The 57,421-nt window shown below is 73.3% G+C and carries 51 protein-coding genes and 1 pseudogene (2 of these 52 running past the window's edge); 27 read left to right on the plus strand and 25 right to left on the minus strand.

The features are described from left to right. The 7 genes from PVK37_RS02065 to PVK37_RS02095 all read left to right on the plus strand — a co-directional run. Positions 1–1,211 carry the 3' portion of a THUMP-like domain-containing protein gene (locus PVK37_RS02065; protein ID WP_275031972.1) on the plus strand. 28 nt of this gene lie to the left of the window's left edge, so 1,211 of the gene's 1,239 nt are visible here — the last part of the coding sequence; its start codon lies beyond the left edge, outside the window; its stop codon occupies positions 1,209–1,211. Positions 1,212–1,285: 74 nt separating this feature from the next. Next, positions 1,286–1,765 carry a Cys-tRNA(Pro) deacylase gene (ybaK, locus tag PVK37_RS02070; RefSeq protein ID WP_275031973.1) on the plus strand — a complete coding sequence of 160 codons (480 nt, stop codon included), beginning with the start codon at positions 1,286–1,288 and terminating at the stop codon, positions 1,763–1,765. Between the two features lie 302 nt (positions 1,766–2,067). Continuing rightward, complete coding sequence (locus PVK37_RS02075; RefSeq protein WP_275031974.1) at positions 2,068–3,171, plus strand: sugar ABC transporter substrate-binding protein; 1,104 nt, start codon at positions 2,068–2,070, stop codon at positions 3,169–3,171. Positions 3,172–3,299: 128 nt separating this feature from the next. Further along, on the plus strand, positions 3,300–4,124 hold the full coding sequence (locus PVK37_RS02080) for an ATP-binding cassette domain-containing protein (RefSeq protein WP_275031975.1): 825 nt from the start codon (positions 3,300–3,302) through the stop codon (positions 4,122–4,124). Next, positions 4,121–5,380 carry a sugar ABC transporter permease gene (locus tag PVK37_RS02085; protein WP_275031976.1) on the plus strand — a complete coding sequence of 420 codons (1,260 nt, stop codon included), beginning with the start codon at positions 4,121–4,123 and terminating at the stop codon, positions 5,378–5,380. Before PVK37_RS02080 ends, PVK37_RS02085 begins: the two co-directional genes overlap by 4 nt. A 28-nt stretch (positions 5,381–5,408) precedes the next feature. Then, positions 5,409–6,590 carry an ROK family protein gene (locus PVK37_RS02090; protein WP_275031977.1) on the plus strand — a complete coding sequence of 394 codons (1,182 nt, stop codon included), beginning with the start codon at positions 5,409–5,411 and terminating at the stop codon, positions 6,588–6,590. A 183-nt stretch (positions 6,591–6,773) separates the two neighbouring features. After that, positions 6,774–7,535 (plus strand): DUF4142 domain-containing protein, encoded by a 762-nt coding sequence (locus tag PVK37_RS02095; protein WP_275031978.1) that lies wholly within the window; start codon positions 6,774–6,776, stop codon positions 7,533–7,535. A gap of 108 nt (positions 7,536–7,643) precedes the next feature. Here the strand turns inward: PVK37_RS02095 and PVK37_RS02100 are convergent, their stop codons facing one another. Continuing rightward, entirely contained in the window at positions 7,644–8,246 is a 603-nt protein-coding gene (locus PVK37_RS02100; protein WP_275031979.1) for a CGNR zinc finger domain-containing protein, read from the minus strand. An 86-nt stretch (positions 8,247–8,332) separates the two neighbouring features. Here PVK37_RS02100 and PVK37_RS02105 point away from each other — a divergent pair, with 86 nt between their 5' ends. Continuing rightward, positions 8,333–8,884, plus strand: a complete 552-nt coding sequence (locus PVK37_RS02105; protein WP_275031980.1) for a hypothetical protein — start codon at positions 8,333–8,335, stop codon at positions 8,882–8,884. 62 nt (positions 8,885–8,946) lie between these two features. On the opposite strand, the gene PVK37_RS02110 is transcribed toward PVK37_RS02105, so the two are convergent. The 7 genes from PVK37_RS02110 to PVK37_RS02140 form a co-directional block, all read right to left on the minus strand. After that, positions 8,947–10,806, minus strand: a complete 1,860-nt coding sequence (locus PVK37_RS02110) for an ABC transporter ATP-binding protein (protein ID WP_275031981.1) — start codon at positions 10,804–10,806, stop codon at positions 8,947–8,949. After that, a complete protein-coding gene (locus PVK37_RS02115) occupies positions 10,806–12,509 on the minus strand; it encodes an ABC transporter ATP-binding protein (RefSeq protein WP_275031982.1) in 1,704 nt (567 codons plus the stop codon). The genes PVK37_RS02110 and PVK37_RS02115 overlap by 1 nt, the downstream gene beginning before the upstream one ends. Before the next feature lie 77 nt (positions 12,510–12,586). Continuing rightward, positions 12,587–12,841 carry a hypothetical protein gene (locus tag PVK37_RS02120; protein WP_275035335.1) on the minus strand — a complete coding sequence of 85 codons (255 nt, stop codon included), beginning with the start codon at positions 12,839–12,841 and terminating at the stop codon, positions 12,587–12,589. A gap of 39 nt (positions 12,842–12,880) precedes the next feature. Then, positions 12,881–13,927 (minus strand): tRNA (adenosine(37)-N6)-threonylcarbamoyltransferase complex transferase subunit TsaD, encoded by a 1,047-nt coding sequence (gene tsaD, locus PVK37_RS02125; protein WP_275031983.1) that lies wholly within the window; start codon positions 13,925–13,927, stop codon positions 12,881–12,883. A 29-nt stretch (positions 13,928–13,956) separates the two neighbouring features. After that, a complete protein-coding gene (gene rimI / locus PVK37_RS02130) occupies positions 13,957–14,433 on the minus strand; it encodes a ribosomal protein S18-alanine N-acetyltransferase (RefSeq protein WP_275031984.1) in 477 nt (158 codons plus the stop codon). Continuing rightward, positions 14,430–15,107 (minus strand): tRNA (adenosine(37)-N6)-threonylcarbamoyltransferase complex dimerization subunit type 1 TsaB, encoded by a 678-nt coding sequence (gene tsaB, locus PVK37_RS02135; protein WP_275031985.1) that lies wholly within the window; start codon positions 15,105–15,107, stop codon positions 14,430–14,432. The genes rimI and tsaB overlap by 4 nt, the downstream gene beginning before the upstream one ends. Positions 15,108–15,173: 66 nt before the next feature. Beyond that, positions 15,174–15,875, minus strand: coding sequence for a uracil-DNA glycosylase (locus tag PVK37_RS02140; RefSeq protein ID WP_275031986.1), 702 nt, complete (start codon positions 15,873–15,875; stop codon positions 15,174–15,176). A gap of 146 nt (positions 15,876–16,021) precedes the next feature. On the opposite strand from PVK37_RS02140, the gene PVK37_RS02145 reads away from it, so the two are divergent. Together PVK37_RS02145 and PVK37_RS31785 are read left to right on the plus strand one after the other, a co-directional pair. Then, complete coding sequence (locus PVK37_RS02145) at positions 16,022–16,675, plus strand: hypothetical protein (protein ID WP_275031987.1); 654 nt, start codon at positions 16,022–16,024, stop codon at positions 16,673–16,675. Positions 16,676–17,068: 393 nt separating this feature from the next. Next, entirely contained in the window at positions 17,069–17,221 is a 153-nt protein-coding gene (locus PVK37_RS31785; protein ID WP_423790983.1) for a type II toxin-antitoxin system HicA family toxin, read from the plus strand. Between the two features lie 68 nt (positions 17,222–17,289). Here the strand turns inward: PVK37_RS31785 and tsaE are convergent, their stop codons facing one another. The 4 genes from tsaE to PVK37_RS02165 form a co-directional block, all read right to left on the minus strand. Next, positions 17,290–17,781 carry a tRNA (adenosine(37)-N6)-threonylcarbamoyltransferase complex ATPase subunit type 1 TsaE gene (tsaE, locus tag PVK37_RS02150; protein WP_275031988.1) on the minus strand — a complete coding sequence of 164 codons (492 nt, stop codon included), beginning with the start codon at positions 17,779–17,781 and terminating at the stop codon, positions 17,290–17,292. Between the two features lie 111 nt (positions 17,782–17,892). Continuing rightward, positions 17,893–18,987 (minus strand): alpha/beta fold hydrolase, encoded by a 1,095-nt coding sequence (locus PVK37_RS02155; RefSeq protein WP_275031989.1) that lies wholly within the window; start codon positions 18,985–18,987, stop codon positions 17,893–17,895. Beyond that, positions 18,984–20,102 (minus strand): alanine racemase, encoded by a 1,119-nt coding sequence (gene alr, locus PVK37_RS02160; RefSeq protein WP_275031990.1) that lies wholly within the window; start codon positions 20,100–20,102, stop codon positions 18,984–18,986. The genes PVK37_RS02155 and alr overlap by 4 nt, the downstream gene beginning before the upstream one ends. Positions 20,103–20,344: 242 nt before the next feature. Beyond that, on the minus strand, positions 20,345–21,814 hold the full coding sequence (locus tag PVK37_RS02165; RefSeq protein WP_275031991.1) for an NAD(P)H-hydrate dehydratase: 1,470 nt from the start codon (positions 21,812–21,814) through the stop codon (positions 20,345–20,347). A gap of 195 nt (positions 21,815–22,009) precedes the next feature. Between PVK37_RS02165 and PVK37_RS02170 the strand changes: the two genes are divergently transcribed. Together PVK37_RS02170 and PVK37_RS02175 are read left to right on the plus strand one after the other, a co-directional pair. Beyond that, entirely contained in the window at positions 22,010–22,324 is a 315-nt protein-coding gene (locus PVK37_RS02170; RefSeq protein ID WP_275031992.1) for a hypothetical protein, read from the plus strand. Next, a complete protein-coding gene (locus PVK37_RS02175; protein ID WP_275031993.1) occupies positions 22,321–24,024 on the plus strand; it encodes an alpha/beta hydrolase in 1,704 nt (567 codons plus the stop codon). The genes PVK37_RS02170 and PVK37_RS02175 overlap by 4 nt, the downstream gene beginning before the upstream one ends. 186 nt (positions 24,025–24,210) lie before the next feature. Here PVK37_RS02175 and glmS read toward each other — a convergent pair whose 3' ends face one another. Next, positions 24,211–26,118, minus strand: coding sequence for a glutamine--fructose-6-phosphate transaminase (isomerizing) (glmS, locus tag PVK37_RS02180; RefSeq protein WP_275031994.1), 1,908 nt, complete (start codon positions 26,116–26,118; stop codon positions 24,211–24,213). Positions 26,119–26,422: 304 nt separating this feature from the next. On the opposite strand from glmS, the gene PVK37_RS02185 reads away from it, so the two are divergent. From PVK37_RS02185 to PVK37_RS02205, 5 genes are all read left to right on the plus strand, one after another. Next, positions 26,423–26,878, plus strand: coding sequence for a nuclear transport factor 2 family protein (locus tag PVK37_RS02185; RefSeq protein ID WP_275031995.1), 456 nt, complete (start codon positions 26,423–26,425; stop codon positions 26,876–26,878). A gap of 115 nt (positions 26,879–26,993) precedes the next feature. Next, a complete protein-coding gene (locus tag PVK37_RS02190) occupies positions 26,994–27,371 on the plus strand; it encodes an ArsR/SmtB family transcription factor (RefSeq protein ID WP_275031996.1) in 378 nt (125 codons plus the stop codon). Next, positions 27,368–27,835: an SRPBCC family protein gene (locus PVK37_RS02195; RefSeq protein WP_275031997.1), complete on the plus strand. Its 468-nt coding sequence runs from the start codon at positions 27,368–27,370 to the stop codon at positions 27,833–27,835. Before PVK37_RS02190 ends, PVK37_RS02195 begins: the two co-directional genes overlap by 4 nt. Beyond that, positions 27,832–28,188 (plus strand): nuclear transport factor 2 family protein, encoded by a 357-nt coding sequence (locus PVK37_RS02200; RefSeq protein ID WP_275031998.1) that lies wholly within the window; start codon positions 27,832–27,834, stop codon positions 28,186–28,188. Before PVK37_RS02195 ends, PVK37_RS02200 begins: the two co-directional genes overlap by 4 nt. 52 nt (positions 28,189–28,240) lie before the next feature. After that, positions 28,241–29,419, plus strand: coding sequence for a pyridoxal phosphate-dependent aminotransferase (locus tag PVK37_RS02205; protein ID WP_275035336.1), 1,179 nt, complete (start codon positions 28,241–28,243; stop codon positions 29,417–29,419). Positions 29,420–29,566: 147 nt separating this feature from the next. Here PVK37_RS02205 and glmM read toward each other — a convergent pair whose 3' ends face one another. The 4 genes from glmM to PVK37_RS02225 all read right to left on the minus strand — a co-directional run bounded on the left by glmM (position 29,567) and on the right by PVK37_RS02225 (position 33,548). Further along, positions 29,567–30,922, minus strand: a complete 1,356-nt coding sequence (glmM, locus tag PVK37_RS02210; RefSeq protein ID WP_275031999.1) for a phosphoglucosamine mutase — start codon at positions 30,920–30,922, stop codon at positions 29,567–29,569. 120 nt (positions 30,923–31,042) lie between these two features. Then, a complete protein-coding gene (rpsI, locus tag PVK37_RS02215; protein ID WP_275032000.1) occupies positions 31,043–31,507 on the minus strand; it encodes a 30S ribosomal protein S9 in 465 nt (154 codons plus the stop codon). Between the two features lie 20 nt (positions 31,508–31,527). Further along, a complete protein-coding gene (gene rplM / locus PVK37_RS02220) occupies positions 31,528–31,971 on the minus strand; it encodes a 50S ribosomal protein L13 (protein WP_145815493.1) in 444 nt (147 codons plus the stop codon). A gap of 209 nt (positions 31,972–32,180) precedes the next feature. Beyond that, the gene (locus tag PVK37_RS02225) at positions 32,181–33,548 is read right to left on the minus strand and encodes an MFS transporter (RefSeq protein ID WP_275035337.1); all 1,368 of its coding nucleotides are present in this window, start codon (positions 33,546–33,548) and stop codon (positions 32,181–32,183) included. A gap of 365 nt (positions 33,549–33,913) precedes the next feature. Between PVK37_RS02225 and PVK37_RS02230 the strand changes: the two genes are divergently transcribed. The 5 genes and pseudogenes from PVK37_RS02230 (at position 33,914) to PVK37_RS02250 (ending at position 41,837) form a co-directional block, all read left to right on the plus strand. Then, complete coding sequence (locus tag PVK37_RS02230) at positions 33,914–36,130, plus strand: molybdopterin oxidoreductase family protein (protein ID WP_275032001.1); 2,217 nt, start codon at positions 33,914–33,916, stop codon at positions 36,128–36,130. Then, positions 36,127–37,575, plus strand: a complete 1,449-nt coding sequence (locus PVK37_RS02235) for an FAD-dependent oxidoreductase (RefSeq protein ID WP_275032002.1) — start codon at positions 36,127–36,129, stop codon at positions 37,573–37,575. Before PVK37_RS02230 ends, PVK37_RS02235 begins: the two co-directional genes overlap by 4 nt. Positions 37,576–37,607: 32 nt before the next feature. Beyond that, complete coding sequence (nirB, locus tag PVK37_RS02240; RefSeq protein WP_275032003.1) at positions 37,608–40,286, plus strand: nitrite reductase large subunit NirB; 2,679 nt, start codon at positions 37,608–37,610, stop codon at positions 40,284–40,286. Further along, positions 40,283–40,609: pseudogene (nirD, locus tag PVK37_RS02245) on the plus strand (nitrite reductase small subunit NirD); the annotation flags it as partial. The gene nirB and the pseudogene nirD, both read left to right, overlap by 4 nt. Before the next feature lie 139 nt (positions 40,610–40,748). Beyond that, the gene (locus PVK37_RS02250; RefSeq protein WP_275032004.1) at positions 40,749–41,837 is read left to right on the plus strand and encodes a uroporphyrinogen-III synthase; all 1,089 of its coding nucleotides are present in this window, start codon (positions 40,749–40,751) and stop codon (positions 41,835–41,837) included. A gap of 266 nt (positions 41,838–42,103) precedes the next feature. On the opposite strand, the gene PVK37_RS02255 is transcribed toward PVK37_RS02250, so the two are convergent. The 5 genes from PVK37_RS02255 to PVK37_RS02275 form a co-directional block, all read right to left on the minus strand. Then, the gene (locus tag PVK37_RS02255) at positions 42,104–43,051 is read right to left on the minus strand and encodes a ferritin family protein (protein ID WP_275032005.1); all 948 of its coding nucleotides are present in this window, start codon (positions 43,049–43,051) and stop codon (positions 42,104–42,106) included. Positions 43,052–43,281: 230 nt separating this feature from the next. Continuing rightward, on the minus strand, positions 43,282–43,905 hold the full coding sequence (locus PVK37_RS02260) for a GTP-binding protein (protein WP_275032006.1): 624 nt from the start codon (positions 43,903–43,905) through the stop codon (positions 43,282–43,284). Next, positions 43,886–44,251 carry a DUF742 domain-containing protein gene (locus PVK37_RS02265; RefSeq protein ID WP_145815484.1) on the minus strand — a complete coding sequence of 122 codons (366 nt, stop codon included), beginning with the start codon at positions 44,249–44,251 and terminating at the stop codon, positions 43,886–43,888. Before PVK37_RS02265 ends, PVK37_RS02260 begins: the two co-directional genes overlap by 20 nt. 57 nt (positions 44,252–44,308) lie before the next feature. Then, complete coding sequence (locus PVK37_RS02270) at positions 44,309–44,716, minus strand: roadblock/LC7 domain-containing protein (protein ID WP_088982086.1); 408 nt, start codon at positions 44,714–44,716, stop codon at positions 44,309–44,311. Then, positions 44,713–47,916: a sensor histidine kinase gene (locus PVK37_RS02275; RefSeq protein WP_275032007.1), complete on the minus strand. Its 3,204-nt coding sequence runs from the start codon at positions 47,914–47,916 to the stop codon at positions 44,713–44,715. Before PVK37_RS02275 ends, PVK37_RS02270 begins: the two co-directional genes overlap by 4 nt. 443 nt (positions 47,917–48,359) lie before the next feature. Here PVK37_RS02275 and PVK37_RS02280 point away from each other — a divergent pair, with 443 nt between their 5' ends. Next, positions 48,360–49,541 (plus strand): ABC transporter substrate-binding protein, encoded by a 1,182-nt coding sequence (locus tag PVK37_RS02280; RefSeq protein ID WP_275032008.1) that lies wholly within the window; start codon positions 48,360–48,362, stop codon positions 49,539–49,541. Positions 49,542–49,722: 181 nt separating this feature from the next. On the opposite strand, the gene PVK37_RS02285 is transcribed toward PVK37_RS02280, so the two are convergent. Both PVK37_RS02285 and PVK37_RS02290 read right to left on the minus strand, forming a co-directional pair. After that, positions 49,723–50,568: an ABC transporter permease gene (locus tag PVK37_RS02285; RefSeq protein ID WP_275032009.1), complete on the minus strand. Its 846-nt coding sequence runs from the start codon at positions 50,566–50,568 to the stop codon at positions 49,723–49,725. Between the two features lie 80 nt (positions 50,569–50,648). Further along, positions 50,649–51,683, minus strand: coding sequence for an ABC transporter substrate-binding protein (locus PVK37_RS02290; protein WP_275032011.1), 1,035 nt, complete (start codon positions 51,681–51,683; stop codon positions 50,649–50,651). Between the two features lie 272 nt (positions 51,684–51,955). Between PVK37_RS02290 and PVK37_RS02295 the strand changes: the two genes are divergently transcribed. The 4 genes from PVK37_RS02295 to PVK37_RS02310 all read left to right on the plus strand — a co-directional run bounded on the left by PVK37_RS02295 (position 51,956) and on the right by PVK37_RS02310 (position 56,123). Continuing rightward, positions 51,956–52,738 (plus strand): ABC transporter ATP-binding protein, encoded by a 783-nt coding sequence (locus PVK37_RS02295; protein ID WP_275032012.1) that lies wholly within the window; start codon positions 51,956–51,958, stop codon positions 52,736–52,738. Between the two features lie 2 nt (positions 52,739–52,740). Further along, positions 52,741–53,691, plus strand: a complete 951-nt coding sequence (locus PVK37_RS02300; RefSeq protein WP_275035338.1) for an LLM class F420-dependent oxidoreductase — start codon at positions 52,741–52,743, stop codon at positions 53,689–53,691. Continuing rightward, the gene (locus tag PVK37_RS02305) at positions 53,688–53,984 is read left to right on the plus strand and encodes a cupin domain-containing protein (protein WP_275032013.1); all 297 of its coding nucleotides are present in this window, start codon (positions 53,688–53,690) and stop codon (positions 53,982–53,984) included. The genes PVK37_RS02300 and PVK37_RS02305 overlap by 4 nt, the downstream gene beginning before the upstream one ends. Before the next feature lie 132 nt (positions 53,985–54,116). Further along, a complete protein-coding gene (locus PVK37_RS02310; protein WP_275032014.1) occupies positions 54,117–56,123 on the plus strand; it encodes a hypothetical protein in 2,007 nt (668 codons plus the stop codon). A 63-nt stretch (positions 56,124–56,186) separates the two neighbouring features. On the opposite strand, the gene thiC is transcribed toward PVK37_RS02310, so the two are convergent. Continuing rightward, positions 56,187–57,421, minus strand: the 3' portion of a protein-coding gene (gene thiC / locus PVK37_RS02315) for a phosphomethylpyrimidine synthase ThiC (protein WP_275032015.1). The gene runs 358 nt beyond the window's last position; only the last 1,235 of its 1,593 coding nucleotides appear in the window; its start codon lies beyond the right edge, outside the window — the gene reads right to left on this strand; it ends in the stop codon at positions 56,187–56,189.

Consider the following 57,421-nt stretch of genomic DNA (forward strand, 5'->3'; position numbering starts at 1 on the left):
GTACCCCCGAGGGGTCGGCCGCGCTCGCCGCGGCGACCCGGGTGGCCGGCGGTGACCCGCTGACCGCGGCGGCGGCGCTCCGCTCGGCCGGTCTGCCGGCCGGGCTCGCGGCGGCGGCGCTCACCCAGGCGGAGCTGCGCCGGAAGGCGGCCGGCAAGTTCGGGCCGGCGGCGGCCGGGATGTTCCTCACCCGCCCCGGCCTGGAACAGGCCACCCGGCGGGAGGTCGCCGACCGGCGCGCCGAGCGGTTGCGCGCCGCCGGGGTACGCACCCTCGCCGACCTCGGTTGCGGTCTCGGCGCGGACGCGCTCGCCGCCGCCCGCGCCGGCATCCGGGTGTACGGGGTGGAGGCCGACCCGCTGACCGCCGCGCTGGCCGCCGCCAACGCCGAGGCGGCCGGGCTGGCCGACCTGTTCACCGTCGAGTGCGGCGACGCCACCGCCTTCGACGTGACCCGGGTGGACGCGGCCTTCTGCGATCCGGCCCGCCGGAAGGCCGGCACCGGACGACGGGTCTTCGACCCGAACGCGTACTCGCCGCCGTGGGACTTCGTGACCGACCTGGCCGAGCGGGTGCCGTGCACCGTGGTCAAGGTGGCTCCCGGGCTGGACCACGCGCTGATCCCACCGGGTGCCGAGGCCGAGTGGGTGAGCGTCCGTGGTGACCTGGTCGAGGCGGCCCTGTGGTGCGGCCGGCTCGCGGAGGTCCCCCGCCGCGCCACCGTGTGCCGCGACGGCGACCGCCCCTCGGGCGGGCAGCCCACCACCGGACAGCCCACCGCCGGACAGTTCACCGGCGTACAGCTCACCGGCAGCGGTGCCGCCGAGGCCGCTGTCGGGCCGGTGCGGCGGTACCTGTACGACCCGGACCCGGCGGTGGTCCGTGCCCACCTGGTCGCCGAGCTGGCGACGGAGCTGGACGCGAGGATCGCCGACCCGAGCATCGCCTACCTGTACGCGGACACCCCGGTCCGGACACCGTTCGCCCGCTGCCTGGAGATCACCGACGTGCTGCCGTTCTCGCTGAAGCGGCTCCGCGCGCTGCTGCGCGAACGGCGGGTGGGCCGGGTGGAGATCCTCAAGCGCGGGTCCGCGCTGGAACCGGAGCAGTTGCGCCGGGACCTGCGGCTCTCCGGCGACCAGCCGGCGAGTCTGGTGCTCACCCGGGTCGCCGGGGCACCCACCGTGCTGCTCGGCCGGCCGGTCGGCTAGGTCACCGGGCACCGGCCGTGGCGACAGGCCAGGGCACCGGGGCGCCGGCCGGGCCGGTCGGCTAGGTTGACGCCGTGGCGGGACGGGGAACACCGGCGACGGCGCTGCTGACGAAGCGCGGGGTCCGGCACAGCGTGCACCCGTACGACGTCTCGCCGGACACGCCCCACTACGGCGCGGAGGTCGCGGCGGCGCTCGGCGTACCGGCCGGGCAGGTGTTCAAGACGCTGGTCACCGAGGTGGACGGCGGCCTGACCGTGGCGGTCGTACCGGTCACCGGCGAGCTGGACCTGAAGGCGCTGGCCGCGGCGGCGGGCGGCAAGCGGGCGGTGCTGGCCGACCGGACCCTGGCCGAGCGGACCACCGGCTACGTGCGGGGCGGGATCAGCCCGCTGGGCCAGCGCCGGCGGTTGCCGACGGTGCTGGACGCCTCCGCGCTGGGCTTTCCGACGGTCTACGTCTCGGCCGGCCGGCGTGGGCTCCAGGTGCAGCTCGCCCCGGCGGACCTGGTCGCGTTGACCGGGGCGACGACCGCCCCGATCGCCACCGGCTGACCGCTCCCGGCTGACCACCACCGACCGTCCGGCACGCTGACCGCCACCGGCTGACCGCCCCGACCGTCCGGCGGGCTGACCGCCGTCGCCTGACCACCCCGGCCGTCCCACAGGTTGATCGCCTTCGCTGTGGTCGGGGCCGGCGACAGTCGCGCGACCAGGGGGTTTCGTCGGCGTTGCTGAATTGTTACCGCCGCCAACAAACCGGCGACCTCGACACTCTTGCGCTTCAGGTGTGACCCGAAATACGTTGCCGGGCACAACAAAACATCACACCCCCACCCCGAAAGGAACCCCGCACCATGCGTAGAGGGATCCTCACCGCCGTCACCGTGGGCCTGCTGGTCACCGGCGGCCTGACCGCCTGCGGCGACGACGACTCCGGCACCGGTGGCACCGACGCCGGCTCGGACAAGAAGGCCAAGATCGGCGTCATCCTGCCGGACAGCAAGTCCTCCGGCCGTTGGGAGAACGCCGACCGCAAGTTCCTGGAGGCGGCCTTCAAGGCGGCCGGCGTGGACTACACCATCCAGAACGCGCAGGACGACAAGAACCAGTTCCAGACCATCGCCGACCAGATGATCACCGGCGGGGTCAACGTGCTGATGATCGTCAACCTGGACTCCGGCACCGGTAAGGCCGTGCTGGACAAGGCGAAGTCCCAGGGTGTGGCGACCATCGACTACGACCGGCTCACCCTGGGCGGCAGCGCCGAGTACTACGTCAGCTTCGACAACGAGGTGGTCGGCAAGCTCCAGGGCGAGGGCCTGAGCAAGTGCCTGACCGACAAGGGCGTGCAGAAGCCGGTCGTGGCGTACCTGAACGGCTCCCCCACCGACAACAACGCCACCCTGTTCAAGAACGGCTACGACTCGGTGCTCAAGCCGAAGTTCGACTCCGGCGAGTACGTCAAGGGCCCGGAGCAGTCCGTCCCGGCCTGGGACCCGGCCCAGGGCGCCACCCTGTTCGAGCAGATGCTGACCCAGACCGGCGGCAAGATCGACGGCGTGCTCTCCGCCAACGACGGGCTCGGCAACGCGGTCATCTCGGTGCTGAAGAAGAACAAGCTCAACGGCAAGGTGCCGGTGACCGGCCAGGACGCCGACGTGCAGGGTCTGCAGAACATCCTCGCCGGTGACCAGTGCATGACCGTCTACAAGGCGGTCAAGCAGGAGGCCGACGCCGCCGCCGAGCTGGCCATCGCGCTGGCCAAGGGCGAGCGCAAGGAGACCGGCCAGAAGGTCAAGGACCCGGAGGGCAACCGTGAGGTGCCGGCCGTCCTGCTCACCCCGAAGCTGATCTTCAAGGAGAACGTCAAGGACGTGGTGGCCGACGGTTACGTCACCAAGGAGGCGCTCTGCACCGGGGCGTACGCCAAGCTCTGCACCGACGCCGGAATCAGCTGAGCCGTTACCGGTAGCCCGGTACCCCCCTCGGCAGCGGGCGTCACCCGGCCGCACCCCGGGTGACGCCCGCCCCGACGGTCCGCCCCCGACGGCTCGACCGCACCGGCTCGACAGAACGAAGGAGACCCGTGTCCACCACCCCCCTGCTGGAACTACGTGGGATCGACAAGAGTTTCGGTCCCGTCCAGGTCCTCCGTGACGTGGCCCTCTCCGCCCACGCGGGGGAGGTGACGGCACTGGTCGGCGACAACGGCGCCGGTAAGTCGACCCTGGTCAAGTGCATCAGCGGCATCTACCCGACCGACGCCGGTGAGTTCCTCTTCGAGGGCCGGCCGGTCACCATCAACAGTCCCCGGGACGCCGCCGCGCTCGGCATCGAGGTCGTCTACCAGGATCTCGCGCTCTGCGACAACCTCGACATCGTGCAGAACATGTTCCTGGGGCGGGAGAAGCGCACCGGCATCGTGCTCGACGAGCCCACCATGGAACAGATGGCGGCGGAGACCCTGGCCGGGCTGAGCGTCCGGACGGTCAAGTCGTTGCGCCAGCACGTCTCCAGCCTCTCCGGCGGCCAGCGGCAGACCGTGGCCATCGCCAAGGCGGTGCTCTGGAACAGCCGGCTGGTGATCCTGGACGAGCCGACCGCCGCGCTCGGCGTCGCGCAGACCGCCCAGGTGCTCGAACTGGTCCGCCGGCTCGCCGACAACGGGCTGGCCGTCGTGCTCATCTCGCACAACATGAACGACGTCTTCGCGGTCTCCGACCGGATCGCCGCGCTCTACCTCGGGCAGATGGTCGCCCAGGTGAAGACCACCGACATCACCCACGCCCAGGTGGTCGAACTCATCACCGCCGGCCGTACCGGCAACCTCGGCCTGTCGACCGGCAACGGCACGGGTCGCCCCGACAACGGCGGCGAGGCCGCCGACAGCACCCCAGGAGCCCTGCGATGACCAGCACCGCCGTGCGTAAGGTCGGCCCGGTGGCGGTCACCGAGACGCCGACCGTGGGTGGCCACGTCCGTAACTACATCAGCCGGGTACGCGGTGGCGACATCGGGGCGCTGCCGGCCGTACTGGGGCTGCTCGTGCTCTGCACGGTCTTCGCGGTCATGCGGCCGTCGTTCCTCTCCGCGCAGAACTTCGCGAACCTCTTCACCCAGGGCGCGGCGGTCACGCTGATCGCGATGGGGCTGGTCTTCGTCCTGCTGCTCGGCGAGATCGACCTCTCCGCCGGCTTCGCCAGCGGGGTCTGCGCCGCCGTGCTGGCGAACATCGTCACCGTCGCCGGCCTGCCCTGGTACGTCGCAATGCTCGCGGCCATCGCCACCGGGCTGGTCATCGGGCTGACCCTGGGCTTCCTGGTCGCCAAGATCGGCATTCCGTCGTTCGTGGTCACCCTGGCCGCCTTCCTGGCCTTCCAGGGCGTCGTGCTGCTGCTGATCAGCGGCGGCAGCAACATCTCGGTCCGCGACGACGTGCTGGTGGCGATCGCCAACCGCAACCTCACCCCGGCGCTGGGCTGGGCGTTCTTCGCCCTCGTCGTCGGCGGGTACGCGGCCGTGCAGTTGCTGCGCCACCGCAAGCGGATGGCCCGGGGCCTGCTCACCGACCCGTTCCCGGTGGTGCTGGCCCGGATCGGCGGGCTGGCCGTCGTCCTCGGGGTGGCGGTCTACATCCTCAACCTGGAACGCAGCCGCAACGTCCTGATCAACTCCCTCAAGGGCGTACCGATCGTGGTGCCGATCATCGCCGCGCTGCTGATCCTGTGGACCTTCGTCCTCCAGCGCACCGCCTACGGCCGGCACGTCTACGCCGTCGGCGGCAACAAGGAGGCCGCCCGGCGGGCCGGCATCAACGTCGACCGGATCCGCATCTCGGTCTTCGTGATCTGCTCGACGATGGCCGCGGTCGGCGGCATCGTCGCTGCCAGCCGGGCCAACTCGGTCGACCCGAACACCGGGGGCAGTAACGTACTGCTCTACGCCGTCGGCGCGGCGGTGATCGGCGGGACCAGCCTCTTCGGCGGCAAGGGGCGGGTCCTCGACGCGGTGCTCGGCGGCGCGGTGGTCGCGGTCATCGACAACGGAATGGGCCTGATGGGCTACAGCTCCGGGGTCAAGTACGTGGTCACCGGCGTGGTGCTGCTGCTCGCCGCGAGCGTCGACGCGTTCTCCCGACGACGCGCCGTCGCCACCGGCACCCGTTGACCCGACCCTCGACCGGAGTACCGACAGCATGCGCGCAGGACCCAGCCAGGACGAGATCCGCCGGCAGAACCTCGGCGCGCTGCTCCGCTACGTCCACGTGCACGGCGCGACCTCCCGCGCGGAACTGACCAACACGCTCGGGCTGAACCGCAGCACCATCGGGGCGCTCACCGCCGACCTGGCCGCCGCCGGCCTGGTCAGCGAGGGCACCCCCAAGGAGACCGGCCGGGCCGGGCGACCGTCGCTGGTCGTCCGGCCCGAGTCGGCGCGGGTCTTCGCGTACGCGTTCAGTGTCGAGGTGGACCGGCTGCGGGCCGCGCGGGTCGGGCTCGGCGGTGAGGTGCTCGACCGCCGGGAACTGCCCCGCCCGCACGGCCCGGTGGCCGGGGAGGCCGCGCCGCTGCTCGCCGGCATGGTCAAGGACATGCACCAGTACGCGCCGCCCGGCGCGATCTGCGTCGGCGCGGGCGTCGCGGTGGTCGGCATGGTCCGCCGGGACGACGGTCTGGTCCGGCTCAGCCCCACCATCGGCTGGGTCGACGAGCCGCTCGGTGAGCTGCTCCGCGCCGAACTGGGCGACGAACGGCCGGTCGCGGTCGGCAACGTGGCCGACCTGGCCGCGCTGGCCGAACACGTCCGGGGCGTGGCGTTCGGCTGCGACAACCTGATCTACCTGCACGGTGACGCGGGCGTCGGGGCGGGCATCATCGCCGGCGGGCGTCGGGTGACCGGGCACGGCGGGTACGGCGGCGAGGTCGGCCACATGGTGGTCAACCCCGGCGGCCAGCCGTGCGGGTGCGGCTCCCGGGGCTGCTGGGAGACCGAGATCGGCGAGCACGCCCTGCTGCGGGCCGCCGGTCGGGACGGCTACGAGGGGCAGGACGCGGTGCTGGGGGTGGTCGATCCGGCGGCCCGTGGCGACGCCAAGGCCCAGGCGGCGGTACGCCAGGTCGGCGACTGGCTCGGCTTCGGCGTCGCCAACCTGGTCAACATCTTCAACCCGGAGATGGTCATCTTCGGCGGTACCCTGCGGGACCTCTACCTCGCCGCGGCGGCCCAGGTGCGCAGCCGGCTCAACTCGATGGCGCTGCCCGCCTGCCGGGAGCACGTCCGGCTGCGTACCCCGGTGCTGGGTGAGGACGCGGCCCTGATCGGCGCGGCGGAGCTGGCGTTCGAACGTCTCCTCGCCGACCCCCTCGACGCCACCTGACCGACCGGTCCCGCCCGCGTCGGCCGGTGAACCGATCGGGACCGGTGAGCCGATCGGTTTGGTGAACCGAGCAGGACCGGTGAACCGATCGGGGTCGGTGTCCGTACCACCGGGCGACCCGACGGCCGGTGCGACCGGTCCGGGGACAGACGTCGTCGGTCCGGTTCGAGGAGGCACCGCAGCATGGCACCGCTGGAATCCGTACGGCGGGCACCCGCCGGTCGCCGGCCGGCCCGGTCAGGGCTGGCGTTCCTGCTCCTCACGCTCCTCACCACCGTCGTCGCCGGGTGGTCCGGGGTGGCGGTGGCCGCGCCGGCCGGCCCGAAGCAGCTCAACGCCGCCGACATGACCCTGCTCAACGGGGTACGCCTGGCCGGGCTCTGGGAGATGCCGGCCGGGCAGATGGCGGCCGAGAAGGGCAACCTGCCGAAGGTCCGCGAGATCGGCGCGGGGATCGCCGACGAGCACCGGGAGCTGGACCAGCTCGTGGTGGACGCGGCCAACCGGCTCGGCGCGACCATCCCGGACGAGCCCACCGCCGAACAGAAGAGCTGGCTGGCCGAGATGCAGAACGCCTCGGGCGCCCGCTTCGACCAGATCTTCGTGACCCGGCTCCGGGTGGCCCACGGCAAGATCCTGCCGGTGATCTCGGCGGTGCGGGCCAGCACCCGGGACGCCACCGTCCGCAAGCTCGCCGACGACGCCAACGAGTTCGTCCTGCACCACATGTCCATGCTGGAGAGCACCGGCCTGGTCCGGTACGCCGAACTTCCGCCGGCCGCGTTGCCCGCGCCCCAGGAGGATTCGCTGCTGGCCGTGGCCGCCGCCAATCCCGGCCGCGACCTCCCGGTCGGTACCACGGTGGTCTGGCTGGTCTTCGCCGCCGCGCTGGTCACCGCCGGCGTCACCACGCACCGGCTGCTCCGCCGCCCGTCCCGGCGCTGACCCAGGCGCTGACCCCGGCGGGCCACGTCCGCTCGCGTAGGGACGGGACGCGGCCGCCTCCCGAGCTGCCCGCACGGTCCCCCGCCCGGTACCTCCCGGCCTGCCCGGTCAGTGCCGGTCGGCGTAGGCGCGGACCTTGGCGCGGTTGCCGCAGACGGCCATGCTGCACCAGCGGCGTCGGCCCCGGGTGTCGACGAAGAGCCACCCGCAGTCGTCGCCGGGGCAGGCACGGACCAGGGCCCGGGTCGGGGTGCCGAGCAGCTCGGCTGCGGTCTGCGCGCAGGCGAGCAGCGGCAGGTCCAGTCCGGCGTCCCCGGGCAGGGTCCACCGGGCGAGGCCCGTCGCGTCGACCCGGAGCCGCGCGGTGGCGGCGGCGCGTTCGGCGTACCCGGCGACGGTACGGAACGCGGCCCGGTTCGCCGGGTCGAGGAGAACGTCGTGCAGGGCGGTCCGCAGCTCCCGGATCTCGGTGAGTACCCGCTCGGCCGCGGCGGGCTCCCCGGTGGCCGCCGGGCGGAGCCGGGCCACCGTCGCCGCGTCCAGCAGGCCCGCGTGCCGGGACCAGACGGCCAGATGCTGGTAACTGCGCAGCCACTCCCGGTGCGGTCCGGGCGGCTCGGACCAACCCGCCCAGGTGTTGCAGAGTTCCAACCCGGGATGGCCGGCGAGCAGCACCGGCATGGGGTAGCCATCGACGTCGACCCAGTGCACCCGGCCAGTATGCCTTGACCCGACGGCGATTAACCAGTAAACCTCTGCACACCGGTTAATCCTCGTTGAATGGTTAGGTGATGACGGTGCTCCGCAGACTGGTCACGGCACTCCTCACGACGGCGGTACTGCTCGCGGCCGGTACGACGGTGGCCCCCACCCCGGCGGGCGCGTTCCCCCGCCACCAACCGGAGCCGTGGCGTACCTGGGTGCAGGAGGAGTGGACCGCGCCCGCCGGCCAGTACTGCACGTTCCCACTCCAGGTCCGGGTGGTCAGCCAGGACGTCCGGGTCCGGGTGGTCGACCGGTACGCCGACGGCGCGGTCCGGCGGGAGGAGTTCGCCGGGCCACTGGTCGTCGACTTCGTCAACGGGGACACCGGACGCGCCGCGCGCCGGGACGCCGGTGGCTCCGGGGCCGCCGACTACCGTCCGGACGGCACCTGGCGGCGCTACACGATCGTCGGCCCGGCGGGCTTCGGCTTCCGCCCCGGCGACCACCACCCCCGGGGCTACTACCTGCTCGACGGACTGCACGTGATCACCTTCGACGCCGACGGCACCCGGCGGCTGGCCGTCGCCGTCGGCGACCAGGAGAACGTCTGCCTGGCCCTGGGCGACGCCCCGGACCAGGGGTAGCGGAGCGCCCCGGCCAGGTTCCGTCTCCTCGGTCATCGGCCGTGCCCGTCGCGGGACGGAGGTCATCGGCCGCGCTCGTCACGGGACGGAACCTGACCGTACGGGCCGTGCCAGGAACGCCACAGGTCGGCGTACGGGCCGCCCCGGGCGATCAGCTCGGCGTGCGGGCCCAGCTCGGTGATCCGGCCGTCCTCCACCACCGCCACCCGGTCGGCGTCGTGCGCGGAGAAGAGCCGGTGCGCGATGGCGATCACCGTACGCCCGGCCAGCACGGCGGCCAGCGACCGTTCCAACTGCCGGGCCGCCCTCGGGTCGATCAGCGAGGTCGCCTCGTCCAGCACCAACGTGTGCGGGTCCGCCAGCACCAGCCGGGCCAGGGCGAGCTGCTGCGCCTGCGCCGCCGACAGCGGATGCCCACCGGCCCCGACCACCGTGTCCAGCCCGGCCGGCAGGGCATCCGCCCAGTCCAGCGCGTTGACCGCGGCCAGCGCCGCCCGGACGTCCGGTTCGGTCGCCGCCGGACGGACCATCGCCACGTTCTCCCGCACGGTACCGATGAAGACGTGGTGTTCCTGGGTGACCAGCGCGACGTGGGTACGCAGCTCGGCCAGGGGCAGCCCGGTGAGGGGTCGACCGTCGACGGTGACCGATCCGGTGCGCGGGGTGTGCACCCCGGCGAGCAGCCGGCCGAGCGTCGACTTGCCCGCCCCGGACGGGCCGACCATGGCGATCTTCTCCCCCGGTTCGGGCACCAGGGTCACCCCGTGCAGCACGTCCCGCCCCGCCCGGTAGGCGTACCGGACGTCGTGCGCGGCGAGCCGACCGGGACCGGGCCGGCCGGCCCGTCCGCCGTCCAGCCCCGACGACCCGCCGACCGGGACCGACGGACCGCCCCTCGGGACCGACGGCCCGGCTGACGAGCCGACGGCCGGGGCGGACGGCTCGTCGGGGGTGGCCACGCCGAGCAGGCGGGCCAGCGACGCGCCGCCGACCTGCAACTCGTCCAGCCAGGCCAGCAGCTGGTCGATCGGCTTGATCAACTGCTGGACGTAGAGGACAGCCGCGGTCACCTGCCCCAGGCTCACCCAGCCCCGCAGATAGAACCAACCCCCGATCACCAGCGTCGCCGACACCGGCACCAGGTAACCGATCTCCGCCACCGGCCAGAACACCGTCCGCAGCCACAGGGTGTACCGCTCGGCCACGTACGACCGGCGGATGTCGGCGTCGGTGCGGGCCCGCCGCCGCGCCTGCTGCCGCAACGCCTCGGTGGTCCGCGACCCCTCGACGGTCTCGCTGATCCCGTCGGTGATGTCGGCGTACGCGGCGTTCTCCCGCAGGTAGCCGTCGGTGGCCCGACGCAGGTACCAGCGGGTGCCGGCCCAGATCACCGGGACCGCGATCAGACAGGGCAGCGCCAGCATCGGCCCGACCAGCAGCAACGCCCCGACGATGAAGGCGATGGTGACGATCGAGATCAGGGTCTCCGGCACCGCCAGCCGGACCGTCCGGGACAGCGCCGAGACGTCCCGGGACGTCCGGGTCAGCAGGTCACCGGTGCCGGCGCGTTCCACCGTGTGCAGCGGCAGGGCGAGGATCCGGTCCACGAACTCCTCCCGCAGCGTGGCGAGCACCCGCTCACCGAGCCGGGCCGAGGCGAGGTGCGCGAACCGCAGCAGCACCGCCTGCGCCACCACGAAGCCGACGATGGCCAGGGCGATCCGGTCCACCGGGGTGCTCCGGTCGCCCCGGGACACCCCCTCGACCAGATCGCCGAGGAGTCGCGGCCCGGCCAGCCCGGCCGCCGCCGCCGACGCGTGCAGGCCCAGGGCGGTGACCAACGCGCCCGGATGCCGTCGGGTCAGGGCCCGGGCGTACCGCCGGACCTGCCGGCTGTCCGCCACCGGCAGCACGTCGCCCATCAGCTCTCCCCCCGGCTGACCGTTGCCAGGTAGCGCGGCTCGGTCGCGAGCAGTTCCTCGTGACGGCCCTCGGCCACCACCTTGCCGTCCACCACGAACACCACGTGGTCGGCCCGCCCCAGCAGCAGCGGGCTGGTGGTGCAGACCAGGGTGGTCCGGCCGGCGCGGGCGGCACCGAGCCGGGCCGCGATCCGCGCCTCGGTGTGCGCGTCCACCGCGCTGGTCGGCTCCACCAGCAGCAGCGTCTCCGGGTCGGCCACCAGCGTCCGGGCCAGCCGGAGCCGCTGCTGCTGCCCACCGGAGAACTCCCGGCCCCGCTCGGCCACCGGACTGTCCAACCCGTCGGGTAGCGCGTCGACGATGTCCGTCGCGCTCGCCGCCACCAGCGCCGCCCGGACCGTGGCGTCGTCGGCCCGGTCGTGCGGGTCCAGTTCGGCGCGGAGCACCCCGGTGAACAGGTGCGCGTCGTTGTCGGCCACCAGGATCCGCTCCCGCACCGTCGCCAGCGCCACCTCCCGCAGCGGTACGCCGTGCAGCGTCGCGTCCGAGTCCACGTACCGGCCCAGCCGGTCGACGACGACGACCGCCTCGGCCGGATCGGCTGCCACCAGGGCGGTCAGGCGACCGGGCTGGACCACCATCCGCGAGTCCGGGTCGGCCAGCTCACCCGGCCCGGCCGGCAGCGGCACCGGGCGGGGCGGATCGGTCAGCTCCGGTTCCAGCCGTAGCAACCGCACCACCCGGCGGGCCGCCACGTGCCCCCGGGTCAGTTTCTCGATCATCTCGGTGACCGCGCTCAACGGGCCGACCAGGAACGCCGTGTAGCCGTACAGGGCGACGAGCTGACCGGCGCTGATCTGGCCGCGCAACGCGAACCGGGCCCCCAACCAGGTGACCAGGGCGAGGAACAGCCCCGGCAGCAGCACCTGGGCCGCCGCCAGCAGCGACTGGACCCGGGCCACCCGCACCCCGTCGGCGCGCAGCGCCTGCGACCCGGCCCGGTACCGGTCGGACACCACCGGCTCACCGCCGACGCCGCGCAGCACCCGCAGCCCGCCGACGATGTCAGCGGCCCGCCCGACCAGCGTCCCCTCCTGCTCCCGGTACGCCTGCTGGCGGCGGTGCAGCGGGCGGATCAGCACACCCACCACCGCCATCAGCAGCGGCACCCCGAGCACCACCACCAGACCCAGCGGCACCGAGGTGGTCAGCAGGATCACCGTGACCGTGCCGATGGCGACCACCGAACCGACGCCCCGGGCCAGGATGTCGACGGCGCTGCCCACGTGGGCGATGTCGGACGTACCGATGCTGACCACCTCACCGGCGGCGACCCGGCGGGGCAGGGTGGCGCCCAGCCGGTTGGCCGCGACCACGGTGAGCTGCACGGTCCGGTACGCGGCGGCCATCCAGTTGTGCACCGCGCAGCGATGCCGCAGGATGCTGGCGGCCGCCTGGAGCACGCCCAGGCCGAGCAGCGCCAACCCCCAGGTGACCAGGGCGGACAGGTCCCGCCCGGTCAGCCCGGCGTCGACCGCCCGCCCGACCACCGCCGGCACGAGCGCCTGCGCCACCATCCAGACGATGCCGAGCAGCACCCCGGCGATCAGGGTCGGGCGGCTCCGGTTCGCCACCCACACCAGGTAGCGGGTCGGGGACCGGGTGTCGGGTGTGCCGGGATCGTCGGCGGGTATCGAGACCATCGCCGCCCGACGCTAGGCGGCCCGACGTGCCACCCGCCACCGAGTTATCCGCCACCCGTCACCGGGTCGTCGACACCTCAGCGGTCGACCTGGGTGAAGTCCCACGAGTGCGGCGGCCGGGCCAGCAGGGTGGCCGGCGGATCCGGCAGCGCGCGCGGGGTGTTCCGCCACTTGGAGATCACCACCAGCCGGTGGTCGGTGGAGGTGAAGACCTCACTGGACACGTGCAGCGGGTCGTGCTCGAACTCGGGCAGGGCGACGTCACAGACCCAGGTGAGGAGGTCGGCGAGCCCGTACGACTCGGCCCGCGCCTCCCACATCCGTACGATCACGTCGGTCATCCCCCCAAGCGGCCGGTTTCTGCCGGAACGTTACCCGCTGACCCTGGTCAGCGGCATGGCCGAATCGGCGGGCAGGTCCAGTCTGCTCGGCGCGACCCCGGCGGCCACCAGGTGCGAGCCGAGCGCGGCGACCATCGCGCCGTTGTCGGTGCACAACTTCGGCCGGGGTACCCGGACCTGGACACCGTGCTTCGCGGCCCGCTGCTCGGCGAGCGCCCGCAGCCGGGAGTTCGCCGCCACTCCCCCGCCGATCACCAGCGTCCCGACCCCCTGGGAGCGGCACGCGTCCAGCGCCTTACCCACCAGCACATCGCAGACCGCCTCCTGGAAGGACGCGGCCACGTCGGCCACCGGCACCGGCTCACCGGAACGCTGCCGGGCCTCCACCCAGCGGGCCACCGCCGTCTTCAGCCCGGAGAACGAGAAGTCGTACCGGTGCGCGGCCAGGTCCTTCGGGGCGGTCAGCCCGCGCGGGAACCCGATCGCCGCCGGGTCACCGGCCCGCGCCTCCCGGTCGATGTACGGGCCACCGGGGAACGGCAGGCCGAGCAGCCGGGCCACCTTGTCGAACGCCTCACCGGCCGCGTCGTCGATGGTCGCGCCGAGCGGGGTGACACCCCGGGCCAAGTCGTCGACGAGCAGCAGCGACGAGTGCCCACCGGACACCAGCAGGGCGATCGCCGGCTCGGGCAGCGGACCGTGTTCCAGGGTGTCCACCGCGACGTGCGCGGCGAGGTGGTTCACCCCGTACACCGGCTTCTCGGCGGCCAGCGCGTACCCCTTGGCGGCGGCCACCCCGACCAGCAGCGCACCGGCCAGCCCGGGGCCGGAGGTGACGGCGATGGCGTCGATGTCGGCGAGGGTGACACCCGCCTCGGCCAGCGCCCGGTCCATGGTCGGCACGATGGCCTCCAGGTGGGCGCGGCTGGCCACCTCGGGCACCACGCCCCCGAACCGGGCGTGCTGCTCGACGCTGGAGGCGAGCGCGTCAGCGAGCAGGGTGTGTCCCCGGACGATGCCCACCCCGGTCTCGTCACAGGAGGTCTCGATCCCGAGGATCAGTGGTTCGTCAGCCATCGTGTTCTCGTCAGTCCCGGTCTCTCGGCTCAGTCGCTGGTCCGGCGCATGACCAGCGCGTCGGTGTTGGTGGGCTGGTAGTAGCCGCGCCGGATGCCGACCGGCTCGAAGTCGTACCCGGCGTAGAGCTTCTGCGCCGGGGCGTTGTCCACCGCGACCTCCAGCAGCACACTACGGACAGCACGGGCGTCGGCCTCGGCGAGCAGCGCCTCCAGCAGGGCCCGGCCGACACCGCGCCGCTGGGCGTCCCGCCGGACCGCGATGTTCTGCACCCACGCCTCGTCCGGTGGCTGCACGGCCAGACCGGCGTACCCGAGCACCCGCCCGTCGGCGGTGTCGGTCGCCACCAGGTAGTGGTGCCCGTTGGCGAGTTCGTTCCAGAACATCGCCGCCGACCACTGCTCCACCCCGAACAGGTCCGCCTCGATCGGCAGCACCTCGTCGATGTGCCACCAGCGGAACCGCCCGATCCGGACCGGTCCGTCCGTTGCCGGATCGCTGGTCACGGCAGCACGGACTTGCGGGCGGTGGCCGCCACCGCGTCGGGCCGGCGCAGGTACAGCGGAGTGAGCCGCTCCCCGGGGGCGGCGGCCCGGATCCGCTCAGCGGCCAGCGTCGCCAGCGCCAGCGCGGACGGGTAACGCGGCTCGTCCCGCAGCGGCAGACCGAGCACGTCGGCGTAGCGGTGCGCGCCGTCACCGACCATGCCGGTGACCCCCAAGTCCCGGGCCCGCCCGGCGACCACCGCCGGGACGTCCACGTCCGGCCCGGCGATCCGCTCACCGGCCGCGTCGTAGACCGCCCAGTACACCTCGCGGCGGCGGGCGTCGGAGGCGGCCAGCACCGGTTCACCGGCCGCCGCCGGGTGGCCGATCGCGTCCAGCGAGCACACCCCGTACGTGGGCACGCTCAGCGCCTGGCCCATGGTGGCGGCGGTGACCAGCCCGACCCGCAGCCCGGTGAACGGGCCGGGGCCGAGCCCGGCGACGATCGCCCCCAGGCCGGCCGGGCGGACGCCGGCCTCGGCGAGCACCGCCTCGACGTGCGGGGCGAGCAGCTCGCCATGGGCGCGGGCGTCGACGGTGCACCGCTGCGCCCGGAGCGTCACGCCGTCCGCCGTGACCTCGGCCAGGGCGGCGGTCACCGCCGGGGTCGAGGAGTCCACCACCAGTACGAGCACGCTGCCCACCCTAGCCGGGCCCGGCACCGGGCCCGCGCCGACTCGACCGGCCAGGGGTGCGTCGGGTCAGCCGGCGGTGCGCTCCCAGTCGATGGTGGGCAGGCCGGCGTCGGCGAGCGCCTTGTTGGTGGCGCTGAACGGGCGGCTGCCCAGGAAGCCGCGCGGGTTCATCGGGCTCGGGTGCCCGGCCTCCAGCACCACGTGCTGCGGGTTGGTGACCAGGGCAGCCTTCTTGCGGGCGTACCCGCCCCAGAGCAGGAACACCACCCGGTGATCGAGGGCGTCCAGGGCCCGGATGGTGGCGTCGGTGAACTCCTCCCAGCCCTTGTTGCCGTGCGAGCCCGGCTTGGCCTCCCGGACGGTCAGCACCGCGTTGAGCAGCAGCACGCCCTGCGCGGCCCAGCCGCTCAGGTTGCCGCCCTTCGGCTTCGGCGCGCCGACGTCCTCGCCCAGCTCCTTGAAGACGTTGCGCAGCGACGGCGGCACCGACACGCCGTCCCGGACGCTGAAGCTCAGCCCGTGCGCCTGCCCGGCCTTGTGGTACGGGTCCTGGCCGAGGATCAGCACCCGGCAGTCCTGCGGGGCGCACAGCCGGTACGCCGAGAACAGGTCGTCGACCGGCGGGTAGACCGTCTCGGTGGCGTACTCCCGGGCGACGAACTCGCCCAGCGCGGCCGTGCGGGCCGGGTCGAGGTGCGGGGTGAGCACGGCACGCCAGGCCTCCGGCAGCAGGGCCGGCAGGTCCAGGGTCGGCACGTCGTCGGGCATGGGCCACCTTTCGTCGCGCGGTCGGCGCGTCCCCGCCGACCGGATCGGCTACTTCCTACCAGCCCGGACCGACAGTTCCGCCGCCGGCTGGGACGGCCTGTGGCGGGGCGGCACTACGCTGCGGCCACCTCACGAAAGGACCCCCGATGCGCAAGACCCTGCTGCCGTTCCTGGCCCTCGCCCTGGCGACCGGGCTGGCCTGCGGTTTCGGTGGCGACACCTCCACCGGCGACGAGGCGGTCGCCACCCCCGTCCAGGGGCTGGAGAGCCCCGCCGCCGACGCCACCGACCCGGCCCCGGCGAAGTCCACCCCGACCAAGCCCGCGCCGGGCAGGCCCACACCGCTGACCTGCCAGCAGTTGCAGACCGCGTCGCTGGGCAGCGCGGCCCAGCCGTACAACGGCTACCGGGACCCGATCCCGCTGGTCGACGGCATGTGGTCCGGTGAGGACGGGGTGGTCGTCCAGTTGCAGGCACCCTGCGCGGTCGGCGAGCTGACCGGCGACAACGCCGCCGACGCGGTGGTGCCGGTGCTGATGGACGGCGGCGGTACGGGCAAGTTCTGGCAGCTCGCGATGTTCCGCAACGTCGACGGCAGACCGTCGTACGTGACCATGGTCGAGATCGGGGACCGGACCCCGATCGAGAAGGTGGCGATCAGTGCCGGCCGGGCGCGGGTGGAGTTCCTGATGCGCCCCGAGGACCCCTCGTCCTCGGTGGACCTGATCCGCCGCACCGCCGTCTACGAACTCGACGGCACCACCCTGGCAGAAATCGGCTACATCGACGCCCCCGCCTAACCCCCACCCCTCCCCCTCCCCGCCCTCCTCCCTCTCCCCCGCCCTTGTTGATCATGAAGTTGTTGTCCCCGGCTCCGGCGTGTCGTGACAACAACTTCATGGTCAACGGGGGCGGTCGGGTTGAGGGCGGCTGTTCACGTAACCGGCCCGGCGGCGGTGACGGCTTCGGCGACGACGGGTGGGCAGTGTCGGTGAACGGCCGGCTGGCCGATCCGGGAACGCCATCAACCTCACAGCCGGCGCAGGTGGGACGGACAACCGTTGCCTTGTCCGTAGGATGGCCTTGGCACACCACCAGTGGAGGCGTGGTGGTTCGGACCCTGACTGCGGCCGTACACCAGGAGGAAGACTGGTACGTCGCTCGCTGTCTGGAACTCGACGTGGCCAGCCAGGGTGAGACGCTCGAAGAAGGCCGGCTTCGATCATGTCCGCACCAAGGGCAGTCATGCCGTCTACCGGAATCCCGCCGGCAATATGGTGGTGGTTCCGCAGCACAGCACGATCAAGCGGGGAACGTTGGCTCGATTCTCCGCCAGGCCGATCTGACCCCCGCCGAGTTCCTTCACCTGCTGCGCTGACTGATAGCGGCATCCGTCGGGCGGTCCGGGCGGGGGTCAGGCGGACAGGGCGGCGAGGCGGGTGGGCCAGTCGCCGCCCACCGGGACGAGTTCGGCGGTACGGGTGTCGTCGTCGTGCCGGTCCAACCGGACGTGCAGGTGGGACTCGGTGAGGTGTTCGGCCAGCCCCTCCCCCCACTCGACCACGGTGACCGCGTCGTCCAGGGAGGCGTCCAGGTCGAGGTCGTCGATCTCGGCGCGCGGGTCGGTGGCGTCGCCCAGCCGGTACGCGTCGGCGTGCACCAGACCGACCGTGCCGCCGCGCGCCGGGTCGGGCCGGTGTACGCGGGCGATCACGAAGGTGGGCGAGGTGATGTCACCGAGTACGCCGAGGCCGGCGCCGATGCCCTGGGTCAGCGCGGTCTTGCCCGCCCCCAACGGCCCGGTGAGCAGCACCAGGTCACCGGCGCGCAGCAGCCCGGCCAGTCGCCGCCCGAAGGCGTGCGTGTCGGGCAGCGTGGGCAGCTTCACCACCACCGTCGTCGTCACAACCGCTCCAGGAAACTCGTCACAACCGCTCCAGGAAGTTCGTCAGGGACGCCCCAGGGAAGCTCGTCACAGTCGCCTCAGGAAGCCGGTCACGTCGGGCCGGGCAGTCGGTCACAATCGCTCCAGGAAGTCCAGCAGCGCGGCGTCGACCTGGTCCGCGTGCTCCAGCATCACCACGTGCCCGCTGTCCGGGATCCGGACGAACTCGGCGTGCGGCAGCCGCCGGACGATCTCCTCCGAGTGGGTCACCGGAGTGATCATGTCCTTCTCGCCGGCGACCACCAGCACCGGGGTACCGGCCAGCGCGGCGAGCGCCGGGTACCGGGCGTGGGTGGCGAGGGTACGCAGGTAACGGGTGACCGTGTCGGCGGAGGTCCGCGAGTTCATCTCCTCCACGTACGACACCAGGGCCGGGCTGGGGTTCGGGGTGCCGAACCCGTACCGGCGGGTGAGCAGCCAGGACACGTTGGAGGTGGAGTGGCGGACCCGGTCGATGATGGTGCCGCCGTACCGGGTGGTGGTGTTGACCATGTAGAGCACCGGCGGGCCGACCTTGCCGAGCAGGGCCGGGGCGACCAGCTTGGTCTCGGCGAGCAGACCGCCGGAGGTGGCCATCAGCACCGTGCCGACCACCCGGTCACCGAACATCTCCGGGTACAGCTCGGCGAACGCCATGATGGTCATACCGCCCATCGAGTGCCCGACCAGCACCAGCGGCCCCTCCGGGGCGGTCCGGTCGAGCACCCGGCGCAGGGCGTGGCCGAGCGCGGTCAGGTCGTAGTCGCCGCTCTCCAGGGTGCCGGACCGGCCGTGGCCCGGCTGGTCGTACGCGACGACGCGGTGCTCGCCGCGCTGGGCGAGGAGTTTGCGCTGGAAGTGGAAGGTGCCCATGTCCAGGCAGAAACCGTGCACCAGCACCACGGTGGGTCGACCGGGTACCGGGCGGGTCGGCTCGACCACCTCCACGTACAGGTCGGTGCCGTCGGGAAGTTCCATCTGGAACGCCTCGTCGTACCGCTGCTGGCCGAACACCTCGTCGGCGTACCGGTCGGTGCGGTCGGCCTTGTAGCGGCGGACCAGGGCGCGCTCGGTGGCGACGCCCGCGGCGAGCCCGGCGGCGGCCACCCCGACGGCCGCGCCGACCAGGCCGGCGACCTTCCCGGCGGCGGTACGCGGCCGGGGGACCCGGGAGAGCAGCGAACTCATGGTCGTTCCCCGGTGTAGACCCGGGCCACCCGGACCCCGCCGAACCGGGTGACGATCTCGTAGTTGATGGTGCCGACCGCCTCGGCCCAGTCGTCGGCGGTGGGGCCGCCGTCGGTGCCGTCGCCGAAGAGGGTCGCCACGTCGCCCGGGGCGACCGGGTCGTCCCCGCAGTCGATCACGATCTGGTCCATGCAGACCCGGCCGGCGATGGTCCGGTTCCGGCCGGCGAGCCGCACCGGGGCGGCGTTGGAGGCGTGCCGGGGCACCCCGTCGGCGTAGCCGAGCGGCACCACGGCCAGGGTGGTCTCCCGGTCGGTGGTGTAGGTGTGGCCGTACGAGACGCCGGTGTCGGCCGGGACCCGCTTGGTGAGCATCACCCGGGCGCGGGCGGTCATCGCCGGACGCAGCCCGTACCGTTCGCCGGCCACCGGCGAGAGACCGTACACCGCGATACCGGGACGAACCAGGTCGAAGTGCGTGTCTGGGCGGGTGAGGGTGGCCGCCGAGTTCGCCAGGTGCCGGTGCCGGGGCCGCAGCCCGGCCCGCTCCACCAGGCCCAGCCCCTCGTGGAAGACCGCGATCTGCCGGTCGATGGTCGGGTGTCCGGGCAGGTCCGCGTACGCGAAGTGGCTCCACACCCCGACCACCTCGACCATGCCGTCGGCCTCGGCCTTCGCGGCGGCCTCCAGCAGCGTCGGCCAGTCGGCGGTGGTCGCGCCGTTCCGGGACAACCCGGTGTCGATCTTGAGGTGCAGCCGGGCCGGCCGCTCCGCCCGCCGGGCCGCCTCGGTCATCTCGGCCAACTGCGACAGACTGGCCGCGGAGAGGTCGACATCGGCCAGCACCCCCTCGTGCAGCGGCAGCCCCGGGCTGAGCAGCCAGGCCAGCACCGGCACGGTGATCCCGGCCCGGCGCAGGGTGAGCGCCTCGTCCAGGGTGCAGACGCCGAGCCAGTCCGCGCCGGCATCGATCGACGCCCGCGCGGCCGGGACCATGCCGTGCCCGTACCCGTCGGCCTTGACCACCGCCATCAGCTCGGCGCTGGTGCCCGACCGGAGCCGCGCCACGTTCTCCCGGATCGCGTCAAGATCGACTTCTGCCTCGGCCTGCCACATGCCCCCAGCCTACTGACCTCGGCGATCACCGTGGTCCAACGCCACTGGAGGGCCCGGCTCACCCGGCCAGGCCCAGTCGGACCCGTCGGCCCGGCGGTCGGCCCGGCGGCACCGGCGGCACCGGCGGCACCGGCGGCACCGGCGGCACCGGCGACCCTGCCACGTCCACATGTCGTGCAGAAGTGCGCCCGCCGGGCAGGCCGGGCGGCGGTGGCAAGCGGCGACGGCAGCGGCAGCGACGGTCAGGCGAGACCGGCGAGCACCGGGCGGAGCGCCGCCGCCACGTCCGGCGCGGTCACCGGGCCGTGCCGGGCCGCCTCCCGACCGGCCAGCCCGTGCGCGTACGCGGCCAGCGCGGCGGCCCGTTCGGCGGGCAGCCCGGCGGCGAGCAGCGACCCGAGCAGCCCGGCCAGCACGTCCCCGGTCCCCCCGGTGGCCAGCGCCGGCGTCCCGGTCGGGTTCACGTACGCCTGCCCGGACGGGGTGCCGACCACCGTACGGTCCCCCTTGAGCAGCACCACCGCGTTCATCCAGGCGGCCAGCCGCAGCGTCGCCCCGACCCGGTCGGCCCCCGGCTCCTCACCACAGAGCCGGGCGTACTCGCGGTCGTGCGGGGTCACCACGATCGGCGCGTCCCGGCCGCGCAGGCGGTCCGCCATCGAGCCGTCCACCAGCATGGTCAACGCGTCCGCGTCGAGCACCGCCGGCACCGGAGCGGCCAGCACGGTACGCAGCTCGGCGGTGGCCTCCTCCCCGGTACCCAGCCCCGATCCGCAGACCCACGCCTGCACCCGGCCCGCGTCGGCGACCCGCCCGGAGGCGATCACCGACGGATAGTGGTGCAGCACCTCGGCGGCGGCACTGCCGGCGTACCGGACCAGGCCGGTCGGCCCGGCGAGCGCCCCGCCGACCGAGAGCACGGCCGCCCCGGGGTACGTCGCCGAACCGGTCGCCAACCCCACCACCCCCCGGGTGTACTTCTCCGAGGCGGGACCGAGCCGGGGCCAGCCGTCCACCACGTCCGACCATTCGGTGACCCGCAGCGCCGGCGTACCGCGCAGCCAGGGCGTCAGGCCGATGTCGACCAGCTCGACCTGCCCGGCGTACGCCGCCGCCTCCCCCACCACCAGCGCCGGCTTGAGCGCGCCGAACGCCACCGTCACGTCGGCCCGCAACGCGCCGGGCCGGCCGGCCGCGTCCCGGGGCAGGTGCCCGGTGTCCACCGCGACGCCGCTGGGCACGTCCACCGCGACCACGGTGGCCCGCTCGCCGTCCCGTCCGGTGATCTGCGGCAAGCGGTCGACCAGGCGTTGCGCCGACTCACGCAGGCCGCCGGTGCCGCCGATCCCGACGATGCCGTCGAGCACCAGGTCGGCCCGGGTCGGCAGCTCGGTGACGGTCCGGCCACCGGCGGCCCGGAACGCGGCCAGCCCGTCGGCGTGGGCCCGACCGGGAACGAGTGGCAGCGCCACGACGGCCGCGCCCCGACGGGCCAGGTGCGCCCCGGCGTACAGGGTGTCACCGCCGTTGTCGCCGCTGCCGACCAGCAGCAGCACCCGGGCACCGTAGACGCCACCCCGGTCGGCGAGGAGCAGCACGCAGCGGCGGGCCAGCCCGGCGGCGGCCCGCCGCATCAGGGTTCCCGCCGGCAGGGTCTCCATCAGGCCGGCCTCCGCCGCCCGTACGTCACCGACCCGCCACACCGATCTCATGCCCGCCCCGTTCCGTCGGCTTCCCCGCCACCGACCCTAGCGGCGCGGAGAGTAGCCGGCGGACCGGCTGCGGGCAATGCCTGTGGACAACCGAGGGGTACGCCGGCCGCCGGTTGTCCACAGGCCGTTCCCGGACCGTGCCAGCTCCCCTAGCGTCGGCTGACGTCGACGTGTCGGGTGGCGGGAGGAGCAGCGATGAGCGCGACGGTCGGGGTGGGCGGGCCGCCCCTCACCGTGGACATCCCGGCGCTGCGCGCCGCTGCCGCCCACCTCACCGACGAGGCGTACGCACTGGGACACGGGCTGGCCGGGACGCCGGGACTGGTGCCGCCGCTACCGCAGTGGAGTGTCACCGCTGCTCTGTCCGGCCTGGAATCGGCGGTGCACGCCTGGTTCGGGGCCCTCGGTGGGCGGGTGGCCGAAGCCGGCGCCGGCATCCGTACCGCCGCCGACGGCTACCACGCGGCGGACGACCGGGCGGCCCGCCGACTGCCCGGTCCGGGCCGATGAGCGGGTACGCCCGGCTCTGGGCGACCGACCCGGCGGCCTGGGAGCGGGCCGGCACGGCCTGGCGCGGGCTGGACGCGGTGGTCGGGCGACGGGTGGCCGGCCTGACGGCGGGAGCTGGGCGGCTCCGGGCCGCCTGGGACGGACCGGCCGCCGGTGCGGCCGGCGGCCGGCTCACCGCCCTGCGTGCCGAGCTGGCCTCGGTGGCTCCCGCGCTGATCGAGGTGGAGCAGATCCTGGCCGAGTTCGCCGGTCGGCTCCGGCTGGCCCGGGCCCGGCTGGCCGGAGCGGTGGACCGGGCCGACGCAGCGGGGCTGCTGGTCGACCGGGCCGGTCGGGTCGCCCTGCCGCCGGCACCCTCCGGTCCGACCGGGGTGCCCCCGACGGCTCCCGGTCCGACAGTGCCGGCCCGGGCGCGCGGTCCAGCAGGCTCCGGACCAGCGGGCGCCGGGCCGGCTGGGCCGGCGGGCGTGGTGGCGGGTCAGGCGGCGGAGGCTGCGCGGCTGTCGGGTGAGATCGCTGCCGCGCTCGCCCTGGTCGCGGCGGCCGACCGGGAGGCGTCGGCCCGGCTGGGCGAGCTGACCACCGCCGCCCGCACCGGCTGGACGACACCCCCGCCCGGGTACCGGCCACCGGTCGGGGCGGCTCCGGAGCTGGTGCGGCGCTGGTGGGCCGAGCTCACCCCGGCGCAGCGCCGCTGGCTGGTCGGACACGAGCCGGCCCTGGTCGGCCGGCTCGACGGGCTGCCCGCGACCGCCCGGGACCAGGCGAACCGGCTGCTCCTCGACGCGCACCGGGAACGGTTGCTGGCCGAACGGCGGGAACTGCTGCGCCGGGTGCCGGCCGGGCCGGCGGAGCTCGCCGCGGTGGCCCGGGTCGACGCCAGGCTGGCCGGGTTGGCCGCACTCAGCGACCGGCTGGCCGCCCCGGCTGCCGACGGCGCACCCCGCGCGTACCTGATCGGTCTGGATCCGACCGGGGACGGCCGGGCGGTGGTCGCCCTCGGCAACCCGGACCGGGCCGACCGGGTGCTCACCTACGTGCCGGGAATGACCGCCGACCTGGCCGACGCCGGCGGTGAACTGGGCCGGGCGGCCCGGGTGGCGGCCCGCTGCGCCGCGCTCGAGCCGGGTCGGGAGGTGTCGGCCGTGCTCTGGTTGGACTACGACGCCCCGGACTTCGTCCACGAGGCGTACCGGGCCCGACAGGCCGAGGACGCCGCCGCCGGCCTGCACCGCTTCCAGGAGGGGCTGCGGGCCGCCCACGAGGGTCCGGCGGCCCGGCAGACCGTCCTCGGCCACAGCTACGGCTCGCTGGTGGTCGGCACCGCCGCGCGGGAGCATGGGCTCGCCGCCGACGCGCTGGTCTTCGTCGGCTCCCCCGGGGTAGGCGTCGACCACGCCGCCGACCTGCGGCTGCCGCCCGGTCAGGTCTGGGCGAGCACCGCCGGCGACGACGTGATCGGGCTGGTCCGGCCACCGGTCGAGCTGGCCGGCCGGGCCGCCGTCGGCGGAGTGCTGCCGTGGCTGGCCGGCGAGGTGGTCGGACGACCCGACGACGATCTCTGGTTCGGCCGGGACCCGAGCGATCCGAGCTTCGGCGGGCGCACCTTTCCCAGCGGCCGGTACGGCCACACCGGGTACTGGGACCCGGCCAACCCGTCCCTGGACGGGATGGCCCGCATCGTGCTGGGCACGGCGTGAACCGGCCCGCCCCGACGTGGCCGGGCCGGGCCGGGCCGACCGCCGCAGGACGAGCCGGATCGACAGCAGGACGGACCACGGCACATCAGGCCGGGCCGACCGGGGTGGGCCGACCGGGGTGGGCCGACCGGGGTGGGCCGACCGGGGTGGGCCGGTCGGCGGGGGCGGCCGGGGCGCTGGGGGCGGCTACTCGACGGTGACCGACTTCGCCAGGTTGCGCGGCTGGTCGACGTCGTGTCCCCGGGCGGCGGCGATCTCGGCGGCGAGCACCTGCAACGGGACGGTGGTCACCAGTGGGGCGAGCAGCGTCGGCGTGCGCGGCACGTAGATCAGGTGGTCGGCGTACGGGACGACCGCCTCGTCGCCCTCCTCGGCGATCACGATGGTCCGCGCGCCCCGGGCGCGTACCTCCTGGATGTTGGAGACCACCTTGTCGTGCAGCATGCCCCGGCCGACCGGCGACGGCACCACGCAGATCACCGGGGTGCCCTGGTCGATCAGCGCGATCGGGCCGTGCTTCAGCTCACCGGCGGCGAACCCCTCGGCGTGCATGTACGCCAACTCCTTGAGCTTGAGCGCGCCCTCCAGGGCGACCGGGTAGCCGACGTGCCGGCCGATGAACAGCACGGTGGGCTCGGCCTTCAGGTCGCGGGCCAGCTCACGGACCGGCTCGATCCGGTTCAGCAGCTCACGCAGCTTGCCGGGCATCTGGTGGAGCTGGTCGACCACGGCGGCCACCTCGTCGGCGAACTTGATCCCACGCACCTGGGCCAGGTGCAGGCCGATCAGGTAACAGGCGACCACCTGGGTGAGGAACGCCTTGGTGGAGGCGACCGCGATCTCCGGCCCGCCGTGGGTGTAGAGCACCGCGTCCGACTCGCGCGGGATGGTGGAGCCGTTGGTGTTGCAGATGGCCAGCACCCGGGCCTTCTGCTCCTTGGCGTGCCGCAGCGCCATCAGGGTGTCCATGGTCTCGCCGGACTGCGAGATCACCACGATCAGCGTGGACCGGTCCAGGACCGGGTCGCGGTAGCGGAACTCGCTGGCCAGTTCCACCTCGCAGGGGATCCGGGTCCAGTGCTCGATGGCGTACTTGGCGACCAGCCCGGAGTGGTACGCGGTGCCGCAGGCGACGATGAAGATCTTGTCGACGTCACGGAGGTCCTGGTCGCTGAGGCGTACCTCGTCGAGCATGATCTCGCCGCTGTCGGTGAGCCGGCCGAGCAGCGTGTCGGCGATGGCCTGCGGCTGCTCCTCGATCTCCTTGAGCATGAACCAGTCGTAGCCGCCCTTCTCGGCGGCCGAGGCGTCCCAGTCGATGTGGAAGTCCTTGCCGCTGGCCGGCTGCCCGTCGAAGTCGGTGATCTCGATGGCGTCGGCGGTGATCAGGACGATCTGGTCCTGTCCCAGCTCGACCGCCTCGCGGGTGTGTTCGATGAACGCGGCGACGTCGCTGGCGAGGTAGTTCTCGCCGTCGCCCCGGCCGACCACCAGCGGCGAGTTACGGCGCGCGCCGACCACCGCGCCGGGCACCCGGGCGTCCACGGCGAGCAGCGTGAAGGCCCCCTCCAGCCGCTGGCAGACCGCGCGCATCGCGGCGGCCAGCAGCGCCGGGCCGTCGGGCTCACCGGCGGCGCGCAGGTCGGCCAGTGCGGCGGCCAGCAGGTGGGCGGCGCACTCGGTGTCGGTGTCGCTGGCGAAGGTGACGCCCTCGTTCTCCAGTTCGGCGCGGAGCTTGGCGAAGTTCTCGATGATCCCGTTGTGGATCACCGCGACCCCGTTGTCCGGGGAGAGATGCGGGTGGGCGTTACGGTCGGTCGGCCCGCCGTGGGTGGCCCACCGGGTGTGACCGATGCCGGTGGTGCCGTCGCCGATGCCCCGCGCGCCGCAGCCGTCCAGCTCGGTGGTGGTCCGCTCGGCCAGCACCTTCTCCAGGTTGGCCAGCTTGCCGGCCTTCTTCTCGGTCAGCAGCTCGTCTTCGCAGACGATGGCGACGCCCGCCGAGTCGTAGCCGCGGTACTCCAGCCGCCGCAGTCCGTCGAGCACGATGCCGAGCGCCGGGCGCGCGCCGGCGTAACCCACGATTCCACACATGGCCCGCAGCCTAACCCAGTTTCGCTCACCATGTCTGCGCGGAAGGGGGGTTACCGCTCACCGCCCATGAGCGGAAAGGTCACACCGGCGACAACGTCGAGAGCAGCACCAGATCGTCGAACCCTGACAAAACCATGACTTGTGCCACCGGAAGTTCGCCATAGAGTCGAAGGGTGCCCTCGTTGCCCGGCGCCGGGCAGAGGACCTCGCGACCCTCACCGCACGAGGGCACGAACGCCAGAGCGCACCAGCGTCAGCTTTCCCGGAGCTCCAGACGATCCAAGCCGCCGACAGGCTCGCCTCGATGCTCGACGACGCCCTCGACGCGCACCTGCGGCACCACCAGGCCCACAGGATGGAGAGCGCCATGACCCAGAAAAGCCCGAGCGACATCGTCGCGGAGTACTTCGCCGGATTCCGGTCGGGCGACCGGACGCGAATCCACGCGACCCTCACCGACGATGTCGAGTGGGTCATCCACGGCCAGCGCACCGCCAGCGGCAGGGCAGAGTTCCACGGCGAGATCGACAACCCCGCGTTCACCGGCAAGGCCGAGCTCGACGTCCAGCGCGTCCACGAGGACGGCGCGGTCGTCGTGGCGACGGGCGAGGGCAGTGGGCTCAGCGTCACGCACGGTCCCATCCGCTTCGCCTTCAACAACCTGTTCACCTTCCGCGACGGGTTGATCGCCCGGGTGGACACCTACGTCGTCCCACTGGTGGAGGATCGCCGTCACGATCTTTTGACCCCGTCGTCCTGAGCTGCCGGGATCGCTGTCCCGTTGCCTTCGAGGAGGCAACGGGACACCCCGGCCACCATCGACATCTTCCCAAACGATGACTTGCGCAAACCATCGTTTGTGTTAAGGTCGGATCGTGTCTGCGCCAGCTGTCAGCGACCGTCCAGACCTCGACTCGGCCTTCGCCGCCCTCGGTGACCCCGTCCGCCGTGCCCTGGTGGCCCGCCTCGCGCACGGTGACGCCACGGTCGGGGAACTCGCCGAACCCTTCGACCTGACGCCGCAGGCGATCTCGCACCACGTCGGCGTCCTGCGCCGGTGCGGCCTGGTCGAGCAACGACGCGAGGGCACCAGACGTCCCTGCCGGCTGAGGATCCACCAGATGGCGCTGCTCAGCAGGTGGATCGACGAGCAGCGGCGTATCTGGGAGGACCGGCTCGACGCGCTCGAACACCACCTCTCCGACGACGGAGCGCTCGAAGGCCACCCCTCCGACGACGGGACGGCCCGTTGACCGCCGCCGAGCTGCGCGGCGACGAGCTGATCGCCGAACGGCACCTCGCTGCGGAGCCGACGCGCGTCTGGGCGGCCTTCACCTCACCGGCAGGCATCGCGGCGTTCTGGGGCGGTTCGCACGCCACCGTGCCCGCCGGGTCGGTGACCGTCGACCTGCGTCCCGGCGGGGAGTTCACCCTCGACACCCGTGCGCCGGGCGGGGCCAGCCACCGGCTCCGGTTCGTCTACGCCCACCTCGCCGCACCGCACGAACTCGTCTTCGACGAGCCCGCCACCGGCATCCGCACCACCGTCACCATCCGGCCGTCAGGCGACGGCGGGACGAGGCTCACCGTCCACCAGCGTCGGCTTCCCCCCGAACTCCGGACGCCCCGGGCCGCCAGCGGACTCGCCTCGATCCTCGACGCCCTCGCCGCGCACCTGCGGCACCACCAGCCCGCACCCGGACGGAGCACACCGTGACCCGAACCTCCCAACGGCACCTCGTCGCGGAGTACTTCGACGGGTTCCGCACCAGTGACCACCCGCGGATCCTGGCGACCCTCACCGACGACGTCGAGTGGGTCATCCACGGTCACCGGACCATCCACGGCAGGGCCGAGTTCGACGGCGAGATCGAGAATCCCGCGTTCACCGGCAGCCCCCGGCTCGACGTCCAGCGGGTCCACGAGGACGGTCCGGTCGTGGTCGTCACCGGCGAGGGCCGGGGCGTCAGCGTGGCGCAGGGGCCGTTCCGGTTCGCCTTTGCCGACCTGTTCACCTTCCGGGACGGGCTCATCGCGCGGGTGGACTCCTACCTCGTCATGCTGAGCTGAGGCATCCGGCCGTAGGCTGGCCGACGTGACGACGACCACGAATACCGACGCGCTGGCGAGGGTCGATCCCCTGGTGGCCCGGATGCGTCCGTTCGGCACCACCATCTTCGCCGAGATGTCCGCGCTCGCGGTACGGACCGGCGCGGTCAATCTCGGGCAGGGCTTCCCCGACTCCGACGGTCCACCGGAGATGCTCGCCGCCGCCGCCGAGGCGCTGCGTACCGGCCAGAACCAGTACCCACCGGGGCCGGGGATCCCCGCCCTGCGGGCCGCGGTCGCCGACCACCAGCGCCGGTTCTGGAGGCTGGAGTACGACCCGGACGGCGAGATCGTGGTGACCGCCGGAGCCACCGAGGCCATCGCGGCGGCGATCCTCGGCCTGTGCGAACCGGGCGACGAGGTGATCTGCTTCGAGCCGTACTACGACTCGTACGCCGCCTCGATCGCCCTGGCCGGCGCGGTCCGTCGACCGGTGACGCTGCGCCCCGGAGCCGACGGCCGGTACGCCTTCGACCCGGACGCGCTGCGCGCGGCGTTCGGCCCCCGGACGAAGCTGCTGCTGCTCAACTCCCCGCACAACCCCACCGGCAAGGTCTTCACCCCCGACGAGCTGCGCCTGGTCGCCGAGCTGTGCCAGGAACACGGCGTGTACGCGGTGACCGACGAGGTGTACGAGCATCTGGTCTTCGCCGACACCGGGCACGTGCCGCTGGCGACCCTGCCCGGCATGCGGGAACGCACCCTGCGGATCTCGTCGGCCGGCAAGACGTTCTCCTGTACCGGTTGGAAGGTCGGCTGGGCGAGCGGACCGGCCACGCTGGTGTCGGCGCTGCTGCGGGTGAAGCAGTTCCTCACCTTCGTCAACGCCGCGCCGCTGCAACCGGCGGTCGCGGTGGCCCTGGCTCTGCCGGACGACTACTACACCGACTTCCTGGCCGGTATGCGGCAACGCCGGGAGCAGCTCGTCGGCGGGCTCAGCGCGGCCGGTTTCGACGTGCTCACCCCGGAGGGGACGTACTTCGTCACCGCCGACATCACCCCGCTGGGCGGGACGGACGGGGTGGAGTTCTGCCGGTCCCTGCCGGAACGCTGCGGGGTGGTGGCGGTGCCGACGCAGGTCTTCTACGACCACACCGACGCCGGCCGCCCGCTGATCCGGTTCGCCTTCTGCAAGCGCCCGGAGGTGTTGACCGAGGCCGTCACCCGGCTCGGCGCGCTGCGTACCGGCTGACCGTCCGGAGCCCCGTTCGGGATCTGGGACGGCGACCGTTACTACCTGCGCGACGCACCGGTCCAGACGGGGAACGGCCCCTTCCGGTAACCGTGGAGGTCCGGAAGGGGCCGGTCCGACTGGTGTCGTACCCCGGTCGGGTCGTGCTCAGGAGGCGGGGCTGGCGGTGCGGACCCGGTCGGCGATGCGCTCGGCGACCTCGCGGGCGGTGGCCTCGGTGGCCGCCTCCACCATCACCCGGACCAGCGGCTCGGTGCCGGACGGGCGCAGCAGCACCCGACCGGTCCCGCCGAGTTCGGCCTCGGCCCGCTCGACCTCGGCGAGGACGTCGGGGGCACCCGCGCCGACCGTGCGGTCCCCGACCGGCACGTTGATCAGCACCTGGGGCAGCTTGGTGACCACCGAGGCGAGGTCGGCCAGGGTACGGCCGCTCTGCGCCATCCGGGCCATCAGGTGCAGCCCGGTGAGCACCCCGTCGCCGGTGGTGGCGTACGCGGGCATGACGATGTGGCCGCTCTGCTCGCCGCCCAGGGCGTACCCGGAGGCGCGCAGCTCCTCCAGCACGTACCGGTCGCCGACCTTGGTCTCGATCAGCCGGACGCCCTCGGCGGACATGGCCAGCCGCAGGCCGAGGTTGCTCATCACGGTGGCGACCAGGGTGTCGCCGGTGAGGGTGCCGGCCTCCCGCATGGCCAGCGCGAGGATCGCCATGATCTGGTCGCCGTCCACCTCGGTGCCGTCGGCGTCGACGGCGACGCAGCGGTCGGCGTCGCCGTCGTGGGCGAGGCCCAGGTGGGCGCCGTGCTCGACCACGGCGGCGCGCAGGGCGTCGATGTGGTTGGAGCCGCAGTCGTCGTTGATGTTGAGGCCGTCCGGCTCGGCGTTGATCGCGATGACCTCGGCGCCGGCCTCGCGGTAGGCGACCGGGGCGACCTCGGCGGCGGCGCCGTTGGCGCAGTCCACCACCACCTTGATCCCGTCGAGGCGGTGCGGCACGGTGCCGATCAGGTGCTGGACGTAGTGGTCGGCCCCGTCGAGCAGGTCGTGTACCCGGCCGATGCCGGCCCCGGTCGGGCGGTCCCAGGCGGTGGTGGCGTTCGCCTCGACCGCGCCCTCGATCTGGATCTCGATCTCGTCGGGAAGCTTGTGCCCACCGGCGGCGAAGAGCTTGATGCCGTTGTCCGGCATCGGGTTGTGCGACGCGGAGAGCATCACGCCCAGGTCGGCCTTGGCCTCGGCGGTGAGGTACGCCACCGCCGGGGTGGGCAGCACCCCGACCCGGACCACGTTGGCTCCGGCGCTGGTCAGGCCGGCCACCACGGCGGCTTCGAGCATCTCGCCGCTGGCCCGGGGGTCCCGCCCGACGACCGCCAGCGGCGGGTGGCTGCGGTCCGACTCGGCGAGGGTGTGCGCGGCGGCCACCGCCACCGCCAGTGCCAGTTCGGGTGTGAGGTCGACGTTCGCCCGCCCGCGTACGCCGTCCGTGCCGAACAACCGACCCATACCCGTCAACCTCCAGAAAACGTGGTACCAGGGAAAGCGGAACGGCCGGCCCACCTCCCCCGAGTGAACCGAGGGGAGGCGGACCGGCCGTCCGTCAGAAGTACAAGGTGCTGACGCTGATCAGCGCTTCGAGTACTGCGGGGCCTTACGGGCCTTCTTGAGACCGTACTTCTTGCTCTCCTTGACCCGGGCGTCCCGGGTGAGGAAGCCGGCCTTCTTGAGCGCGGGACGGTCGTCCGGCTCGCTGACGATCAGGGCCCGGGCGATGGCCAGCCGCAGCGCACCGGCCTGGCCGGTGGTGCCGCCGCCCCGGAGGTTGGCGATGACGTCGAATGCCTCGGGCTTCTCGGCGGTGACCAGCGGGTCCTTGATCAGCTGCTGGTGCACCTTGCTCGGGAAGTACGCCTCGAGGTCGCGGCCGTTGCAGGTGATCTTGCCGCTGCCGGGGACGATCCGGACCCGGACGATGGCCTCCTTGCGGCGGCCCACGGTCTGGATCGGACGGTCACCACGGGGCGCGCGGGCGACGGGTGCCGGCGCCTCGGCGGCGTCGAAGCCAACCTCGGTCTCGGTGATGTCGGTCATGCTGCTTCCTTCGCCCGCGCTCACTGCGCGATCTGCTTGATCTCGAACGGCACCGGCTGCTGCGCGGCGTGCGGGTGCTCGGCACCGGCGTAGACCTTCAGCTTCTTGATGAGCTGACGGCCCAGCTTGTTGTGCGGGAGCATGCCCTTGACGGCCAGCTCGATGGCGCGCTCCGGGCGCTTGGTCAGCAGCTCCTCGTAACCGACCTGCTTCAGACCACCGGGGTAGCCGGAGTGGCGGTAGGCGATCTTCTGCTGCCGCTTGTTACCGGTCAGCGCGACCTTGCCCGCGTTCACGATGACGACGAAGTCGCCCGTGTCGACGTGCGGCGCGAAAGTCGGCTTGTGCTTACCACGCAGCAACGTGGCGGCGTGGGTGGCCAGGCGGCCCAGCACGACATCAGAGGCGTCGATGACGTGCCACTGACGCTCGATCTCACCCGGCTTCGGGCTGTACGTACGCACAGGTCTACCTTGTCTCGTCGTCGGTCTGGGGTCGCGCGCCGAGGTGACCAGGGGTACCAGGCCGGACCAGCGCGCACGAACGACCAAGCGTACCTGAAGCGGTACGCCGCTGAATGTCGTACAACAGCAGGCAACGATACCCGCAGGCCGACGCGCCGGTCAAAACGGGGTCGACGCCACGCGGGAGCCACCACCAAGGGTGATCGTTTTCACACTCCGGTGAGCCGGCTGCCCGGCCGCCGGTACACCACCCAGGTCACCACCAGGCACAGCGCGTAGCAACCGATGAACGCCAGGTACGCCGCGTCCGCACTCTGCCAGGTCAGGAAGGACTGCCGGAAGGCGACGTTCACCAGCACCCCGCCGGAGGCGCCCACCGCGCCGGCGATACCGATCAGCGCCCCGGTGAGCCGACGCGCCCGCCGCTCGGCGTCGGCCGGGTCGAGCCGGCCCTGCGCCACCTCGCCCGCCACCCGGGCCCGGAAGATCGCCGGGATCATCTTGTACGTCGAGCCGTTGCCGATCCCGCTGGTCACGAAGAGCGCCAGGAAGCCGGTCAGGTACAGCGGCAGCGACCGCTGCCCGGCCGCGTACAGCACCAGCGCCGCGCCGCCGGCCATCGCGGCGAAGTTCCAGAAGGTCACCCGGGCTCCCCCGTACCGGTCGGCGAGCTGCCCACCGACCGGCCGGATCAGCGAGCCGACCAGCGGGCCGAGGAAGGTCAGCCAGGCCGCGTCGACCGGGGTGGCGAACCGGTCGGCGAACTCGATCTGGAGCACCTGGCCGAACGCGAAGCCGAACCCGATGAACGAGCCGAAGGTGCCGATGTAGAGCAGCGACATCACCCAGGTGTGCGGGTCCCGGGCGGCCTCGCGCAGCGCGCCGGGTTCGTTGCGGGCCGCCGGGACGTTGTCCAGCCAGCGGGCCGCGGCCAGCGCCGCCACCACGATCAGCGGCAGGTACACCGCCGGCACCAGCCGGGGGTACGCGGCCCCCGCCGTCGCCAGCACCGCCAGCCCGACCAGCTGCACCGCCGGCACGCCGAGGTTGCCGCCGCCGGCGTTGAGACCGAGCGCCCGGCCCTTGAGCCGTTCCGGGAAGAACAGGTTGATGTTCGCCATCGAGGAGGCGAAGTTGCCGCCACCGACGCCGGTCAGGCAGGCCAGCACCATCAGCGTCGGGTACGACACCCCGGGTTCCAGCAGCACCGCCATCGGTACCGCCGGCACGAGCAGCAGCAGCGCGCTGACGATGGTCCAGTTCCGGCCGCCGAACCGGGCCACCGCCAGGGTGTACGGCAGCCGCAGCACCGCGCCCAGCGCGGCCGGTACCGCCGTGAGCAGGAACTTGCCGGCCGGGTCGATGCCGTACTCGGGGCCGAGGAAGAGCACCGTCACCGACCAGAGGCTCCACACCGAGAAGCCGACGTGCTCGGCGAAGATCGACACCCACAGGTTGCGGCGGGCGATCGGCGCACCGGTGGTACGCCAGAACTCGGGGTCCTCGGGACGCCAGTCGTCCAGCCGGTGCCGGCGGCCCCGGGGTGGGCCGCTGTCGGGGTCGGCGGCGGGTGCGATGGTGGTGAGGGTGCTCACGGCGGCTCCTCCTCGTACCTGGTGGTGGCGGTCCGTCGACGGCGACGGGCCGGCAGTGGTGGCGGTCCGTCGGCGGTGACGGGTCGTCGGTGGCGGCGGCCCGCCGGTCGGTACGGCTCGGCCGCTGGTGCCGGGGAGGGACGCTAGGCGACGGCGGTTACCCCGGCGTGTCCGCTTTCGGGTCGGCGCGGATACGGGCCGCGCACGGGCCGGCCGGAGCCTCTGTGAGACCGGCCGGGTGTCGACTTCCGCCGATGTGCTGCCCCGGCGGCAAGTGAGCGGCTCTTGACAGGGCCGAAACAAACGGGACCCGGGGCGGAAACCGCCCGCCGGCACGCTTTGCCGACATGACAGACGGTGCACGAGCCGCGACCAGCCCGGGGCGGACGCCCCGCGAGGCGGCGACCCACTGCCCGTACTGCGCTCTCCAGTGCGGGATGGTCCTGCGCGACACGGGCGGTCGGATCGAGGTCCGGCCGCGCGACTTCCCGACCAACCGGGGCGGCCTGTGCCAGAAGGGCTGGACCGCCGCCGACCTGCTCGACCATCCGGAACGGCTGACCACCCCGCTGCTGCGCGCGCCGACCGGCGAACTGCGCCCGGCGTCCTGGGCCGAGGCGTACCACCGGATCGCCAGCCGGGTCCGCGACATCCAGACCGCGTACGGTCGCGACGCGGTCGCCGTCTTCGGCGGCGGCGGGCTCACCAACGAGAAGGCGTACGCGCTGGGCCGCTTCGCCCGCGTCACGCTGGGCACCCGCAACATCGACTACAACGGCCGGTTCTGCATGTCCTCGGCGGCGGCGGCCGGGCTACGCGCCTTCGGGCTGGACCGGGGCCTGCCCTTCCCGCTGGCCGACCTGGGTCGGGCCGACACTTTGCTGCTGGTCGGGGCGAACCCGGCCGAGACCATGCCGCCGCTGGCCCGCTACCTGACCGAACTGCGGGACCGGGGCGGGAAACTCATCGTCGTCGACCCCCGGGTCACCGCCACCGCCCGGCTGGCCGACCTGCACCTGCAACCGCTGCCCGGCACCGACCTGGCGGTGGCGAACGCGCTGCTGCACGTCGCGCTGACCGAGGGCTGGGTGGACCGGGAGTACGTGGCGGCCCGCACCGAGGGCTTCGACGCGGTCCGCCGGATCGCGGCGAGCTGGTGGCCGGCCCGCGCCGAGCGGCTCTCCGGGGTGCCGGTGGCCGACCTGGAGGCGACGGCACGGGCCCTGGCCACCGTCGACAACGCCATCATCCTGACCGCCCGGGGCGCGGAGCAGCACGCCAAGGGGGTCGACACGGTCAGCGCGTTCGTCAACCTGGCGCTGGCGCTGGGCCTGCCCGGCCGCCCCGGATCCGGGTACGGCTGCCTGACCGGCCAGGGCAACGGCCAGGGTGGCCGCGAGCACGGGCAGAAGGCCGACCAGCTGCCCGGGTACCGGAAGATCGACGACCCGGCGGCCCGGGAGCACGTGGCCGCCGTCTGGGGCGTACGCCCCGAGGACCTGCCCGGTCCGGGGGTGTCGGCGTACGAGCTGCTCGACTCGCTGGGTACGCCCGCCGGCCCGAAGGCGCTGCTGGTGTTCGGTTCGAACCCGGTGGTGTCGGCGCCCCGCGCCGCCCGGATCGAGGGTCGGCTGCGTGACCTGGACCTGCTGGTGGTGGCGGACTTCCTGCTGTCGGAGACGGCCGCCATCGCCGACGTGGTGCTGCCCACCGCCCAGTGGGCCGAGGAGGACGGCACGATGACCAACCTGGAGGGCCGGGTGTTGCGCCGCCGCGCGCTGCGTGAGCCGCCGCCCGGCGTCCGTACCGACCTGCGCGTCCTCGCCGACCTGGCGGCCGTGCTGCCGCCAGCGGCACGCCGGGCCGCCAGGGGCGGCCCGGCGGCGGAGGGCGGCCCGGCATTCGGATCCGGCCCGGCGTCCCGGGGCGGCACGACCGGCGGAACCTGGCCGGTCGTCGCCGGTGACCCGGCGGATCCGCGGCTGGTCTTCGCCGAGCTGCGCCGCGCCTCGGCCGGCGGGCCGGCCGACTACGCCGGGGTGACCTGGGAGCGGATCGACGCCGCCGACGGGGTGTTCTGGCCCTGCCCGGACGAGGGCGGGCCGGACAGTCCCCGGATGTTCACCGAACGGTTCGCCACCCCGGACGGCCGGGCCCGGTTCCAGCCGGTGGAGCACCGGCCGGCGGCCGAGGAGGTGTGCGCCGAGTACCCGCTGTACCTGACCACCGGCCGGGTACTGGCGCAGTACCAGTCGGGCACCCAGACCCGCCGGGTGGCGGCGCTGCGCCGGGCCGCCCCGGAGCCGTTCGTCGAGCTGCACCCGGAGCTGGCCGCCCGGCTCGACGTGGCCGAGGGTGACGAGCTGCGGGTCACCTCCCGACGGGGTGAGCTGCGCGCACCGGCCCGGATCAGTGCGGCGATCCGCCCGGACACGGTCTTCGCCCCGTTCCACTGGGGTGGCGCGGGCCGGGCCAACTCGGTCACCAACGACGCCCTCGACCCGGTCTCCCGGATGCCGGAGTTCAAGGTCTGCGCGGTCCGGGTGGAGAAGGTGGCCCGGTGAGCCGGCGCATCGTGATCGTCGGGTACGGCATGGCCGGTTCCCGGCTCGCCACCGAACTGCACGCCCGCCCCGGCGACCGCACGATCACCGTGCTCGGGGCGGAGCCGCACCGCGCGTACAACCGGATCATGCTCTCCACGCTGCTCGCCGGGAAGGTCGGCGAGGCCGACGTGGAGCTGACCGAACTGGCCGGGCAGGGCGTGGACGTCCGGGCCGGGGTGACGGTCACCGCGATCGACCGGGCCACCCGCACGGTCCGCACCGACACCGGCGAGACGATCGGGTACGACCACCTGGTGCTCGCCACCGGCAGCCGGGCCGTGGTGCCGCCGCTGTCCGGGCTGGACGTACACCGGCTGCCCGACCGGGTGGTGCCGTTCCGCACCCTGGACGACTGCCGGCGGATCCTCGCCGCCGCCCGGGACGCCCGGAGCGTGCTGGTGCTCGGCGGTGGCCTGCTGGGGCTGGAGGCGGCCCGGGGGCTCGCCGCCCGGGGACTGGACGTGCGGGTCGTGCACCCGGTCGGGCACCTGATGGAACGGCAGCTCGACCCGGCCGCCGGGGCGGTGCTCGCGGACACCCTGGCCCGGTTGGGGGTGGGTACCCGACTCGGGACGTCGGCGACCGGGGTGGCCGCCGGCTCCGACGGCGTCCGCCTCGACCTGGCCGACGGTGGCGTACTCGACGCCGACCTGCTGGTGCTGGCCTGCGGGGTACGCCCGGACACCGCGCTCGCCGGGGCGGCCGGGCTGACCGTGGAGCGGGGCGTGGTGGTCGACGACCGGCTGCGCACCAGCGACCCGCACGTCTCCGCGATCGGCGACTGCGCCCAGTACGACGGGTTGGTCAGCGGGCTGGTCGCCCCGGCCTGGGCGCAGGCCCGGGTGGTGGCCCGGCAGCTCACCGGCGACGGACACGACCGGTACCGGCCGCAGCCGGGGGTGACCCGGCTCAAGGCGGCCGGCATCGACCTGGCCGCGATGGGTGACCTGCCCGCCCCGGGGACCGTGCCGGACGTCGAGGAGCTGACCTTCACCGATCCGGCCCGGGGCACGTACGCCCGGCTGTCGATCAGCGGCGAACGGTTGACCGGCGCGATCCTGCTCGGCGACAACCCCAGCGTCGGCACGGTGATCCAACTGTTCGACCGGGGCGGCCCGGTACCCGCCGACCGGCGTTCGCTGCTGCTGGGCCGGGCGCTCGGCGGGGCGACCGCCGGCCCGGAGGCGGCGTCCCCGGCACTGATGCCGGACGCGGCGACGGTCTGCCGGTGCAACGCGGTCAGCAAGGCCGACCTGGTCGACTGCTGGCGCAAGGGTGCCCGGTCGATGCCGGAGGTGGTTGCCGCGACCCGGGCCGGCACCGGGTGCAGCTCGTGCCGGGACGCGGTCGCCGGGATCGTCGAGTGGCTGTCCGAGGTGGACCCGGTGGAGGTGACGCGATGACTGGAGCGGACCCGAGGAACGGGGGTGCGGCGATGGACGGGAATGCGGCGACGACCGGTGGCAGGCTGGTGGTGGTCGGCAACGGGATGGTCGGCCAGCGGCTGGTGGAGGCGTTGCGGGCCCGCGACGTCGAGCGGCGCTGGCAGGTCACGGTGCTCGCCGAGGAGCACCGCCCGGCGTACGACCGGGTGCGGCTGTCGGCCTTCTTCGACGGGGTGGACGCCGACGAGCTGAACCTGCACACCCCGGACGACGGGGTGGAGCTGCGGCTCGGCGAGCCGGTCACCGCGCTGGACCGGGACCGGCGGGTGGTGGCCACCCCGGCCGGCGAGTACCCGTACGACGCGTTGGTGCTGGCCACCGGCTCGTCCGCGTTCGTACCGCCGGTGGCCGGCACGGACCTGCCCGGGGTGTTCGTCTACCGGACGCTGGACGACCTGGAGGCGATCCGGGAACACGCCCGGGGCCGGCGGGTCGGCGCGGTGATCGGCGGCGGGCTGCTCGGCCTGGAGGCGGCGAACGCGCTGCGCCTGCTCGGGCTGGCCACGCACGTGGTCGAGTTCGCGCCCCGGCTGATGCCGGTGCAGGTGGACGAGGCGGGCGGGGCGATGCTCCGCCGGTACGTCGAGGAGCTGGGGGTGCGTACCCACCTGGGGGTCGCCACCACGGCGCTGCGGGCCGGCCCGGACGGTACGGTCGCCGGGCTGGTCCTCTCCGACGGCGCGACGGTCGACGCGGAGCTGGTGGTGGTCGCGGCCGGTATCCGGCCCCGGGACGAGCTGGCCCGCGCGGCCGGGCTGACGGTGGGCGGGCGCGGCGGGGTGCTGGTCGACCCGGCCTGCCGCAGCGTCGACGACGAGCGGATCTGGGCGGTCGGCGAGTGCGCGGCGGTCGACGGCACCTGCTACGGCCTGGTCGCGCCCGGGTACGCGATGGCCGAGGTGGTGGCGGACCGGCTGCTCGGTGGCGCGGCGAGCTTCCCGGGCGCGGACACCGCGGCCAAGCTGAAGCTGCTCGGGGTGGACGTGGCGTCGTTCGGTGACGCGCACGGCAGCACCCCGGGCTGCCTGGACGTCACGTTCACCGACCCGGCCACCCGGGTGTACGCCAAGCTGGTGCTCTCCGACGACGCGCGCACCCTGCTCGGCGGGGTGCTGGTGGGGGACGCCAGCGCGTACCCGACGCTGCGGGCGAGTGTCGGCGGCGAGCTGCCGGCCCCGCCGCTGGCGCTGCTCGCGCCGGCCGGCAGCGGCGAGGGCGGCGGGGTGACCGCGCTGCCCGCCGCCGCCCAGGTCTGTTCCTGCAACGCGGTGACCCGGGCCCAGGTGGACACGGCCATCGCGGACGGTTGCGCGGACGTGCCGGCGCTGAAGGCGTGCACCCGGGCCGGTACCAGCTGCGGTTCCTGCGTGCCGCTGCTGAAGCAGTTGCTGGACGCGGCCGGGGTGGTGCAGTCCACGGCGCTCTGCGAGCACTTCGACGTCAGCCGCAAGGAGCTGTTCGAGATCGTCCGGGTCCGGGGCATCCGGACGTTCTCGCAGCTCATCGCCGAGCACGGGCGGGGCCGGGGCTGCGACATCTGCAAGCCGGTGGTGGCCTCGATCCTGGCCTCGCTGGGCAGCGGGTACGTGCTCGACGGCGAGCAGGCGTCGTTGCAGGACACCAACGACCACTTCCTGGCGAACCTGCAACGCGACGGCAGCTACTCGGTGGTGCCCCGGATCCCCGGTGGCGAGATCACCCCGGAGAAGCTGATCGTGATCGGTGAGGTGGCCCGGGACTTCAACCTCTACACGAAGATCACCGGTGGGCAGCGGATCGACCTGTTCGGGGCGCGGGTGGACCAGTTGCCGGCGATCTGGCGGCGGCTGGTGGACGCCGGTTTCGAGTCCGGCCACGCGTACGGCAAGGCGCTGCGCACGGTGAAGTCGTGCGTCGGCGAGACCTGGTGCCGGTACGGGGTGCAGGACTCGGTGGGGCTGGCGATCGCCCTGGAGCTGCGCTACCGCGGCCTGCGTGCCCCGCACAAGATCAAGTCAGCGGTGTCGGGGTGCGCCCGGGAGTGCGCCGAGGCCCGCAGCAAGGACTTCGGCATCATCGCCACCGAGAGCGGCTGGAACCTCTACGTCGGCGGCAACGGCGGCTTCCGGCCCCGGCACGCCGACCTGTTCGCCACCGACCTGACCACCGAACAGTTGGTCACCTACGTGGACCGGTTCCTGATGTTCTACATCCGCACCGCCGACCGGCTGCAACGTACCGCCGCCTGGATCGAGGCGATGGACGGCGGCCTCGACCACCTGCGGGCGGTGATCATCGACGACTCGCTGGGGCTGGCCGCCGAACTCGACGCGGCGATGGCCCGGCACGTCGGGACGTACTCGGACGAGTGGCGGGACACCCTCGCCGACCCGGAACGGCTGCGCCGTTTCTCCTCCTTCGTCAACGCGCCGGACGTCCCCGACCCGTCGATCACCTTCGGCCGGGAACGCGGCCAACCGGTACCGGCCGCCGCCGTGACAGCGGGAGCCGGAGCCGCCGGGGCTGCCGGGGCCGGAGCCGGAGCCGCCGGGGCCGGGGCCGCTGGGGCTGCCGGGGCCGGGGTGGCTGGGGCTGCCGGGGCCGGGGCCGCCGGGGTGGCCCCGCTGGCCGGCCCGGGACGCGCCGGCCGCCAGCCGGTCGCGCTGGGACTGCCGGGGGTGCGGCGATGAGCCCGACGGACGGCTGGACCCCGGTCTGCCGGCACGACCGGCTGGAACTGGACCGGGGCGTGGCCGCCCTGGTCGACGGGGTGCAGGTGGCCCTGTTCCGGACCCTCGACGGACTGTTCGCGCTGGACAACCGGGACCCGGTCGCCGGGGCGTACGTGCTGTCCCGGGGCATCGTGGGCAGCCGGGACGGGGTGCCCACCCTCGCCTCGCCGCTGCACAAGCAGGTGTACGACCTGCGGACCGGCGAGTGCCTGGACCGGCCCGGGGCGGCGGTGACCGTACACGGGGTGCGCTGCCGCGACGGCGTGGTCGAGGTCCGCCTCGCCGCCGGGGCGGGCCGTCCGGTGACCGCGGCGGCCGGCCACCGGGCCGGAGCCGGCGCGGCCGCAGGTCACGGAGCCGGAGCCGGCGCGGCCGCAGGTCACGGAGCCGCCTCCGGCGAGGAGAAACCCGGGAGCCACGATGGCTGACGAGTTGGCCGGCTTCACCATCGGGGTGACCGCCGACCGGCGACGCGACGAACTCTCCGCGATGCTGGAACGGCGCGGCGCCCGGGTGGTGCTCGCTCCCGCCCTGCGGATCGTGCCGCTCGCCGACGACAGCGACCTGCGTGAGGCGACCCGCGCCTGCCTGGCCCGCCCGCCGGACATCCTGATGGCGAACACCGGCATCGGCATGCGCGGCTGGCTGGAGGCGGCCGAGGGCTGGGGGCTGGCCGAGCCGCTGCGCTCGGTGCTGGCCGACACGTACGTGGTGGCCCGCGGCCCCAAGGCCCGGGGCGCGATCCGGGCCGCCGGTCTGCACGACCAGTGGTCACCGGACTCGGAGAGCTGCGAGGAGGTCGTCGACCACCTGCGCCGACGCGGGGTGGCCGGCCAGGTGATCGCCATGCAGCTGCACGGCGACCGGCAGCCGGAGTGCACCGAGGCGCTGGAGGACGCCGGTGCCACCGTGATCGAGGTGCCGGTGTACCGCTGGGCGCCACCCACCGACTCCGCCCCGCTGCACCGGCTCATCGACCTGGTCGCGTCCCGGCTGGTCGACGCGGTCACCTTCACCTCTGCCCCGGCGGCCGAGGCGCTGCTGCGGGCCTCCGGCGACCGGGCCGAGGCGGTGCTCGGGGCGTTCCGCGGCGACGTGCTGGCGAGCTGCGTCGGCGCGGTCACCGCCGAACCGCTGATCCGCCGGGGGGTACCGGTCAGCATGCCCAACCGGGCCCGGCTCGGCGCGCTGGTCCGGCACATCGTCGACGAGCTGCCCCGCCGTACGGTGACCCTGAAGGCCGCCGGCCACCAGCTCACCCTGCGCGGCCACGCGGCGGTGATCGACGGCGAGCTGCGCCCGCTGGCGCCCGCGCCGATGGCGGTGCTGCGGGCGCTGGCCCGCTCCCCCGGCCGGGTGTTCTCCCGTACCGCGCTGCTGCGGACCCTGCCGCGCGGCGCGGACGAGCACGCCGTCGAGATGGCGGTGGCCCGGATCCGCGCCGGCCTGGAGGCCCCGAGGATCGTCCAGACGGTGGTGAAACGCGGCTACCGCCTTCGCGTCGACTGACCATCCGCCGCCGTCGGCCGGCGTCGGTGCTGCCGGGGCGCGGGACCGCGGTGATCGAATTCGGGTTGCCACACGAGGAGCGACATGCCCGAATCAGCATCATATCTCCAGATTGCTGACCAGGTGATTGCCGACGTCAGGTCGGGGAGTCCCGCCCGCCCTGTTGACCATGAGGTTGTTGTCACGACACGCCGGAAACGGTGACAACAACTTCATGATCAACGGGGCGAACGGGGGGCCGGGGGGCGAGCGGGCGCGTCGTTGCCCTATGGGCGTGGGGATTGGGCGGTGGTGAGGTCGACCAGGGCGCGGCGGAAGGCGGCGGCGTGCCGCAGTTCGTCGTGCCGGATCTCCTCGAACAGCTTCGCCGCCTCGATGTCCCCGGCCTTGGCCGCCCGGTTGGCGTAGACCTGGTACGTCGCGGCCGCCTCGACCTCGGCGGCGACGGCGGTACGCAGGTTCGCGGCGGTCGTACCGACCAGGCCGGCGAGCATCGCGGTCTCGGCGAAGTGCTCGCCGAGTTCCTGGCCGGCGGTGTTGGTCCACAGCTCGGCCAGCCGCTGCTGCCCGGTCCGGTCGGCGTGCCGGGAGTACATGGTGTACTTCGCCCAGGCGAACGCCTCGCCGTACAGGGTGTCCCGCAGGTTCTCCAGGGTCTGCCCGCCGCACGCCGGCCGGGTCCGTTCGATCGGCACCGGCGGCACCGGCTCCCCGGTGGGCACCTCGATGCCGGAGTCGGGGAACCGCAGCGCGGTCAGCGCGGTGGTGAACCGGCCGGCGTGCACCAGTTCGTCACCGGCGAACTCGGCGTAGTGCGCGGTCACCTCCGGGCAGCCGTCCCGGGTCGCCTGCTCGGCGAAGGACGGGTACAGCTCGGTGGCCTCGTGGGTCTCGCCCTCGATCGAGTCGGTCAGGTTCGCCTGGTTGCCCCGGACGAAGCCGATCAGCCGGGCCTCCGCCACGAAGTGGTCGTTGAACTCCTCACGGGCGGTCTCCCCGAACAGCCGGGCGACCGCCGCCTGCCCCCGCCGGGCCGCCTCCTGGGCGTACGCCCGGTAGCTGGCGTACGCGTACGCCTCGTCCGTCATCGCGGCGAGCGTGTCCGCCCGGGTCTCCGGGTCGAGTCTCGGCGCCGCCGCCTCGACGGGTACGGCCAGGCCGGCCCCGAACACCGCCCCCACCGCGACCGCCGCAATGCCAGTGGCAACTCGCATCTGCTCCCCCTCGATCACTTTCCGTGACAGCCATTGGGGGGAGCTTATGTTTGCCCAGCTCAGAGGGGTTGGATTAGCCCGGACGGGCGTGTCTCCTCAGCGGGGACGCGACCAGGAAGGGGCCCTCACCGCCCACCAGGCGACGAAGCGCCCCTGCCGACCACCAGGCCACGAAGGGGCCCCTGCCGCGCACCAGGCGTCGGCAGGAGCCCCTTCCTTGCCCTACGAACTCAGCCGACCGGGGTGGGGAAGCCACGGCCGTGCTCGGCCTGGAGCCGGAGCATGGCGTGCTCCACCACGGTCACCAGTACCTGCTTGACCGCCTCCCGGTGCCGGGCGTCGGTCAGGATCAGCGGCACCTGCGGCGAGATCGCCAGCGCCTCGCGGACCTCTTCGAGGTCGTAGCGGGGCGCACCGTCGAAGTGGTTGAGCGCCACCACGTACGGCAGGTTGCGGTTCTCGAAGTAGTCCAACGGCGCGAAGGCGTCGGTGATCCGGCGGGTGTCCACCAGCACGGCGGCACCCACCGCACCCTTGATGATCTCGTCCCACATGAACCAGAACCGGGTCTGACCCGGGGTGCCGAAGAGGTAGAGGATCAGGTCCTCGGCCATGGTGATACGGCCGAAGTCCATGGCGACCGTGGTGGTCTGCTTCCCCGGGACCTTGGACGGGTCGTCGATGCCGACACCCGCCGCCGTCATCACCGCCTCGGTGGTCAGCGGGGTGATCTCCGAGACCGCGCCGACCAGGGTTGTCTTACCCACGCCGAACCCGCCCGCGACCACGATCTTCGCGGAGGTGATACCTCGGTTACGGCGCGCCCCGGCGGGGTCATAGCCTGCGAAGTCCACTTAGCACCCTCTCAAGCAGTTCCATTCGCTCCTCGTACGCCTCGGCGGGAGCGGCAGTGTGTAGCGTCAGCAGACCCTCGGCCACCATGTCGGCGACCAGCACCCGGGCCACGCCCAGTGGCATCCGGGTGTACGCGGCGATCTCGGCCAGGGACTGCGGGCGCCCCTCGCAGATCGTGGCGATGCGGTGCTTGTCGTGGCCGGCGAAACGGGACTCGGCGACGGCGGTGGGGCTGGCCGTCATCACCGCCTCGAGGGCGATGTCCTGACGGGGCTCCGTTCGTCCCCGGGTGACCGCGTACGGACGCACCAACGCGCCGCGCGGGTCCTCTCGCCTCCGGTCCATTCGCGATCACCTCCTCCCACCGGCGCCGCCTGTCGGCACCGGAATCGTCTGCGGCTACTACCGGACCACGGCCTCGCGGGGCAGCGGCACCAGCGCCGCCCCGACCCGTTCCACCAGTAGCGCCATCTCGTAGCCGACCTGACCGACGTCGCAGCTGCGGGCGGCGAGCACCGCCATCGACGAGCCGTCGCTGATCGACATCAGGAACAGGTATCCGCTGTCCATCTCGATGACCGTCTGGAGCACCCCGCCCGCGCTGAACATCCGGGCGGCGCCCTCGGTCAGGCTGACCACCCCGGAGGTGATGGCGGCGAGCTGGTCGGCCCGGTCCGCCGGCAGGTCCCGGGAGGAGGCGAGCAGCAGCCCGTCCGCCGACACCGCGACGACGTGCGCGATGCCCGCCACGCTGTCGGCGAAGTTGGTGAGCAGCCAACCCATGTCCTGCATAGCCGCTGGCCTGTTCATCGGCTCGTCTCCTTGGTCGAATCGCTGTTCAGGTCCGCACCGGCCGTCCGACCGCGCTGCACACCGCGGTGGTAGGCCGACAGCAGACCGCGTACTTCGTCGGGGGTGCGGCGGCTGCGGTCCCGGCCGCCCTTGGGCTCGACGCCGCCGGGGACGAGCTGGGCCTGCGGCACCCGCTTGGGCAGCCCGGACCGGGTCTGACCGGCGACGGTCGGCTCGGCGGCCTTGACCGCCCGGGACCAGCCGTCGTCCGCCGCCGTCCGCCAGGCGTCCGCGTTGGACGCCGGCTTCGGCGTGACCTCGACCACCGGCGCGGGGGCCGGCGTCGGGGCCGGGGCCGGGATCGGGGCGGGGGTCGCCACCGGCTCCGGCACCGGGGTCACCGGCGGCGGGGGCGGCGTGTACGAGGGGGGCGGCGGCTGCGACGGCGAGGTGACCGTGGCCCCCGGGGTACGGCCCGGCAGCCGGGGTACCTCGGCCTTCGGAGCGGCCACCACCGGGCTGCTCACCACCGGGCTGCTCACCGCCGTGTCCTGGTCGAACTGGGGCCGGGCGAAGATGGCGGTCGCGTCGTTGCCGTGGGAACGGAACCAGGCGGTCTCCATCTCCCGGAAGATCGGCGCGGCCTCGGCCGGCTCGTCCGGACGGCGCACCGCGGGCACGCCCGGCGTCGCCGCCGGTACCGCCAGCGGGGTCGTCGGACCGGCCGGCGGGATGACCGGGCCGGTGAGCGGCGTGGTCGGCCCGCCGAACGGGGTGGTCGGCCCGCCTAGCGGCGTGGTCGGACCGGCCGGCGTGGCGACCGGCCCGGCCACCGGCCCGGCGGGCAGGGCGGAGGTCGCCGGACCGGTGCCCGGGGAACGCTGCGGCAGCGGGTTGAGCGTCGGGAACGCGGTGGTCGGCGTGCCGGCGAGCGCACCGTTGGAACTGGTCGACTGGGCCGGCGGGACCGGGGTGAACAGCGACCCGCCGAGGCTCGGGGAGGCGGTGGTGGGGCCACCCACGTTCACCGTCGGCCCGGTGTCCCGGTTCTCGTTCGTCGCCGGCCACTGGGTCGGGGTGGGGCCGGAGTTGCGCCACGGGTCACCGGTCAGGGTGGCCGCCGAGGTCCGCGCCCCGCCGGCCAGCGGCTCGGGGAGCGGGGACGACGTGTTGAGCGGGGACTGCTCGACGGCGAGCGGCTGACGCGGCCGGGGCAGTGCCTGGTCCCGGCCCCGGGTCTGCGGCAGCACCACCGTCGAGTTGGGCAGGGTGACCTGGGCGACGGTGCCGCCCTCCACGTTGCGCCGCAGCTCGACCCGGATGCCGTACCGGGAGGCCAGTCGGCTGACCACGGCCAGACCCATCAGCCGGAACGCGGCCACGTCCACGCTCGACGGGGCGGCCAGCCGCCGGTTCAGCGAGTCGAGCTGCTCGTCGGTCAGGCCCAGGCCGCGGTCCTCGATCTGGATCAGGACGTAGTCGCGGATGCGCCGGCCGTCGGCGACCACGGTGGTGGTCGGCGGGGAGAACCGGGTGGCGTTGTCGAGCAGTTCGGCGACCAGCCGGACCACGTCGTTGACCGCGTGCGCGGCCACCGAGATGTCCGTGTCGACGGTGCCGAACTCGATCCGGTTGTAGAGCTCGACCTCGGACTGCGCGGCGCGCAGCACGTCGACCAGGAGCGCGTCGTCGCGACGCGGCACCGCCGAGTCGGCACCGGCGAGCACCAGCAGGTTCTCGTCGTTGCGGCGCATCCGGGTGGCCAGGTGGTCCAGCTCGAAGAGCTGGGCGAGCCGCTTCGGGTCCTCCTCGCCACGCTCGATCGCGTCCAGCTCGCCGATCATCCGGTCGACCAGGGTCTGCGACCGGCGGGCCAGGTTGAGGAACATCGCCGACACGCTGTTACGCAGGGCGGCCTGCTCGGCGGCGATCCGAACCGCCTCGCGGTGGACCACGTTGAAGGCGAGCGCGACCTGGCCCACCTCGTCCTTGTTGGTCAGCTTGATCGGGTCGCGGACCTCGCGGACGACCTCCTCCACGCCGCTGTCACCGGCGTTGCCCATGTTCTGCAGCCGCTTCACGGCCTCGGGCAGGTCGTGGTTCGCCACCGAGAGCGCGCCCTCACGGAGCCGGCGCAGCGAGTGGTTGAGCGACCGGGCCAGCACCACGGCGAGCGTGATGGCGACGATGAGGGTGAGCAGCACCAGCAGCGACTCGATGACGGCCTGGCGGATGACCGCCGTCCGGGCCTGGTCGGTCTGGTTGAGCAACTGGTCCTGGAGCTGCCCCTCGGTCCAGCGCATCAGGTCGTTGACCGCGCCGATGGCGAACGTCGCGTCGTCCGCCCCGACCAGGGCCCGCTGTCCGACGGAGCGGCTGATGTCGGCCGCCACCCGGTCGGCGAGGACCACGGCGTCACCGGTGACGGTGCTGTCGACCAGCGCCTGCTGGGCGGGGTCGGCGGCGAGCGAGAAGGCGAGCAGGGCCTCCTGCTGGCTGGTCAGCGTGGCGACGAAGGAGGAGAACTGCTCCTGGTCGACCCGGTTCGTGGCGAGCGCGGTGAAGGCGACCGCCTCCTCCTCCGCCACCGCCGACTTGGCGCGGCTGAACGCGGCCACCGCCCGCCGGCTGTCGGCTAGCGCGCCGTCACCGGGAAGCTGGGCGAGCGCGTCACCGTAGCCGACCAGGTCGGTCAGGACGACGCCGTACCGCAGCACGACCGCGGAGACGGGCATCTGCCGGTCGCCACGGTTCAGCACCTCCTGACGGGTGGTGTTCAGGGTGGCCAGGTGGTCGTCGATGATCCGCAGCCGGTCCCGGACCGCCGCCGGCACCTCGCCGATCTCCCGGCGCTGCGCGGTGTACTGCGCGACCCGCTGGTCGGTCCGTCGCACGTGCAGGTTGTACGAGTCCGGCTTCGACGTCGGCACGGCCAGGTAGGTCGCCGCCGCCATCCGCTCCCGGTGCAGGTCCTGGGTGAGCGCGGAGATGTCGACCGACAGCGCGGTCAACGACCGGGCCTGGTTGGCCTCGTACGCGCCCTCGCCGACCGAGATGAGCCGTACCGTCGCCAGCGCGATGACCGCGGCGACCGGGACGACGAGGATCAGCGCGAGCTTGGACCGGATCCGCGCGTCGCGCAGCCGGGGGAGCCGGCGCCGTCGCTTGTCCTGGTTTGGCTGACCGCTCTCGGGCAGGGTCGTAGGTGCGGTGCTCACGACATCGCCTCCGTCGTTTCTTCCACGCTTGACCCGCCGACCCGCGCCTGGTGCAGCGGACAGCGCCGCGCGCGGCTCGGCCGCGATTTCATCAGAGAAGATCTGATTTGGGAAGCCACAGTGAGACAGGAAACGGTAGGACAGCACTCAACCGCTGAAGTGGTCAACGATTACCTTCATTTCCGCAAGGCCCTGATCAGGGCAGATGATCCACAGTGTTCGTCCGCTTCTGCTAAGTGAGCATTTGCAAACCTTGGGGACCGCCAACATGTGGGACGGCTATCCCGAAACACCTCGGCCATCCGCAGCTTGACCACGGGGGCCTGGCATTGGCAAGGTTTTGCAGGCTTCGCGCACACCGTACGGCAGACCCATCCCGTCTCTCCACCGAGGACGGTAATAGCGGGGATCGGGCAACGCCCACCCGCATCTGGAGGACCAAGTTGAGCCCCATCCGCTCCGTGACCACCGCGGCGCTCGCATCAGTCGTCCTGGCCACCACGCTCACCGGCTGCCAGCTCGGCGAGGAGCCCCAGGACACCAGCCCCATCGTGATCGGCGCCGACCTCGAACTCTCCGGCGCCCAGGCCCCCGTCGGCAAGGCGTACCAGCGCGCCCTGGAACTCAAGCGCGACCAGCTGAACGCCTCCGGCGCCCTGGGCGGCCGCAAGGTCGAGCTGCGGATCAAGGACAACCGCTCCGACGCCGCGGAGTCGCAGCGCAACATCGGTGACTTCGGCAACGACTCCTCGGTCAGCGCGATCATCATGGGCGGCTGCAACGAGTGCGCGGTCGCCTCCGTCCGCACCATCAACGAGAAGAAGGTGCCGACCATCGCCCTGGCCCCGTCGGGCGCGATCACCAACCCGGTCGCCGAGCGGCCGTACGTCTTCAAGCTGGCCCCGAACGCCGCCGACAGCGCCTCCGCCCTCGCCAGCGAGCTGGTCCGGCGGGGCGTCAAGAAGGCGGCCCTGCTGCACAGCGACGACGACTACGGGCGGGAGGGCCAGACCGCGCTGAGCGCCGAGTTCGCCAAGGCCAACATCAAACTCGTCGCGGCCCAGGCCGTCAAGGGCACCGACACCGACGTGAGCCAGCCGGTCCAGGCGCTGGTCGACCGCAAGCCCACCGCGATGGTCCTCTGGACGCCACCGGAGCAGGCGATGCTCGCCGCCACGGCAGCCACCGAGGCCAAGTTCAAGGGCTCGCTGTACTTCGACGCGGCGGCGGCCGGCGAACTCTTCCTCGGCTCCTCGGCCCGCTCGGCCGAGCAGGCCACCCTGGTCTTCACCCAGACCATGGTGATCGACGACGTGATCGCCACCACCCCCGCCAAGGCCGCCCGACGGCAGTGGTTCCGTGACTACACCGCCCGCTTCGGCGGGTACCACGGGTTCTCCTCGTTCGCCGCGGACGCCGTGCAGCTCATCGCGGACGCCGAGCTGCGGGCCGGCGGGGAGCCCGGCCGGGTCGACCGGGACGGTATCCGGGACATCCTGGAGACGTCCCAGATGGACGGCCTGTCCGGCCCGATCCGGATGACCCCGGACAACCACTCCGGGCTGATGCCCCAGGCGCTGACCACGCTGGTCGCCCAGGGTGGTCGCTGGCGGTTGGCCGGCTAGGTGGTGGGTGGGTGTGCCCCGCCCCCGCCCGGCTCCGGGCGGTCAGGCTTGATCCCTCCGCCGGGCGGGGGCGGGGCACACCTGGGGTCGAGCTGAGGGGTTGGACGGTCGACGGGGGGGGTTGCCGGTCGACGGGGGGGGTTGCCGGTCGACCGGGCCTCGCTGGGCGGTTCGGGGTGGGTCAGCGGCTGGATGTGGTGGCGCGGACCCAGGGCAGGGCCAGCCGTTCGGCCAGCACCAGCGCGAAGTAGAGCAGGATGCTCATCGCCGCGATCAGCACGATCGACGCCCAGGACGTCGAGTAGTCGCCGATGCCGTTGAACTGGAGGATCTGGTAGCCGAGGCCGCCCTCACCGGCCTGGAACTCCCCGATCACCGCGCCGATGGCGGCCAGCGGCATGGCCACCTTCAGCCCGACGAAGATCTGCGGCAGGGCCGCCGGGAAGCGCACCTTGCGGAACGCCTGCCACCAGGAGGCGTTCAGCGAACGGGCCAGCTCGGCCAGTTCGGCCGGGGTGGTGGTCAGCCCGGTCGCGGTGGACAGCACGATCGGGAAGAAGCAGAGCAGGAACACCATCGTGAGGATGGGCTTCTGCCCCCAGCCCAGGGAGACCACCAGCAGCGGCCCGAGCGCGATCTTCGGTACCGCGTTGACCGCCACCAGCAGCGGCGCGAACATCCGTTCCACCGGTCGGGAGGCGGCCAGCGCCAGCCCGATCAGGACGCCGGCCACGGTGGAGATCAGGAAGCCGACGACGGTGGACATCGTGGTCGTCGCGGCGGCCTCCAGGAGCAGGCTGCGGTGTTCGGCCAGCGCCCGGAGCACGTTCTGCGGCGGCGGCAGCGAGGCCGGATGGATGAGCTGGAACACCGAGGTGACCAGCCACCACACGGTGAGGGCCACCACGACGCCGAGCAGCGGCAGGCCGATGGTCGCCGACCCGGCGCCGAGACGGCGTGCGGCCGTCGGACCCCGGACCGGCTTCGATGTTGCGGGCTCCGTGGCCCGCTCCTGTAGATCGGTCATTGTCTTCTTCTCCTCGCCTGGAGCCGGTACGCCGAGCGGGGGTGCCGCCGTCGGGACGACGGCCACCCCCGTACGGGCCGTCAGGCCTTCGGCGCGAGGCTGAAGTCGACGACCTGGTCCGGCGTGATGTTCTGCTTGAGCGCGCCCGCGCCCTGGAGGATCGCGATGCTCTTGGCGACCCGGCCGCTGTCCAGCGCGCCGATGGCGGTACCCGAGTTGCTGGACCGGACGTACGCGGCCATCAGCTCCAGTTCGGCGGCGGCGGCCTGCGGGTTGGCCGCGTCCACGTTCTTAGCCAGGATCTCGCCGGCCTCCTTCGGGTTGGCCAGGCTGTACTCCAGCCCCTTGAGCAGCGCGGCGGTGAAGCGCTTCACCGTCTCCGGCTCCTCCTTGGCGAGCTTCTTGGAGGTGATCAGCGCGTTGCCGTAGAGGTCGGTCATCACGTCGCTGTACGGCAGCAGGACCGGCTCCTTCTTGGTCACCGCCCGGACGGTCGGGGCGCCCACGACGAACTGGCCGATGCCGTCGACCTTGCCGGCGGCAAGCGTGCCGATCAGCTCCTGGGCCTGGCCGTTCACCCAGGTCACCTTGCTGGCGTCGACGCCGGCCAGCTTCGCGTACGTCGGGAAGAGGTTCCGGACGACGGATTGCTGGGTGTCGGCGATGGTCTTGCCCTCCAGGTCCTTCGGGGACGCGATGCCCTTGTCCTGGGTGGTCACGATGGCGGCCATGGTGCGCTGCTGGATGGCCGCGACCGCGACGAACTCCTTGTTCTTCGGGTCGTCCCCGCCGAGCTGGAGGATGCCGCCGGTGAGGTCGATCGGGCCGAAGTCGGCCTTACCGCCGATGATGGTGGTGATGACACCGCCGGTGCCCTGGCCCGGCTTGATGTCGACCTCGAAGCCGGCCTCCTTGAAGAAGCCCTTGTCCTTCGCCACCCAGGCGTAGGAATCCCGCCCGAAGTTACCGAACGAGGTGAGATACGTCACTTTCCGCAGCTTCGAGCCGTCGCCGCTGCCGGAGTCGGAGGAGTCGGAGCCACTGCTGCAGGCGGAGACCAGAGCCAGAGCCGCGACCAACGCCGTCGCGGCCACCGTACGGGTCAACCTTCTCATTTTGTGCACCATGTCCTTTCCAGACCGGTAGCGGTGGCCACCGGAGGAGTTGTCGAACCAGACGACGCCGTGGTGAGAGGGGGTGGGGACCGGCGCCGTCGTCGCGGGGGGACTCTTCGCCGGCACAGCGTACGAGAGAGTCACCTTTGCGACACCAGGTGGATCCGGTTACGGAACGACAACAGATTGTTGTCCACCCTGGACGGTGTCAACCCACCGGGATGCCGCTAGCCTTGCGAGGCTCGGGATGACCAGGGATGGGAGAGCGGCGGATGATACGACTGTCGGGGGTGTCCCGCACCTTCACCGGCCGCTCCGGCCAGGTCGAGGCCCTGCGCGACATCAACCTCGAGGTCGCCGAGGGTGAGTTCCTCGCGGTACTGGGCCGCTCCGGTTGCGGTAAGTCCACCCTGCTCCGACTGATCGCCGGGCTGCTGCCGACCACCGGCGGGCAGATCGAGGTGGACGGTACCCCCGTCACCCGGCCCCGGCAGAACATCGCCATGCTCTTCCAGCGGCCGGCGCTGCTGCCCTGGCGCACCGTGCTGGACAACGTCCTGCTCCCGGTGGAGATCTTCGGCTGGAGCCGGGCCCGGCACCGGGAACGCGCCCGGGACCTGCTCGACATGGCCGGGCTGGCCGGCTTCGAGAAGCGGCTGCCGCACGAACTCTCCGGCGGCATGCAGCAGCGGGTCTCGCTCTGCCGGTCGCTGATCGCCGAGCCCCGGGTGTTGCTGATGGACGAGCCGTTCTCCGCCCTGGACGCGCTCACCCGCGAGGAACTGTCCGGCGAGTTGCAGCGGGTCCACATGGAGAACGCGGCCACCGTCGTGTTCGTCACCCACTCCATCGACGAGGCGGTGCTGCTGGCCGACCGGGTGGTCGTGCTCAGCCCACGGCCCGGCCGGATCCGCAGCATCGTCGACGTGGACATTCCCCGGCCGCGCAGCCTGGGCCGCAACGCGCACCTGGCCGACGTCGCCCGGGTCAGCGCCGACCTGCACGAACTGCTGATGGAACGCGAGCCGGAGCCGGCCGGCCCGAAGGGACGATGACCGTGCGGGTGTGCGTCTTCACCGAACCGCACCGGGGAGCCACCTACGACGACCAGCTCCGGTTCGCCCGACAGGTCGAGGACGCCGGTTTCGAGGGCTTCCTCCGGGCCGACCACTACCAGTCGATGGGAGCCGACCCCGGGCTGCCCGGCCCGACCGACGCCTGGCTGACCCTGGCCGCGCTGGCCCGGGAGACCTCCCGGATCCGGCTCGGCACGCTGGTCACGTCGGCCACCTTCCGGCTGCCCGGTCCGCTCGCCATGATGGTGGCGCAGGTCGACCAGATGAGCGGCGGCCGGGTCGAGCTGGGCATCGGCGCCGGCTGGTACGAGCGGGAGCACACCTCGTACGGCATCCCGTTCCCGCCGGTGGTGGAACGGTTCGACCGGCTGGCCGAGCAGCTGGAGGTGATCACCGGCCTGTGGCGTACCCCGGCCGGTGGGACGTTCAGCCACGTCGGCGAGCACTACCGGCTGGTGGACGCGCCCGCCCTGCCCAAGCCCACGCAGGTACCCGGCCCGCCGATCATCGTCGGCGGCAAGGGACCGAAACGCACCCCCGAACTCGCCGCCCGGTACGCCGACGAGTTCAACATGCCGTTCCGGAGCGTGCCCGAGACCGCCGCGGCGTACGAGCGGGTGGTCGAGGCGTGCGACCGGCACGGCCGGACCGGTTCCGGACGGGCGCCGCTGGTGCTCTCCGCCGGGATCGTGGTGGCGATCGGACGCACCGACGCCGAGGCCCGCCGGCGGGCGGCTCCGCTGCACGTCAAGAGCGCGCTACCACCGGAGGACCCGGTGGTCGGCTCGCCCGCGCAGCTGGTCGACCGGCTCGGTGAGTTCGCCGCGATCGGCACCACCCGGGTCCACCTGCGGCTGATCGAACTCGACGACCTGGACCACCTCGACCTGATCGCCGGCGAGGTGCTCCCCCAACTGAGAGGCGGCCGATGAACACCGAGCAACTCGCCCCCGTCGGCCAGGAGGTCATCCTGGAGAACGACAAGGTCCGGGTCTGGCACATCCGGCTGGAACCCGGCGAGCAGCAGCCGCTGCACCGGCACGACCACCCGTACCTGGTGATCGCGGTGCAGGGCGCGAAGAACGTCATCCAGACCGTCGACGGCACCCGGATCGACGCCGACGAACCGACCGGCGGGGTGGTCTACCGGGACCCGGGCGCGGTGCACATGCTCACCAACGTGGGTGACACCACGTACCTGGCCCGCCTGGTCGAGCTGAAGTAGCAGCGGCCGTCCGGACCGGTGACACCGGGACCGGGGCCCGACGACACGCCGGGGCCGGACCGGACGGCGCGCCGTAAGCGCCATGGCTGGTCAAGGTGGCGATCGGGAGCGACGGGCCGTAACGTGCCGCACATGGCCAATCGGACCTGGGCACGATCGGTGCTGGTGGCGCTCGGGGTGAGTCTGCTGACCGGAGCCGGTCAGCTCGGCGTCGCGTACGGTCTCGGGATTCTCCGGTTCGCCCGGCCCTTCGGCCCGGCCCCCGACCAGTGGCCGGCGCAGCTCGTCTGGGTGGGCTGGTTCGCCGCCGTCGCCACCCTGGCCGGCGCACTGCTCGCCGACCGGTACGCCCGGCGGGACGACCTGCCGACCGGCACCGTCGTCCAGGTCAGCGTGGTGGTCGCCGCCACGCTGGGCGCTACGGTCGTCGCCCCGCTCTGCATGCTTCCCGCCCGCAACGCGCAGGTGCCGGCCACCGACCCGGTGCTCTCGGTCGCCGCCGCCGCGCTCGTCGGCACGGTGGCCGGGGCGGTCGCCGCGGTCGCCGTGCTCCGGTACGCCCCGGTGGGGTGGAACCTCGCCGCGCTCACCGGGTCGCTGTGGCTCGTCGCGTTCTTCTCCGTCGTACCGTCGCTCGGCGTGGCCGAGGCGCTGCCGACCGTACGGCTGGGTGCGGTGGACCCGGCCTGGCTCTCCCCGGCCACGGCCGAGCGGCTGGCGATGCTGGTGTTGCCGACGCTGGCGCTGCTGGTCGGGGCGGCGGTCGCCGGGCTGGCCCGCTGGCTCGACCGGCCACCACTGGTCGGCGGGGTGAGCGGGGTGGCCGGTCCGCTGCTGGTCGCGGTCGCCTACCTGACCGCCGGTCCGGGCGACGGTGTGGACGGCTACCAGTCCACCCCGTACCGGGCCGCGCTGATCGCGGTCGGTACCGGAGCGCTCGGGGCGACCGCCGCCACCCTGCTGCGCCGTCCGTCGCTGCGCTGGCCGCTGCTGACCCGGCCACCGCTGGGCGGCCGGTCACTGGTGCGCTGGCCGACGCTGGCGCGTCGCCGGTCGACGAGCGACGCGATCACGCCGACGGACATCCTGCCGCCCCTTCCGGCGGTCACCGTCCCGCCGACCGGCACCACGCCCGAAGCGGACGCGACCACTCCCCAAGCGGACGCCGCCACGCGCGGATCGGACGCGACCATGGCCGAAGCGAATGCCACGCCGGCCGAAGCGGACGCCACCACGGGCGGGCCGGACGGCGGTTCCGGCTCCGGTACCGGTGCAGGCTCCGGTGCCGGTGCAGGCTCCGGTGCCGGTGCAGGCTCCGGTGCCGGTTCGTGGGGCTACCAGCCGGCATCCGTCGACCTCCGGTCAGACGACGGCGGTTCCGGCTCGTGGGGCTACCAGCCGGCACCCGCCGATACCCGGTCGACGGCCGTGCCACCGACCTCCACGTCGGGCGGCCCGGTCTTCCCGGTCCACTTCGACTGGCCCGATCCGGGGCCGGTCAGCACACCCGGTGAGCCGGCTGACCCGCCGGCACCCCGGCCCCGTCCGGCGGCACTGGACTGGCCGAGCCCGGCCGGAGCCGGCACGACGGCCGGTCCGGGCACACCGGCCTGGCCGACTCCCCGCCGGGGCCGGCATGCCAGGGTCGAGCCGAACGACCCGCCGGAGACGGACGCCTTCGACCGGCTTGGTCCCCCGGCACCCGCCGCCCCGCCGGCTGGAAACACCGGCACCGGCACCGACGGTGGGCGTGCCGGCAACGTGGACACCGGCAGCGAGGGCAGGGCCGGCAGCGTAGCCACCGGCACCGACGGTGGGACGGAGACCGACGGCGGCGGCGACCACACCGGCACCTCCGGTACCGGGGACGGCGGTACCGGCGACGCGGGGCAGGCCGGTAGCGGGACGGGACGCGGGCTGCGCGGGCTGTTCCGACGGAACCGGCCGCGCAGCGGCCCGGACGACGACTCCGGTACAGGCGACGGGCGCGAGTCGCCGCCCGTACCGGACCACGACGAGGAGTACGTCGACTGGGTCGCCGGGCTCAGCCAGCCGGAGCCGGCCCCGGAGCCCACCCCGGAGGACCGGAGTGACCGGCGTACCCTCCGCTCGGCCGGGCGGCACCAGCAGCCCGGATAGCTGGGCGCGCTGCCTGCGCGTCGGTGCGTCGGGCCAGCGGCACGGGTGGTGGTCTCCCGGCGGTCAGGCCAGCGGGAGGTAGACCCGACCGCCGGCGGCGAGGAACTCGTCTGACTTGTCGCGCATGCCGCGGGCCGCGTACTCCTTCAGCTCCTGCGTGATCTTCATGGAGCAGAACTTCGGCCCGCACATCGAGCAGAAGTGCGCGGTCTTCGCCGGTGCGGCGGGCAGCGTCGCGTCGTGGTACGAGCGGGCGGTCTCCGGGTCCAGCGAGAGGTTGAACTGGTCCTCCCAGCGGAACTCGAACCGGGCCTTGGACAGCGCGTCGTCCCAGGACTGTGCGCCGGGGTGGCCCTTGGCCAGGTCCGCCGCGTGCGCCGCGATCTTGTACGCGATGACGCCGGCCTTCACGTCGTCCCGGTCCGGCAGGCCGAGGTGCTCCTTCGGGGTGACGTAGCAGAGCATCGCGGTGCCGTACATGCCGATCATCGCCGCGCCGATCGCGGAGGTGATGTGGTCGTACGCGGGCGCGATGTCGGTGGTCAGCGGGCCGAGGGTGTAGAACGGGGCTTCGTGGCACAGCTCCTGCTGGAGGTCCACGTTCTCCTTGATCTTGTGCATCGGCACGTGCCCGGGGCCCTCGATCATCACCTGGACGTCGTACTCCCAGGCGATGCCGGTCAGCTCGCCGAGGGTACGCAGTTCGGCGAACTGGGCGGCGTCGTTGGCGTCCGCGATGGACCCGGGGCGCAGCCCGTCCCCGAGCGAGAAGGTCACGTCGTAGCGGGCCAGGATCTCGCACAGTTCGCGGAAGTGGGTGTAGAGGAAGTTCTCCTCGTGGTGCGCCAGGCACCAGGCCGCCATGATCGAACCGCCCCGGGAGACGATCCCGGTGACCCGGTCCACCGCCAGCGGCACGTACGGCAGCAGCACCCCGGCGTGCACGGTCATGTAGTCGACGCCCTGTTCGGCCTGCTCGATCACGGTCTCCCGGAACACCTCCCAGCTCAGCTCGACCGGGTCACCGCCGACCTTCTCCAGCGCCTGGTAGATCGGCACGGTACCGATCGGCACCGGCGAGTTGCGGACGATCGCCTCCCGGGTCTCGTGGATGCGTTTGCCGGTGGACAGGTCCATCACGGTGTCCGCGCCCCACCGGGTCGCCCAGGTGAGCTTCTCCACCTCCTCGGCCACCGAGGAGGTCACCGCCGACGTGCCGATGTTGGCGTTCACCTTGACCAGGAACGCCTTCCCGATGATCGCCGGCTCGCACTCCGGGTGGTTGACGTTCAGCGGCA

The sequence above is a fragment of the Micromonospora cathayae genome (assembly GCF_028993575.1).
GTDB classification, from domain to species: Bacteria; Actinomycetota; Actinomycetes; order Mycobacteriales; family Micromonosporaceae; genus Micromonospora; species Micromonospora cathayae.

Excerpts from the sequence above, each read along its gene's own strand:
- PVK37_RS02290 (WP_275032011.1), bottom strand. The coding sequence starts at position 51,683 with ATGAGAAGGTTGACCCGTACGGTGGCCGCGACGGCGTTGGTCGCGGCT.
- nirB (WP_275032003.1), top strand. The coding sequence starts at position 37,608 with ATGGACGGGAATGCGGCGACGACCGGTGGCAGGCTGGTGGTGGTCGGC.
- PVK37_RS02140 (WP_275031986.1), bottom strand. The coding sequence starts at position 15,875 with ATGCCCGACGACGTGCCGACCCTGGACCTGCCGGCCCTGCTGCCGGAG.
- PVK37_RS02145 (WP_275031987.1), top strand. The coding sequence starts at position 16,022 with ATGCGCAAGACCCTGCTGCCGTTCCTGGCCCTCGCCCTGGCGACCGGG.
- PVK37_RS02230 (WP_275032001.1), top strand. The coding sequence starts at position 33,914 with ATGACAGACGGTGCACGAGCCGCGACCAGCCCGGGGCGGACGCCCCGC.
- PVK37_RS02185 (WP_275031995.1), top strand. The coding sequence starts at position 26,423 with ATGCTCGACGACGCCCTCGACGCGCACCTGCGGCACCACCAGGCCCAC.
- PVK37_RS02295 (WP_275032012.1), top strand. The coding sequence starts at position 51,956 with ATGATACGACTGTCGGGGGTGTCCCGCACCTTCACCGGCCGCTCCGGC.
- PVK37_RS02155 (WP_275031989.1), bottom strand. The coding sequence starts at position 18,987 with ATGAGTTCGCTGCTCTCCCGGGTCCCCCGGCCGCGTACCGCCGCCGGG.
- alr (WP_275031990.1), bottom strand. The coding sequence starts at position 20,102 with ATGTGGCAGGCCGAGGCAGAAGTCGATCTTGACGCGATCCGGGAGAAC.
- PVK37_RS02075 (WP_275031974.1), top strand. The coding sequence starts at position 2,068 with ATGCGTAGAGGGATCCTCACCGCCGTCACCGTGGGCCTGCTGGTCACC.
- PVK37_RS02270 (WP_088982086.1), bottom strand. The coding sequence starts at position 44,716 with ATGAACAGGCCAGCGGCTATGCAGGACATGGGTTGGCTGCTCACCAAC.
- PVK37_RS02110 (WP_275031981.1), bottom strand. The coding sequence starts at position 10,806 with ATGGGCGACGTGCTGCCGGTGGCGGACAGCCGGCAGGTCCGGCGGTAC.
- PVK37_RS02265 (WP_145815484.1), bottom strand. The coding sequence starts at position 44,251 with ATGGACCGGAGGCGAGAGGACCCGCGCGGCGCGTTGGTGCGTCCGTAC.
- PVK37_RS02165 (WP_275031991.1), bottom strand. The coding sequence starts at position 21,814 with ATGAGATCGGTGTGGCGGGTCGGTGACGTACGGGCGGCGGAGGCCGGC.
- glmM (WP_275031999.1), bottom strand. The coding sequence starts at position 30,922 with ATGGGTCGGTTGTTCGGCACGGACGGCGTACGCGGGCGGGCGAACGTC.
- tsaD (WP_275031983.1), bottom strand. The coding sequence starts at position 13,927 with ATGGCTGACGAACCACTGATCCTCGGGATCGAGACCTCCTGTGACGAG.
- PVK37_RS02305 (WP_275032013.1), top strand. The coding sequence starts at position 53,688 with ATGAACACCGAGCAACTCGCCCCCGTCGGCCAGGAGGTCATCCTGGAG.
- PVK37_RS02310 (WP_275032014.1), top strand. The coding sequence starts at position 54,117 with ATGGCCAATCGGACCTGGGCACGATCGGTGCTGGTGGCGCTCGGGGTG.
- PVK37_RS02285 (WP_275032009.1), bottom strand. The coding sequence starts at position 50,568 with ATGACCGATCTACAGGAGCGGGCCACGGAGCCCGCAACATCGAAGCCG.
- PVK37_RS02175 (WP_275031993.1), top strand. The coding sequence starts at position 22,321 with ATGAGCGGGTACGCCCGGCTCTGGGCGACCGACCCGGCGGCCTGGGAG.
- rpsI (WP_275032000.1), bottom strand. The coding sequence starts at position 31,507 with ATGACCGACATCACCGAGACCGAGGTTGGCTTCGACGCCGCCGAGGCG.
- PVK37_RS02115 (WP_275031982.1), bottom strand. The coding sequence starts at position 12,509 with ATGGTCTCGATACCCGCCGACGATCCCGGCACACCCGACACCCGGTCC.
- glmS (WP_275031994.1), bottom strand. The coding sequence starts at position 26,118 with ATGTGTGGAATCGTGGGTTACGCCGGCGCGCGCCCGGCGCTCGGCATC.
- PVK37_RS02090 (WP_275031977.1), top strand. The coding sequence starts at position 5,409 with ATGCGCGCAGGACCCAGCCAGGACGAGATCCGCCGGCAGAACCTCGGC.
- PVK37_RS02170 (WP_275031992.1), top strand. The coding sequence starts at position 22,010 with ATGAGCGCGACGGTCGGGGTGGGCGGGCCGCCCCTCACCGTGGACATC.
- PVK37_RS02085 (WP_275031976.1), top strand. The coding sequence starts at position 4,121 with ATGACCAGCACCGCCGTGCGTAAGGTCGGCCCGGTGGCGGTCACCGAG.
- PVK37_RS02255 (WP_275032005.1), bottom strand. The coding sequence starts at position 43,051 with ATGCGAGTTGCCACTGGCATTGCGGCGGTCGCGGTGGGGGCGGTGTTC.
- PVK37_RS02250 (WP_275032004.1), top strand. The coding sequence starts at position 40,749 with ATGGCTGACGAGTTGGCCGGCTTCACCATCGGGGTGACCGCCGACCGG.
- PVK37_RS02095 (WP_275031978.1), top strand. The coding sequence starts at position 6,774 with ATGGCACCGCTGGAATCCGTACGGCGGGCACCCGCCGGTCGCCGGCCG.